Below are 57671 nucleotides of genomic sequence, written 5' to 3' on the forward strand. Positions count from 1 at the left end.
AATTACACTATCTAAACATTCTTTTAGATATTTTTCTACATTGTATATGGGGATTACTACGCCTACTTTTTTCATACTTTATCTCCAAGTTGTTTTTTCATTTTTTATAGTTTCAAGATAAAACATTAAATTATTTAAAAAAACTTTTTACTTTTTGCCAAATTTTCCAAAGATCATAAGGAATTCGTGTTTCTATATATGGTGTAATAATAGGTAATTTTTCTTTTAAATTCAAAGGGTCTTTTTTAAATTTTTTAATCATTAAAGCCTTTTTTACATAAAAAGACAAAAATGTCTCTTTTATAGCCAATGCATTTTCACTCTTTTGCTCTTTAAAAAATTCTATCATTTCTAAAGCTGTTATCACTCTACTTGCTGCTTTTAGATAGTTTTTTGCTTCTTTGGCATTTTCCCCAAAAGCTTCATATAAATCTTTAAAATATTCTGACACATTTTCCTTTGTAATTTTTTTATCATGATTTGATATGCTATTGGATCTTAAAATACAAATATATAATGGTTTAGGTAAAATACAAATAGACTTGGCGCAAGCAAACAAAACCATACCAAAATGTATATCTTCATTAATAATATAATTAATAAACTTTAATTTTATAGATCTTAAAAAGTCAAAATCTATCATCCCCATAACACCAAAAGAAATATCTCTCATACCAACCTCTTCTGCTCTTTGTGCATATTCTTTTGGACTAATAATACATTCATCATTGTAAGAAAATTTTTGAAATCTCGTTTTTTTTCCCTTATCTTTAATTCCATCTTCATAAACACATTTATAATCAAATAGCAATACATCTACATTTTGCATTCTCACAACGCATTCTTCTATGCAGTTTAACTCCCAATAATTATCAGAATCTAAAAAAATAATATAATCAATCTTTGGAATTTCTAGCCTATCGTTCGCTAAAGCATTTTCGTACTTATAAATTTTATAAATATTTTGTGGATTATTGCCAACAATCTTAAAAATATTTAATTCATTTTCTTTTTCAATATATTGTATTTCATATTCACCATAAAAAAATTCTATACCTACATTTCTAGCACTACTTAAACCACCATTTTTTTTATCAAAAAGAGTGATTCTTTTATCTTTTAAAGTGTATTCTTTTGCAATATTGAGTGAGTTTTCATCTGTACTACCATCATTTACGAGTATGATTTCTAAGTTAGTATAAGTTTGATTGATTACACTATCTAAACATTCTTTTAGATATTTTTCTACATTGTATATGGGGATTACTATGCCTACTTTTTTCATACTTTATCTCCAAGTTATTTTTTTATTTTTTATAGTTTCAAGATAAATTTGATGATTGATTTCAAGCATATTTTTGCTATTTTCTTCATGGTAGATATGATAAGCCAGAGCATTAAATTTAAGCCTTTTAAACACTCCCTCATTAAATAAAAATCTAGCTACAAACTCGCTATCTTCCCTACCCCAGCCTATAAATTTTTCATTAAATCCCTCAATGGCTTCAAAATCACTTTTATAAAAGCTCATATTGCAGCCTCTTATACCTTTAATAAGTTGTGATTTTTTAAAAAATTTCTTAGCTAGTTTTGAAAATTTATATATACATTTAGCTAAAAAAATATTTCTTTGATTTTTAAAACCCTTTTTATTAAAAGCCAAACTAAAATCATTTTTGCTTAAAAGTTCTTTGCTTTCTTTTTCATTTAAAATCACCCTAGAACCTTGCAAAAATACTTTTTTTTGTGCAAATTTCAAATGATCAGCTACAAAACTTTTTTCTAAAACCATATCTCCATCTATAACGATTATATATTCGCTTTTAGAAGCTTTAATAGCTTTGTTTCTAATCTCACTTAGTCTAAATCCCTCATCTTCTTGCCAAATATGCTCTAATTTACAAGGAAAATCTTTTTGATAAGCTTGTATAAGCTTGACTGTATCTTCCCTGCTTCCATCATCAGCTATTAAAACCTCATCTGGTAAAGGCTCTAAGTTTTTAACGCTATCAAGCACCAAAGCGAGCCTTTCTTTTTGATTATAGGTTGTAATGATCAAAGCACAAGTTTTTGGCTTTTGTTTTTTTAACTCATACAATTTCATATATTTAAAAAAGGCCCCAAGACCATTGCAAGTACTTATGATAAAGCCTTTATAGCCATAAAAAATCCCTTTTTTCAAAACATAATTTCTAAAAAACGTCCAAATTCCTCTTAGCAATGCCTTGCAAACACTACTTTCTCTGTGTAAATTTTGCAAAGCCCAAAGCTTAGAGTATTTTTGAAGCTTATCTAGCAAACTATCGATATCATCAAACGCAAAATGTCTCAAACCATTTTGCAACTTAATCTTTTTACTATCTTCATATAAAATCAAACTCTCATGCACTAAATTTTCATTAAAATTAGTATGGGTTTTATTAAACACCCGCATTACATGATCGGGCCACCACCCACAAGCTTTAATCCACTCTCCATTATATAAATTTTCTCTTGGTAAGGCTATAATATCTTCTTTATTAGGCTCAATTTGCCCTAATTCTTGTAAAAATTCTTTCTTAGCAAGCTCATCTGCGTCAATATTAAAAATCCAATCATTGCTAGCATAACTTATGGCTAAATTTTTCAAAGGTCCAAAACCTATAAATTTATGCTGATAAATCTTGATATTTTTATAACTTTTACTAAACTCATAAGCAATTTTTAAAGTATCATCATTGCTATCATTTTCTATCAAAACTATCTCGCCAAATTCTTGCAAAGATTCCAAGCAAGCTTTTAAAGTTTTTTGAGCATTTTTAACAATCATTATCACACTAATTTGCTTTAAATCCATTTTATGTCCTATAAATATAATTCATGATTGTATCTTTTAAATCTCTTATGAAAGAAAAAATACTCATCAGGTTTAAATTTAATCATCTCTTCACAACACTTTGCTTGATACTTAGTAAGCTCTTCTATACTTGCCTTGCTTGCATCTAAAGCCTTAAAAGTTTTTACAAAAAATTTCTCATCTTTTTGATACACAAAACAAGGTAAAATCATAGCATTTGTTTTTTTAGCAAGTACACTTGCACCTGCTATGAAATTTACTTCTTGGTTAAAATATTGTATTTTTACACTTTCACTATCCACTGCATCTTGATCGGTTAAAATTCCAAGCGATCTACCTTCTTTTAAGGCTTTTAGCATTTTTCTAAGCCCGCCCTTTTTTTCTATAAGCTCTATATTAAATTGCGTGCGATTTTTACTTAAAATTTTATCCATTATCACGCTATCAAGTGCTCTTCCAACTATGGAAATTCCTTGAAATTTAGCTCCAAAAGACAAAGCCAAAAGCTCCCAGTTACCATAATGAGCCGTAGTTACAATCAAGGGTCTTTTACTTTGCATTATATTTAAAATTTGCTCCTCATCATCAAAGCAAATTTTATCGATAATTTCTTCTTTGCTTGCATTTTGATTTTTGATAAAATCAATCCCAAATTTAGCAAAATTTTTATAGATATTAAGACTAGTTTCATCACGCCATTTTTGATCTTTTTCAGGAAAGCAAATTTTTAAGTTTATGTCAATGATTTTGCGGTGTTTGTGATTTAACTTATAAGTGATTAAAGCAACCAAATTTGCAAAAGAATTTAAAAGTTTTACAGGTAAAATCTTCACAAGGGCTTTTAATATATAAAAAAGGCTTAGATATACATAATTTATCATTTTTCTAAAAGCTCACAAGCTAGTTTAAAAATATCTTTTTCATCGATATTTTGTATGCAAAAATCACTTTTATCTATATGTTTTGAATGCAGTATTTTTTTACCTGCATTGATTGTTTTGTTGATATTTGTTTCATAAGTATTTCTTTGGCTAGGAGTAGCACCAAAAATCGTTATAGAAGGCTTGTTTAATGCAAAGGCTAAATGAGTAGGCCCGCTATCATTTCCGATAATTAAATCACTCGTCTTAGTTAAAGCACAAAGCTCACTTAAGCTTAATTTTGGTGCAAGTTCTATTTTCAAATGTTTTAAATTTAAAACTATATCTTTAGCAAAATTAAACTCATTAACATTACCCCAACCAAGCATGATTTTTGCACTAGTAAAATACTCTAAAAGCATTCTGCAAAGTAGTATCAAACGCTCTTTTGGGTAAATTTTATTAGGCATAGATGAGCCTACATGTATGAGTATATTTGGCGCACTTTCACTTAAAGAAAGCCTTTGTTCTAAGCTTTCTTTTAACTCATCATCTACACTAAAACAGCTTTGTTTTAACTCTATGTCACTATGATCAAAATGCTCATTTAATACATAAGCCACCAAAGAAAGATTACGCACGATAATATTTTCTTCATAATTACACGCAAATTTATGCGTATAAAAATTACTCGCAAAGCCCTCTTTGATACTTTCTTGATCAAAACCAAAAGTATTAGCACATAAAAATTTACTCACTAAAGCGGATTTAATCAAACCTTGCAAATCAATCACAACATCATATTTGTTTTGCCTAGCTTCAAAAAGCATAGCAAAAACTTCTTTGAATTTTCTATCTTTTAAAGGCAGGGCATAAACTTCATTGATCATTGGATGATCTTGCAATAATCCTGCAAATCTTGCATCTACAAACCAATCAATACTCGCCTTAGGATAATGCTTTTTAATAAATTGCAAAACAATCACCGCATGGATGATATCTCCAAGTGCGGATAATTTAACCAAACCTATTTTCATATACTACTTTATTTTTAAATTTTCTGTTATGATTTTAACAAAGATTTTTTAAAAAAAGGTTTATCATGCAAGAATATATTTGCGTTTTTGATTGTGAGAGTATTCCTGATGTAGAATTGATAAAACATCTTTATGATTTTAATGGCGATGATTTAAGCATTAGCAAGCAAGCTTTAGAAAGACAAAAAGAAGAAAGCGGAAGTGAATTTTTACCCTTGCCTTTTCATAAAGTTGTAAGCATTTGTGCAGTGATTGCAGATAAATTTGGAAATTTCATCAAAGTCAATAAAATCAAAGGCGAAAATGAAAAGCAAATGCTAGAAGAGTTTTTTAACTTCATAGACAAACACCAACCCCGCCTTGTAAGTTTTAATGGTAAAAGCTATGACATGCCTTTGCTTGTTATAAGAGCATTAAAATACAATATCAACGCAAGTGCTTATTTGGACGCAAGCGATAAATGGAATAACTACAAAAGCAAATTTGCAGAAAATAAACATTGTGATTTATTAGAATCTTTAGGAAGTTTTGGTCAAAAAGGCTTAAGACTTGACACGCTTTGTGCTATGGCAGGACTTCCTGGAAAATATGATGTGCATGGAAATGAAGTATTAGAACTTTTTTATCAAAACAAATTAGAAAAAATTCACGAATACTGCGAAAGCGATGTGTTAAACACCTATATGCTATTTTTAAAATACGAACTCATTAAAGGTAATTTAACCCAAGAAGATTATCTTAATATTTTAGAAAATTTCAAAGAAGAGCTTTTGCAAAAACATAGCGATAAAAGCTATCAAAAGCCATTTTTAGAGGCCATAGAAAAAGAAAAGAACAAGTTTTAAATTAATTAAGAAAAGTATATTAAAATAACTATTATTAAATATCACAAAAAGGATAAAAATGAAAATTTTAATCACCGGTGGCGCAGGATACATAGGCTCTCATACTTTAAAACAATTTTTAGAAACAAATCATGAAATTTGTGTATTAGATAATCTTTCAAAAGGTAGCAAAAAAAGTTTGGATGAACTTTCTAAAATCAGACCTTTTAAGTTTTTTGAGCAAGATTTAAGCGATTATGCTGGGATTAAAAAACTTTTCAAAGAAGAAAAATTTGATGCAATTGTGCATTTTGCAGCTAGTATTGAAGTTCCTGAAAGTATGGAAAATCCTTTAAAATATTATATGAACAATACCGCAAACACAAGTAATCTAATCCAAACTTGTTTAGAAACAGGTGTGAAAAAATTCATTTTTTCTTCAACCGCAGCTACTTATGGAGAGCCACAAACTCCTATTGTGGATGAGCAAAGTCCATTAGCACCGATTAATCCTTATGGACAAAGCAAACTAATGAGCGAAAAAGTCTTGCAAGATGCTAATATGGCTGATCCTGAATTTAAATATTGCATTTTAAGATACTTCAATGTAGCAGGTGCTTGCATGAGTTATCCTATAGGTCAACGCTATCCAAAAGCTACTTTACTTATCAAGGTTGCTGCTGAAGTAGCCACAGGAAAAAGAGAAAAGCTTTATATTTTTGGCGATGATTATAATACTAAAGATGGTACTTGTATTAGAGATTTTATCCATGTTGATGATATTTCAAGTGCACATTTAGCTGCTTTAGAATACCTAGAAAACAATGAAAGTAATATTTTCAATGTAGGCTATGGACATGGCTTTAGCGTAAAAGAAGTTATTGAAACTATGAAAAAAGTAAGCGGGGTGGATTTCACAGTAGAACTTGCACCAAAAAGAGCTGGGGATCCTTCTGTGCTTATTTCAAATGCTGATAAAATCAAAACCCTAACTAATTGGAAACCAAAATATGATAATTTAGAATTAATCTGTAAAAGTGCTTATGAGTGGGAAAAACAGTGTTAAAAAAACTTTTTTTCATACTCAATGCCCATGATAAGAAATTTTTATTTGCTTTGCTAATTTTTTCTATTTTTATAGGATTCATAGAAAGCTTTGCTATTTCTTTGATCATGCCTTTTGTATCAGTGGCGAGTAATTTTGAGCTTTTAGAAAAAAGCTCCTATTTTCAACCTGTATATGAGTATTTAAATTTACCAAGTTATAAGATTATTGCTTATTTTGGCTGTATATTAATCGCCTTTTATATTTTTAGAGCCTTTTTAAATGCCTTTTATTTTCATTTACTTGCGCGTTTTTCTAAAGGGCGTTACCACAGCCTTGCTTGTCGTATTTTTGATAAATACTTACACCTTGAATATGAGAATTTTACTAATAAAAATCAATCAGAACTTTTAAAAACCATCACTCAAGAAGTATTTCATTTAAGCACTTTAATTAGTGCTTTTTTACTTATGCTAAGTGAAAGCTTTGTGGTGTTTTTACTTTATACTTTATTGCTAATTATCAACTATAAAATCACCCTAGCTTTAAGTGCTTTTTTACTTTTAAATGCTTTTATTTTGATTAAAATCCTCTCACCCTTGGTAAAAAAAGCTTCCATAGCTAGAGAAGAGGCGATGAAAAATTATTTTGAAATTTTAAATGCAAATTTAAACAACCTTAAAATCATCAAACTCAAAACCAAAGAACAAAGCACACAAAAGCTTTATGAAATTCAAAGTGGGCTTTTTGCCAAAGCAAACATTAGCAATGAAAGCATGTCAAGCATTCCTAGAATTTACCTTGAAGGTATAGGTTTTTGTATGCTTTGTTTTATTGTGGTGTATTTAGTTTTAAGATATGAAAGTGATATTTCATCTATCTTAGCAACTATTACTATTTTTGTGGTGGCTCTTTATAGGCTTATGCCAAGTGCTAATCGTATCATCACAAGTTATAATGAAATCACATATTATAAAAACTCTTTAGATATTATTTATAATATGCTCAATGAAAAAGAAGAAAAACTAGGTGATGAAAGTATTGAATTTAAAGAAAAAATCGTTTTGAAAAATCTTTTCTTTGCTTATAAGGGTAAGAAAAACTTATTTAAAAATTTAAATTTTGAGCTTAATAAAAATGAAAAAATCGCTTTTATAGGTAAAAGTGGAAGTGGTAAAAGTACTTTAGTTGATCTTATCATAGGACTTTTAAAACCAAGTGATGGAGCTATTTTTGTAGATGGAATTAAGCTTGATGAGAGCAATATAAAAAGTTTTAGAAGTAAAATTGGCTACATACCTCAACAAATTTATCTTTTTAATGATTCTATTGCTAAAAATATTAGCTTTGGAGAAGAAGTAGATGAAGCACTTTTGCACAAAGTGATCAAACAAGCTAATCTTGAAAGCTTTGTAAATTCACTTGAAGATGGAGTACATACTAAGATAGGTGATTCAGGTTCGTTTTTAAGTGGAGGTCAAAGACAAAGAATAGCCATAGCAAGAGCACTTTACCAACAACCTGAAATTTTAGTTTTAGATGAAGCAACTAGTGCTCTTGATCAAGAAAGTGAAGCAAAAATCATGGAAGAAATCTATAAAATTTCAAAAGATAAAACCCTCATCATCATAGCCCATAGGCTCTCAACTATACAAGGTTGTGATAGAGTATTTGAAGTAAAACATGGGCATTTGAAGGAACAAGTATGAAAATCACTTTCATCATAGCTACTTTAAATTCAGGCGGTGCTGAAAGAGTATTAGTCACTTTAGCTAATGAACTTTGCAAAAATCATGAAATAAATATTATTAAATTTCACAAAGAAGACTCTTTTTACAAGCTTGATCCAAAAATCAAACTTTTTACCCTAGAGCAGTTTGACTTTTCCACTCTTTATAATAAAATAGCCTCACGCATTAAAAAATTCAAAGCCTTAAAACAAGCACTTAAAGACCACAAAAGCGATGTTTTTATCTCATTTTTAGATACAACTAATATTGCTTGCATTTGGGCAAACAAAGGTTTAAATACACCTTTAATCATTAGCGAGCATAGCTCTTATACTTATTTAAAATCTAAAATTTGGAAGTTTTTACGCCGTATAAGTTTTCCTCATGCAAATGCTTTAACCGTGCTAAGTAATGATGATAAAAATTACTATGAAAACTTTGTTAAAAAAGTTATCAATATGCCAAATCCTTGTCATTTTAGCCCTATTAAAGAAAATTTAGAAAAAGAAAATAATGTCATTTTCGTAGGCAGACTTGATCATAATAAAAATGCTTCTATGTTTTTAAAAGCCATAGCAAGGCTAGATACAAATTTACAAAAACAATACAACTTTTTCATAGCAGGTGATGGAGAATTAAGACAAGATTTAGAACAAGAAGCCAAAAATTTACATATCAAAGTTAATTTTCTAGGTAAAGTTGAAAATATACAAGAGCTTTATAAAAAAGCAAAAATAATCTGCCTTTGCTCTTTCATAGAAGGCTTGCCAACAGTTTTACTTGAAAGTTTATATTATCAAGTAGCGCGCATTAGCACTAAATACACAAGCGGTCATAAAGATTTAATTGATGATGAAAAAGATGGATTTTTAGTAGATTTAGATGATGAAAAAGCTTTAAGCGAAAAACTCGCACTTTTAATGCAAGATGAAAATTTAAGAAAAACACTAGCGCTTAATGCACAGCAACGATGTAAAGATTATGAAGTGGCCAATGTAGCACAAAAATGGCTTGATTTAATCAAAGAAGTAAGGGTTTAAAATGAAAAAACTGGCAATTTTTATTTATTCTTTAGGAAGTGGTGGCGCTGAAAGGGTTGTATCTACACTATTACCTGTGTTAAATTTAAAATATGAAATACATTTAATTTTAATGAATGATAAAATATCATATGATATTCCTGAAGTTAATATCCACTATCTTGAAAAATCAAGTCCAAGTGAAAGTAACTTAGCTAAATTTTTAAAACTACCCTTGCTAGCTATGAAATACAAAAAACTTTGTGAAGATTTAAAAATCAACTTGCAATTTGTATTATTAAATAGACCTAATTATATTGCGTTAATGGCAAAATCCCTAGGACTTAAATCAACCCTTATTATCAATGAATGCACCACTCCAAGTGTAATTTATAAACATAATAATCTAAATTCTTTTATCAATAAATTTCTTATTAAAAAACTTTATAACAAAGCAGATTTAATCTTAGCAAATTCTATAGGAAACAAAGAAGATTTAATACAAAATTTCAATATAGAGGCTAAAAAATGCGATATTTTATACAATGCCATAGACTTAGAAAACATTATAGAAAAATCTAAAGAAAAAATAGACTTTAAAGATCCTTTTATATTAAGTGTTGGAAGGCTTGATCGTGGTAAAAATCATGCTATGCTTATAAGAGCTTATGCAAAAGTTAAAACTGATTTAAAATTAGTCATTTTAGGCGAGGGCATTTTAAAAGATGAGCTTTTAGCTTTAATAGAAACTTTAAATTTAAAAGATAAAGTCTTTTTACTAGGTTTTGATAAAAATCCTTATAAATACATGAGCAAATGTGACTTTTTTGCTTTTGCTTCAAGTTTTGAAGGTTTTTCCAATGTTTTAATCGAATGCTTAGCTTGTAATACTGCCGTACTTTGCACTGATCATAAAAGTGGCGCAAGGGAGCTATTTTTAGATGATGAGTTTGGACTTTTAGTAAAAGTAGATGATGAAAAAGCCATGCAAGAAGGCTTAGAAAAAATGTGCAATGATGAAGCACTAAAAGCTTCATATAGACAAAAGGCTTTTTTGCGTGCAAAAGAATTTGATAAAATTAGCATAGCAAAGCAATTATTTGAATTTTTCAACAAGGCATAAAATGAAACTACAACAAAATTTCACTGATAATAATTCTATAAAATATACCTGTATTTTAATCCTTATAGCCTTTACTTTTAGTGTTTTGTGTAGATTATACTGGGTAGCTTGGGCAAGTGAGTTTTATGAGTTTTTCTTTAATGATCAACTTATGATTACTACTAATGATGGCTATGCTTTTGCAGAAGGTGCAAGAGATATGATAGCAGGTTTTCATCAACCTAATGACTTATCTTATTTTGGAAGCTCACTTTCTACTTTAACTTATTGGCTTTATAGCATTTTACCTTTTAGCTTTGAAAGTATTATTTTATATATGAGTACTTTTTTTGCTTCTTTGATTGTTGTGCCTATTATATTAATCGCAAGAGAGTATAAACTCACTACCTATGGCTTTATAGCAGCCTTACTTGGAAGCATTGCAAATAGTTATTATAACCGCACTATGAGTGGGTATTATGATACTGATATGCTAGTGTTAGTTTTGCCAATGCTTATTTTGCTTACCTTTATACGCTTAACTATTAATAAAGACATTTTTACCCTACTTTTAAGTCCGGTTTTCATCATGATTTATTTGTGGTGGTATCCATCAAGTTATTCTTTAAATTTTGCCATGATAGGACTTTTTGGTCTTTATACTTTAGTATTTCATAGAAAAGAAAAGATTTTTTATCTAGCTATTGCTTTAATGATCATAGCTTTAAGTATGCTAGCATGGCAATATAAGCTTGCTTTAATTGTATTGTTATTTGCTATTTTTGCCTTTAAAGAAGAAAAAATTAATTTTTATATGGTTTGGGCTTTGATTTTTATTAGCATTTTGATATTACATTTAAGTGGTGGTTTAGATCCTGTTTTATATCAACTTAAATTTTATGTTTTCAAAGCTTCTGATGTGCAAAATTTAAAAGATGCTGCCTTTATGTATTTTAATGTTAATGAAACTATTATGGAAGTAAATACTATCGATCCTGAAGTATTTATGCAAAGAATTAGTTCCAGTGTTTTAGTATTTGTCCTTTCTTTTATAGGTTTTATCTTGCTTTGCAAAGATCACAAAAGTATGCTTTTAGCTCTACCTATGCTTGCACTAGGTTTTATAGCTTTAAGAGCTGGACTTAGATTTACCATTTATGCAGTTCCTGTGATGGCTTTGGGTTTTGGGTATTTTTTATATGCTTTTTTTAATTTTTTAGAAAAAAAACAAATCAAACTTAATCTAAAAAATAAAAACATCTTGCTCATACTCATTGCATTTTTTAGTATAAGTCCTGCCCTAATGCATATTTATTATTATAAATCCTCTACTGTTTTTACTTCTTATGAAGCTAGTATTTTAAATGATTTAAAAAATAAAGCTCAAAGAGAAGATTATGTTGTTGCTTGGTGGGATTATGGTTATCCAATACGCTATTATAGTGATGTAAAAACCTTAATCGATGGCGGAAAACACCTAGGAAAAGATAATTTTTTCTCATCTTTTGTCTTAAGTAAAGAACAAATTCCAGCAGCTAACATGGCAAGACTTAGCGTAGAATACACTGAAAAATCTTTCAAAGAAAATTATCCTGATGTTTTAAAAGCTATGGTAAAAGATTATAACCAAACAAGTGCTAAAGATTTTTTAGAAAGTTTAAATGATAAAGATTTTAAATTTGATACCAATAAAACTAGAGATGTATATATTTACATGCCTTATAGAATGTTGCGTATCATGCCCGTGGTAGCACAATTTGCAAATACAAATCCTGACAATGGAGAGCAAGAAAAAAGTTTATTTTTCTCTCAAGCTAATGCCATAGCTCAAGATAAAACAACAGGTTCTGTTATGCTTGATAATGGAGTAGAAATTATTAATGATTTTAGAGCTTTAAAACTAGAAGGTACAACTATACCTTTAAAAGCTTTTGTAGATATAGAATCCATCACTAATGGCAAATTTTATTACAATGAAATTGATTCAAAAGCTCAAATTTATTTACTCTTTTTAAGAGAATATAAAAGCTTTGTGATTTTAGATGAAAATCTTTATAATAGTGCCTACATACAAATGTTTTTATTAAATCAATACGATCAAGATTTATTTGAGCAAGTCACTAATGATGCAAGAGCAAAAATTTATAGGCTAAAAAGATGAAAATAGGAATTTTAACCCATAGCGCAATGAGTGTGTATTATTTTCGTCTTGCACTCATTAGAGCTTTAGAAAAAAATAATCATGAAGTTATAATCATCACTCCAAAAGATGATTTTGCTATTAAGTTACAAGAGCTAGGCTATAAGGTTTGCTTTTATGATTTAGCTAGATCAAGTGTCAATCCTTTAATTGTTTTTAAAAATCTACTTAGTTTAAAAAATACACTCAAAAGCTTAAATTTAGATCTTTTACAAACAAGCGCTCACAAAAGCAATACAACAGGTATTATAGCGGCTAAAATGGCGGGCATTAAATACACTTTTGGTTTGGTTGAAGGCTTAGGAAGTTTTTACATAGATGATGATTTTAAAAGCAAATTAGTAAGAATAAGCATTAATTTACTTTATAAAATTTCTTTTAAACTTGCAAATGGTTTTATTTTTGTCAATGAAAGCAATGCTTTATTTATGAAAAATTTAGGCTTAAAAGAAGAAAAAATCAAAATCATCAAATCCGTAGGGCTAAATTTAAAACAATTTTTACCTTTAAAAATTAGCACAGAAGAAAAACAAGCTTTTTTAAAAGAACACAATATGCCTGATAAACCTATCGTTTTAATGATTTCAAGAGCACTTTGGCATAAAGGAATTAAAGAATTTTATGAAGCAAGCCAAATTTTAAAAGATAAGGCAAATTTTGTTTTAGTGGGTGGAAGAGATGATAATAAATCTTGTGCACCATTAGAATTTTTAAACTCAAATGATGTTTTTTATCTTGGCGCAAGAAGTGATATTGCACATTTATTAAATTTATGCGATATTTTTGTTTTACCAAGCTATAAAGAAGGCTATCCAAGAACGGTTTTAGAAGCACAAGCTTGTAAAAAAGCATGTGTGGTAAGTGATGCTGAGGGTTGCATTGAAGCAGTGGATAATGCCATAGACGGTTTAATTTGTAAAAGCAAAGATAGCAAGGATTTAGCTGAAAAAATCGCAGTTTTACTAGAAGATGAAAAACTAAAAAATACTTTAGCACAAAATGCTTTTCTTAGAGCGCAAAATTATGATGAAAATATCATAGCTTTGAAATATCTTGACTTTTATAGGGGTTTTACAAATGTATAAAAATGGTTTAAAGCGTGTTTTTGACTTTTTTTTGGCTTTGATTTTATTGATTATTTTTTTACCCTTTATAGTGCTTATAGGTATTGTTTTAAAAATCGTTCAAGGAAGTGTGCTTTTTAAACAAGCAAGACCAGGATTAAATGAAAAAATTTTTTATATTTATAAATTTAAAACTATGAGTGATGAAACCGATGAAAATGGAGAATTACTTCCTGATGAATTACGCCTAAAGCCTTTTGGTAAGCTAGTTAGAAGCTTGAGTTTAGATGAATTACCACAACTTTTTAATGTATTAAAAGGCGATATGAGCTTCATAGGCCCAAGACCTTTACTTGTAGAATACTTGCCCTTATACAATCAAGAGCAAAAAAAACGCCACGATGTAAGACCAGGCATTACAGGTTGGGCACAGATTAATGGACGCAATGCTATTTCTTGGGAGCAAAAATTTAAATATGATGTAGAATATGTGCAAAATTGCTCTTTTTTATTTGATCTTAAAATCTTTTTTATGACCATTGTTAAAGTTTTAAAAAGAAGTGGGGTTAATAAAGAAGGAGTAGCTACAACGGATAAATTCAATGGACACAACTAAAAGTATTTATATATATGGTTCTAGTGGGCATGGTTTAGTCTGTGCTGATGTAGCTAGAAATTTAGGATATGAAAAAATCATCTTTTTAGATGATAATAAAGGCTTAAAATATCACTCCAATTTAGAAAAACACGATATGTTTATTGCTATTGGCGCAAACTCTATTAGAGAAAAACTTTTCAAAAAAGCAAAAGATGATGGGTTTAGATTAGTTAATTTGATACACAAAAGTGCTATTATTAGCCCAAGTGCTTTTTTAGATGATGAGGGTATTTTAATCATGCCAAATGTCGTAGTTAATGCTAAAGCTAGTATTGCAAAAGGTGTGATTTTAAATACTGCTTGTGTGATTGAGCATGAGTGTTTTGTAGATGAGTTTAGCCATATTAGCGTTGGGGCTAAACTAACAGGAAATGTAAAAATAGGAAAGCGTTGTTTTTTGGGAGTTAATTCAAGCGTTATTCCTTGTATAAGTTTAAATGATGATATAACTTTAGGTGCAGGAGCAGTTGTAGTTAAAAACTTAACTTCTAAAGGTATTTATACTGGAGTTCCTGCTAAGAAAATAAAGGAGGTAAAATGAGATTTTTTCTATCAGCACCACATATGAGTGGAAAAGAATTAGAATACATACACAAAGCTTTTGAAAGTAATTATATAGCACCTTTGGGTGAGTTTGTTAATGCCTTAGAACAAAGTATTAAAGATTATACAAAAAGTTCTAACGCACTTGCTCTAAATGCAGCCACTGCAGCTATTCATTTAACTTTAAGAGTTTTGGGCATCAAAGAAGGCGATATAGTTCTAGCTTCAAGTTTTACCTTTATTGCTTCAGTAGCACCTATTTCTTACATGAATGCTACGCCTGTATTTATTGATTGTGATGAAACTTATAATTTAGATGTAAATTTATTAAAAAAAGCTATCAAAGAAAGTCCTAAAAAGCCGAAAGCTCTCATTTTAACACACCTTTATGGTAATGCTTCTAAAATGGATGAGATTGTCCAAATTTGTAAAGAAAATGAGATTTTTTTAATCGAAGATGCTGCTGAAGCTTTGGGAAGTTTTTACAAAAATAAAGCTTTAGGTACTTTTGGGGATTTTGGAGTATATTCTTTTAATGGTAACAAAATCATCACAACAGGTGGTGGTGGCATGCTTGTGAGTGAAAATCATGCTAATCTTGAAAAAGCAAGATTTTATAGTACCCAAGCTAGAGAAAATTGCCTTCATTATGAGCATAAAGAATATGGCTATAATTATAGAATGAGCAATATCTTAGGTGCAATCGGTACTGCTCAAATGGAAGTTTTAGAAGAAAGAGTGAGTAAAAAGCGTGAAATTTATAGCTGGTATAAAGAATTTTTAAGTGGAACTTTTACTTTTTTAGATGAGCTTGAAAATACCAAGTCAAATCGCTGGTTAAGCACTGCTTTACTTGATTTTGATTTAAATAAACTTAATACTTATGAAAAACATTGTATATGTGAAAATAAAAATGTTCAAATTCAAGATAAAATTTTAAAAATCATACAAGTTTTAAAAGATAATAAAATCGAAAGTCGTCCACTTTGGAAGCCAATGCATTTGCAAGAACTTTACAAAGGCTGCGATACTTACTTAAATGGTAATAGTGAGTTTTTCTTTAGTAATGGAATTTGCCTTCCAAGTGCAACTACTATGAGCAAAGCTGATGTAGAGGAAGTTTCTACTTTAATCTTAAACACCTTAAAGGACTAAGATGGATTATAAAAGCAAACGCTTAGGATTTTTTCTAGGCGCTGATATTTTACTTTTTGTTATAAGTATTTATTTGTCTTTTTCTTTACGCTTTAGTGCAGACATCCCAAGTGAATTTTATGAAGGTATATTTAAAAGTGCTGTGATTTTGATTTTACTTAAAATCATTTTTCTAGCTTTTTTTAAAATTTATCAAGTTGCTTGGAGATTTTTCTCCCTTAATGAAGCGCGTAAATTAGTCATCGCTTTAGCTTTGGCTGAGCTTGTATTTTTAGCAATTTATTATTTTTATGATGATTTTTTTAATCCTTTTCCAAGAAGCGTTATAGGAATAGACTTTGTTTTATCTTGTATGCTAATTGGAAGTTTGCGTATAAGCAAAAGAATGATAGTTGATTTTAGAAAGCCAAAATACAACGAAGAACATCCTTGTATAGTAGTTGGCGCCACTTCAAAGGCTTTGCATTTATTAAAAGGAGCTAAAGAAGGGAGCTTAGGACTTTTCCCTGTAGCTGTGGTAGATGAGCGTAAAAATTTAATAGGTACTTATTGTGATAAATTTATAGTTGAAGAAAAAGAAGCAATCAGAAAATATACCGCTGAAGGAATTCATACTGCTATCATTGCTTTAAAACTTGAGCAAGAAGAATTAAAAAAGCTTTTTGACGAACTCATTGCTTATGGGATTAATGATATAAAGCTTTTTTCTTTTACGCAAAATGAAGCAAGAGATATAAGTATCGAAGATTTATTAGCGCGTAAGCCAAAAGATTTGGATAATGCTTGCGTGATTGATTTTATCAAAGATAAAGTAGTTTTAGTTAGTGGAGCTGGTGGAACTATAGGAAGTGAACTTTGCAAACAATGCATTAAATTTGGTGCAAAACACTTAATCATGCTTGATCATAGTGAGTATAATTTATATAAAATCAATGAAGAATTAAGCTTACATAAAGAAAAAATCGAACCTATTATGATGAGTATATTAGACAAAGAAGCGTTAGAAAAACTTTTACAAGAAAAAAACATAGATTTGATTTTACATGCAGCAGCTTACAAACATGTGCCTTTATGTGAGCAAAATCCACATTCAGCTATTTTAAATAACATCATTGGTACTAAAAATTTAATCGATCTTGCAAAAGCTTATAAAGTTGCTAAATTTGTTATGATAAGCACCGATAAGGCTGTAAGACCGACTAACATCATGGGTTGTACAAAAAGAATTTGTGAACTTTATACATTAAGCTCAAGTTGTGAAAATTTTGAAGTAGCTTGTGTGCGTTTTGGTAATGTTTTAGGATCAAGTGGAAGTGTAATACCTAAATTTAAAGCTCAAATTGCAGCTAATGAGCCACTTACTCTTACTCATCCTGATATAGTGCGTTATTTTATGTTAGTAGATGAGGCTGTGCAACTTGTTTTACAAGCTGCGGCTATTGCCAAAGGTGGAGAATTATTTGTACTTGATATGGGTGAGCCTGTTAAAATCATGGATTTAGCTAAAAAAATGCTTTTACTTTCTAATAAAAAGTTAGAAATCAAAATCACTGGACTTAGAAAAGGTGAAAAACTTTACGAAGAGCTTTTAATCCATGAAAATGATTTAAAAACTCAATATGAAAGTATATTTGTTACCACTAGTGATCTTAAAGATTTAAAAATTTTAAATCAAGAAATAGAAAAATTACTCCAAAGCACAGATCCTGCAAAAGTTTTAAAGGAGATTGTGCCTGAATTTAATCACAATAAAAACGGAGAGTGATTAAATTCTAATTTTATTTTAAAATGATATAATATAAACTTTTAATTGATTAATAAAAATAAAAACGATACAATTACAGTTTTATGTAATTACATCAAGATAAAGGAAAAAAAGTGAAGTTATTAGTAGTTGATGATAGTTCTACCATGAGAAGAATAATCAAAAATACCCTTGTAAGATTAGGCCACAAGGATGTTTTAGAAGCTGAACACGGAGTTGAAGCTTGGGATTTACTTTCACAAAATGATGATATTAAAATTTTAATTACTGACTGGAATATGCCTGAAATGAATGGCTTGGAATTAGTAAAAAAAGTAAGAGCGGAAGAAAAATATGCTGATATGCCAATTATTATGGTAACTACAGAAGGTGGTAAAGCAGAAGTTATTACCGCCTTAAAAGCAGGCGTAAATAACTATATTGTAAAACCTTTTACTCCTCAAGTGTTAAAAGAAAAACTTGAAGATGTTTTAGGAACAAACGAAGGCTAATTATAAGTTTTTATGCAAACACATTATTACGAACTTTTTTTTCAAACAGACAAGGAATATTTAGATTTATTCCTTGATCTTATCTTTTCTCTAGAGATAGACGCTATAGAAGAAAAAAACAATGGTATTTATATAAGATCAGAAGAAGATATAGAACTCATTAAAATAGCCTTGCATGATTTTCATCAAAAATTATGTCAAAAACTAAATACTCATATTAATTTCCACTCTACCTTAGAAAAAAAAGAAAATAAAAATTGGATAGAAGAGTATAAAAAAGGTATACAAGCTTTGACGATCGATAATATCCATATTCACACCACTTGGCAAGAAGCTAAACAAGATAAAATTAATATCATTATAGATCCTGCTCTAGCTTTTGGCTCAGGACATCATGAGAGTACTTATACTTGTATAGAATTTCTACAAAAATATACAGATAATTCCAAATTTTGCTTAGATGTGGGTTGTGGAAGTGGAATTTTAAGCATTATCATGGCAAAACTTGGAGCCAAAGTACAAGCTTGCGATACAGATGAATTAGCTATAGTTGCAAGTAAAGAAAACGCAAAATTAAATCAAGTTAGCTTTGATGATATTTGGGTAGGTTCTATTAATAAAAGCTTACATAAATATGATATAGTTGTGGCAAATATCATTGCCGATATATTGATCATACTAGAAAAAGATCTTAAAGAAAAAACCAAAGAAGGTGGAATTTTGATCTTATCTGGTATATTAAATAAATATGAAGAAAGGATTAAAAATAAATTCAAAGATTTCACTTTGTTAGAATGCAAACACAAAGGAGAATGGTTGAGTTTAGTTTATAAAAAGGAATTGCAATAATGAATAAAAAACCAAATGATTTAAAAGATAATCAAAACAATAATAACTTTTTTAACAAAAATCCCATTTTTATTTTTGCTATTTTTGCCATTGTGATGATTCTTTTATTTAAAGGATTTTCAGATGATGGTAGCATGGGTATTATGGGCGGAGAAAACACTAAAAAAGTTACTTATTCTGAATTAAAAACTTTAATTGAAAATAATCAAATTGCCCAAGTTAATATAGGTCAAACTACTATAAAAGCTGTATCTAAAGCAGGAAATATGGTATATATTACCAAAAAAGTTCCAAATGATGCTACTTTTGTTCCTTTACTTGACTCAAAAGGCGTTTCCTATGGTGCTTTTAATGAAAGCAATTGGTTTATAGATATCTTACTTTCTTGGGTTTTGCCAGTATTTATTTTCTTTGGTATATGGATGTTTTTAGCTTCTCGTATGCAAAAAAATATGGGTGGATCTATACTTGGTATAGGAAGTTCTAAAAAACTTGTAAATTCAGAAAAACCGAAGGTTAAATTTAATGATATTGCAGGTGTTGAAGAAGCAAAAGAAGAAGTTAAAGAAATTGTTGATTTTCTAAAATATCCTGAAAGATACATCAATCTTGGAGCAAAAATTCCAAAAGGACTTTTGCTTGTTGGTCCTCCAGGTACAGGTAAAACTTTGCTTGCAAAAGCAGTGGCAGGCGAAGCTGATGTGCCATTTTTTAGCGTATCAGGTTCATCTTTTATAGAAATGTTTGTAGGAGTTGGTGCTTCTAGAGTAAGAGATTTGTTTGAAAATGCTAAAAAAGAAGCTCCAGCTATTGTATTTATAGATGAAATCGATGCTATAGGTAAATCACGTGCAGCAAGCGGTATGATGGGCGGAAATGATGAAAGAGAGCAAACTTTAAATCAACTTCTAGCTGAAATGGATGGTTTTGGTACCGAAAGCTCACCAGTAATTGTTCTAGCAGCGACAAATCGCCCTGAAGTACTTGATGCAGCACTACTTAGACCGGGGCGTTTTGATAGGCAAGTTTTGGTAGATAAGCCTGATTTTAAAGGTAGATGTGATATTTTAAAAGTCCATATGAAAGATGTTAAAATTTCACCTGAAGTAAAAGTAGAAGATATTGCAAGATTAACAGCAGGTCTTGCGGGTGCTGATTTGGCAAATATCATTAATGAAGCAGCTTTGCTTGCAGGTAGAGATTCTAAAAAACATGTGGAACAAAAAGACTTAGTAGAGGCAGTAGAAAGAGCCATAGCAGGACTTGAGAAAAAATCACGCAGAATTAATGATAAAGAGAAAAAAATCGTAACTTATCATGAGTGCGGCCATGCTTTAATAGCTGAAACTACAAAAGGTGCTAAAAAAGTAAGTAAAGTTTCTGTTATTCCTCGTGGTTTAGCAGCTTTAGGATATACACTCAATACCCCTGAAGAAAATAAATTTTTAATGCAAAAACATGAACTTTTAGCTGAAGTTGATGTGCTTTTAGGAGGACGCGCGGCTGAAGAAATTTTCATTAAAGAAATTTCGACAGGTGCAAGCAATGACCTTGAGCGTGCAACTGATATTATCAAAGCTATGATTTCTATGTATGGCATGAGTGAAATTGCTGGCTTAATGGTACTTGAAAAGCAAAGAAATACTTTCTTAAGTGGCGGGCAAACTGTAAAAGATTATTCTGATAAAATGGCTCAAGATTTAGATGAGTATGTAAAGAAAACATTGGATGAACGCTATGCGGGTGTAAAAGAAATTTTAAAAACCTATAGCGGTGCTATAGAGGTGATGGTACAAGCACTCTATGAAGAAGAAACTATTGATGGTGCCAAAGTAAGAGAGATTATTAAAAACTATGAAGAAGAAAATAATCTTCCAACACGCCTAGAAGAAAAAGAGCAAGAAGCTACTAAGGAAAACTAATGAAAACAAATTTTATTGCAAAAACTGGTTGGAGTTTGCTTATAGTTCTAGCTATAGTTTTTGCAATATTTCAATTTATATGGGGATTTTCTTGGCTTTTATGGTGTATTTTTATATTTTTTATTTATCTTTTTAGAACTAAAAAAATTGATTATATAGCAGATCCAAACACCATTATAGCTCCCATAGAAGGAAAAATCAAATGTATCAAAACAAGCTCATATAAAGAGCTTGGCGAGTGTATAGAAGTGCAAATTATCAATAATATTTTTTCCCAAGGAAATATCATAGCTCCGCTTGATATGAATATAGAAGAAACTAGAATAAGGCATGGACTTTTTTTATGTCCATTTATGAAAAATACAAATTTAATGGGTGAAAGAATGTTATTTTTAGCTAATTCCAAGAGCAAACAATGGGCATTACGCGTTATTTTTGGAGCATTAAATAGAAAAGCTCATATTGATGATTTTGGTCATCATTTAAGCCATGGACAAAACATAGGTTTTATGTTTGATGGTAGTGTGAGTTTATTACTTCCAAAAGACACTAGAATTTGCGTAAATGAAAATGATAAAGTACGCATTGGTACATTAATAGGGTATTTAAATCCATGAATTTTAAACTAATTTATATTTTACCTAATCTTTTTACAGCCGCTTCCATATTTTTAGGTATTATTTCAGTGATTGCTTCTATTAATCAAAACTTTGATAAAGCATTAATTTATATCATTTTATCATTAATTTGCGATGGTTTAGATGGACGCGTTGCAAGAGCTACCAACTCTACTTCTAAATTTGGAGTTGAGTTTGACTCACTAGCTGATTTAATAGCCTTTGGTGTAGCACCTGCTATGCTTTTTTATATGAGCATAGGTTATGAATATGGTCGTTTTGGCTCATTAATAGCTGGTTTATTTGTAGTTTTTGGCGCTATACGCTTGGCAAGATTTAATGTCACAACAGGAACTTATGAACCATCGGTTTTTATAGGTCTACCTATACCAACAGCAGCAGTTGTAAGTGCTTTATGGGTAAGTGCTTATTTATATTATGATTTTTTACATGATTTTTCTTTAATAATAATATGTATCCAAATGCTTCTAGCCTTTTTAATGGTAAGCAACATAAGGTATCCAAGTTTTAAGAAAATCGATCTAAAAAGAGCAAATGTTTTGAAGGTGTTAATCCTTTTAGTAATTTTATTTTCTATGCTTTATCTGTATTTTTTAGAAAGTGCATTGATTATTGCTAGTTTATATGTGCTTTATGGGATTGTTCGTAGTTTTTTTACCCTAGCTCGTAAATTTAAAAAATATTAATTTTACTTTCACTTCATTTTCTATCAATATACTTTTCATTATTTTTCAAAAAGGAGTAAAAATGAATAAAAACAAATTATTCAGACAAATTCACATTTACATTAGTTTATTTTTCTTACCACTTGCATTTTTATATGCAATCACAGGTTTTGCTTATATAGCTGGTTTTGATGGAGAAAGTGGAGCTAAAATTCAAAATTACAAAGTTCAAGCTATTATTCAAGAGGGTGCTGAAGCTGAATTTTTAATTGATTTTTTAAAGAAAAACAACTTAAAAATTCCTTCATCTTTGGAACCAAAACTCAACAAAAAAGGCGATGGCATAGAACTTGGGACTATAAATTATATAGCAAGTATTATAAAATTAGATGAGAATGACTATGAAATTACAACAAAAGATAGAAGCTTGCTTGGAAATATGATTTTGCTTCATAAAGATAAAGGTATGTGGTACTTTTCTGTACTTGGGTTAGCTTTTGCACTTGCTATGATAATACTTTATATTTCAGGACTTTTAATCACTATTATAGCTATACGCAAAGATAGAGGTAAACAAATAGCAGTTTTAGGTGCTGGTTTTATTATAACTTTAATCATAGCTTATTTCAGTGTATAAATTTAAGGTATATCTTATAAACAATAAGATATACTTTCCCTTTTAATACGGACAGATGGGTGAGTGGCTGAAACCACACCCCTGCTAAGGGTGCAGATCTTAACGGGTCTCGAGGGTTCAAATCCCTCTCTGTCCGCCACCTTATAAATTTCATTTTATTTCATCTATTTTAGTAATTTTTATTGTTATAATTAATATCATCAAAACTTAATAAATCTAAAGGCAAGCTTCACATACTATGCAAATTTACGCTTCTATTGACTTGAAATCTTTTTACGCTTCAGCTGAATGTGTTTTAAGAAATTTAGATCCTTCAACAACTAATCTTATTGTAGCAGATAAAACAAGAACGGACAAAACCATCATACTAGCAGTTTCACCTGCATTAAAAACTTACAATATACCTGGTAGATTAAGACTTTTTGAGTTTAAACAAAAAATCCATTTAATCAACCAAGAAAGACTAAAACAAGCTCAAAAACACCACTTTAAAGCTAAAAGTTTTAATATATTGGAACTTGAAAATGATTTAAATTTAGAATTAGACTACATTATTGCTAAGCCCAGAATGGCTACTTATATAGAATTTAGCACAAAAATATACAGCATTTATTTGAAGTATTTTGATGCTAAAGATATTCATATATACTCTATTGATGAAGTTTTTATCGATCTTAGTTCTTATCTTGAAAAATACAAACTATCAGCTTATGAGCTACTTACTAAGGTTTTACTTGATATTTCACACACAAGTAAAATCACCGCAACAGCAGGCATAGGCACAAATTTATACTTAGCTAAAATTGCTATGGATATACTTGCTAAAAGACAAAAAGTAGATGAAAATGGCTTGCTTATAGCCTTTTTAGATGAAAAATTATATAGATATAAATTGTGGCAGCATAAACCTTTAAAAGATTTTTGGCGTATAGGTAAAGGTATTGCCTTAAAACTTGCAGATTTAAACATTTATACTATGGGAGATCTTGCAAGATTTTCTTTAAAACATGAAGACTTGCTTTATAAACACTTTGGTGTTAATGCTGAACTTTTGATCGATCATGCATGGGGCGTTGAAACTTGCACAATGAAAGATATTAAAAATTACAAATCACAAAATCACTCTAAAATCATGGCTAAAGTTTTACCTTTTGCATATGATAATAATCAAGCAATAAAGGTTTTAAAAGAACTTGTAGATCATTTAGTACTTGAACTTATACAAAATAACCTTAAAACAAACCATATCACACTAGATATACAATATGATAAAAGCAATTTAGAAAATTCAAGTTTTTTAGGTTCTTATAAAGGAGCTATCACTAAAGATAATTACGGAAGAGCTATACCTAAAAATGCTCACGGAAGTATGAATTTAGAAAATTTTACCCATTCTTTAAAAATCATCAACAAAAAAACCTTAGAACTTTTTTATAAAATCAGTGATAAAAACTTAAGTATTAGAAAAATCAGCCTAAGTTTAAATAATATCACAGATAAAGCTCAAGAAAATTACCAAGAATTAAATTTATTTAGTGATTTTAATGCAATTTCACAAGAGAAAAATCAACTTGAAAAAGAAGAAAAGCTCCAAAAAGCAAGACTTCAAATCATACAAAAATTTGGTAAAAAAGCTATTTTAAAAGCTTCAAGCTTGGATGATGAGACTAAAGAAATTACTTCTTTAATAGGAGGTCATAATGCATGATGAATATAAAGATATAATAGATATAAAATATCAAAAATCAAAACAATTTCCACCAATGTCAAGAGAAAAAAGAGCGGCACAATTTGCTCCATTTTCAGTACTAAATGGCTTTAGTAAAGCTATTTTAAAAACGCAAAAAGATATGGAAAAAGCATTAGAAAATAGTAAATATCAAGAAGAAAGCTAAGTTCTTCTTGATAAAATTTTATTTTGCATTAGAGTATTTTTCAAACTCTCCACTTTCATCGATTTCATTGCCATAAAGTTTGTGTAATTCATAGTAGTATTTTACAAATTCTTTACACTCTTCATCAAGTGGTAAAAATACCTCATCTTCTAAAACACAAAATTCGTCTAAATAATTTTTAGCATCTTCTTTTAACATATAATGTCTTGCTAGCTTATAATAATTTTGCATAAACACAGCCTTAAAACTCTCGTAAGCTTCCTCATCAAATTTAATGTTTAATTTCTCATTTGCAAAAGATAACACCCCTGATTTAAACAGCAATGACAAATGAATCAAACCTTCAGTATAATAAGGCTTAACCTCCTCTACTCTTTGCCAAGCAATCAATCCTATAGCCCTTTTAATAAGCTCATAAAATACAGGAAGCTTTAAATCATCTTCTTCATGTAAAAAGAAATTTACAAGCCCGCCCGCAGTAGCTTTAAACTCTTCTATATTTTTAAACACGCCACTTTCATTCATTTTCTTTTCACTATCATTTGCCACAAAGAAAATATGCCCAAACTCATGACCTATGGTAGAAACTTCATAAATTCTTTTCCATAATTTTTCATTGTAAAATAAAATTTCTCTACCATAATCTAAAAATTCTTTTTCAAATACCATAGAAGAAAGCTTCATAAAAGGCTTGGTTTTAGCATTTTCATAAACATAATTTAAAAAAGCAAAGATCTTTTTACCTGCTATATTGCTTACATACTCATCATTTGGCACTACTTGAGCGGAAAAAAGCCCCTTAAGCTCTGCTCCATAAAAAATCATAGGCATACAAATATAAAGCTGAGTTTTTTCAAGATTAAAATTCACTTCATCAAACAAAGCTTCATCTTCTTCATCTAAATTTGCATACACCATCGCAAAGCTTTCTTTGATTTTATCTTTAAACTCACTCCCATTAAAATCACTCACATCTTCTAAGCGTATATCCCACTCAAGTGCTACTGCATGTGTATAAGAGTCCTCATAGTATTCTAAAGGATGGCCAACTTGTAATGGACATTTTACTTCCATCCACGCAAGCTCTGCTTCTTGCCATTTTTTAACTACTTCATTATTATCTTTTTCACAAAATGCAAATTTTAATTTTTCTATATAATCAATATAAGCATTTTTTTCATCATCTAGCACACAATTTCTTAGTTTTTCTAAAAGTTTATCAAATTCATATTCAAGCTTTAAAACTTCATTTTCAAAAGCTTTTGCATAAGGTAAAAATCTCCAAAGTGTTCCTATTTTAACTAAAGCTCCATAGCTTCTTTCACAAATTTCACTATCTTGATTTAGCTGATAAAGCTCATTTTGTTTTAAAAACTCCAAAGCATCGCTTAAATTTGGAAATTGTTCTTTTAAGATTTTATTATTTGTATCTAAAATTTGCTTGCTCCAAACAAGCTCAAAAGAATTCATAACTACACCTATATTATGCACACCTTGAACTAGAGCCAAATAAAACTCATCAAGTAAATTTTTACTCTTAATCTCATCGATTAAATCTTGATGTTCTACTTCATAAAAGGCTCTTACTAAAGAAAAAACTTTATATTTTATTTGAGAAATTTCTTCTTCATTTAAACCTTTTTTCTCAAGTTCTTGGACTAAATTTTCCTCTTTTAAATCCACCAAACGACGCAACATTGCTAAAACATTGCTTTTTTCATTTTCAAGATTAGCTAGTTCTAAAGCTCTATCTATCAAAGGATGACTTTGATTAGTTTGAAGTATATTATAAAGACTATTGATATTTTGTTTCCTATTTTTCACAATTTTTGCTATTTGCTTAAAATCATTCATTTTTTACCTTTCTTTATTTTTAAAACTTAATTATAATGTTTTTTTTAAAACACAAGGAGAATGTATGAAAGATATGGGAGAACCTAAACTAAGAGTTATAGCTATGCCAAGCAATACAAACCCCGCTGGTAATATCTTTGGTGGTTGGATCATGTCACAAATTGATCTAGCTGGAGCCATTGCAGCAAGGGAGCTTTCTCCGCAAAGAGTAGTAACTGTAGCAGTGGATAAGATCATTTTTAAAGAACCAATTTTCGTAGGTGATTTGGTATCTTGCTATGCAAAAATCATCAAAGCAGGTAATACTTCTATCACCGTAGAAGTAGAAGTAGTTACCCAAAGAGCCAATGATTATGGCCGTGTATATTGCATGCATGTAACTTCGGCTGTGGTAACTTATGTAAGTGTAGATAAAGACGGAAATAAACTTCCTATTGATGCGGATTTAAAAAGATTGCACGGCTTTTGATATGTTTTATTGTATTTTCAAAAAAAATTTTATATCATCACAGAAAACTTTCTAAGGCTTATATATGCGCGGATATAAAATATTTTCTGGTTCAGCAAATGAGGAATTTGCTAAAAAAATCTCAAAATACCTTTCACTGCCTCTAAGCAATGCGGGTGTGAAGCGTTTTAGTGATGGTGAAATTAGCATTCAAATAGATGAAAGCGTGCGTGGTAAAGATGTATTTATCATTCAAAGTACTTGTGCTCCAACAAATGATAATCTAATGGAACTTTTAATCATGACAGATGCTCTGCGTCGCTCAAGTGCAAGCTCTATCACAGCTATCATCCCTTATTTTGGCTATGCTAGACAAGATAGAAAAGCAAGTCCTAGGGTGCCTATTACTGCAAAATTAGTAGCAAATCTTATAGAATCAGCAGGGGTAGATAGAGTAGCTACCATAGACTTACATGCTGGACAAATTCAAGGCTTTTTTGATATACCTGTGGATAATCTTTATGGAAGTATTATTTTTAATGATTATATTAAAAATAAAAACTATAAAAACCCTATCATCGCAAGTCCTGATATAGGCGGTATAGCAAGAGCTAGGAGCGTAGCAAAAGCTTTAGGACTTGATATAGTTATAGTAGATAAAAGACGCGAAAAGGCTAATGAAAGCGAAGTAATGAATGTCATCGGTGATGTAAAAGATAAAGAAGTAATTTTGGTAGATGATATTATCGATACAGCAGGAACCATAGTAAAAGCTGCTGAAGTATTTAAAAGCAAAGGTGCAAAGTCAGTTATAGCTTGCTGTACCCACCCTGTGCTTAGTGGCGTAGCTTATGAAAGAATAGCCAAAGATGCGCTTGATGAGCTAGTAGTAACTGACACTATACCTTTAAAACAACAAATGGATAAAATCAAAGTCCTAAGCGTAGCACCTATTTTTGGCGAGGTAATACGCAGAGTTTATCACAATGAAAGTGTGAATTCTTTATTTGTATAAATTCTTTGCAAGAATAGCCTTGCAAAGAATTATTCTGTAAAGCTTGGAATATATTTTAAGACTTCTTTTCTAAGCTCTTCATTTTCTCTTAATAATTTTAAAACCGATTTTGCATAAGTATCTTTTGTTTTGCCTACTTTGCTTAAAAATACACCATTTTCAAGAATTCCTTTTTGATTAAATATTTTTAATAATTCATCATAGTCTTTACTTTCATATACAGAATTAAATTTATTTTCAATATCTTTATGTAAGTTTTCAAAACCTATTAGTTGCTCCAAAGAACTAATCTTTTCTTGTATTTGTTTGGGTGTTTTTGATTCTTTAAATATAGATTTTAATTTATGTTTTACTTCTTTTTCTAATTTTTCTGAAATTTGACTTTGTAGAACATTTTTATATTTTATTTCAAAGATATAATCTTTTACTTCTTCAAATTTTTCTCTTGCGTCTGATTGTTCTAAAATAGCTAAAATAATGCATTCTAATAAAAACAAATTTTCTACTTCAGCTACTTCTAAAACTTTCACTTTATTTTTATTTGCACTATCTATTTCCTCTTGTGTTCTAAAATCTCTATCTATAATCCCATAAGCATTGAAACCATGCAAGGCATTTTGTTCGTTGAAAGTTTTTGTATAGTTTAAAACATTTTCGCAACTACTGCATGGAATGATTTGATATTGTGGATATAATATACTATAAATTTTAGTGTCTAAACTTTCACTTTTTCCCTCTACAAATAAAATATCTCTTCTAGCACCTAAAAGTTTTAAAAATAATTCTTGTGACATATCATTTTTTTCTATTTTTTCTATTTCCCATTTTTGCCCATTGTAGGATTTAATCCAAAATTTATCCGCTTCTATATGATTTGCAGCAAAATTTAAATCATGCGTTATGTATATAAATAAACAATCTTGCCTATGCTTTTCTAAAACACTCCAAAGTCTGTTAGTTAAAGATGGATGTAAGTGTAATTCTGGCTCATCGATTAAAATAATTTTTTCTTCGATACACAAAACATACATTATCAAGTATAATACAGCTCTTTCTCCATCACTCATCATTCTTGCTTCATATTTGTTTTGCTCATTCATAATACATAAAAATTCATCTTTTATAAGATCTATTTTTCTATGAGGAAAAATTTCTTTCCAAATATTTTTAGTTTTATCTATGATATTTTCAATTCTAATACCATTTCTATGTTCTTGTCTTAATTGTTCTTGTTCATAAGATAAAACATAGCTTAAAAGCTTATCATAATCGCTATGAAGTTTTATTGTTGCATTTTCAAATCCATTAAATTTTAATTGCCATATATCATTATATGGATTAATATTTCCATAGAATAAATCATTCTTAGCTTCATTATATTTATATCTTATTATACGATCTGATATAGTTATGTCTCTTTGAGCTGGAATTCTATATAAATTTCCGCATTCTTTTTCCATCCAAGCCCCAAGCCTACTTTTACCTGAGCCATTAGCACCTACGATTATGATAGAATTTGCATTTGTTTTAAATTCTTTTTTATCTCCATTTTCATCAGGCAAATAATAAATATATTCTTCCATCTTAATTCCTTAATAATGCTATATATTCACTTTGTTTTTCGTTTAAGACTTTAAAAGTGCTTATCATGTAAGAAAATTCATCATCACTTAAACTATAAAGTTCTTTAACTAATAAATCATTTTTTGCTCTTAAGACATCATAAGCTTTTTTAGTTTTTGGAATTTCATCATCTTTTATGTTAAATTCTTGTTTTAGCTCATCAAAATGATGATTTTTATCATTATAAAGCTGTAAAAGCAAGGCATTTTTAGCTAGGGTTTTATAGATTTCATTGTTTTGAATTTCTTTATCACTTGGTTGAGGCAGAGGAATTCTTTCTAAATAGGTTTTGCTTACATTGATTTGCACCATATTTCTTATGATAAAATCAACCACTAAAGAATTAAACAAAGCCAAAACAAGCAAAATTCTTTCATAAGACACTACATCTATACAAATTTCATCATCTTTTAAAATATATAGTTTTGGTGCATTTGCAAACATACTATGTCCAAAACCACAATTGTTTGGTAATAAAGAAGCTATCAAGGTTCTTTCATTTGTATCGCTTGCAACAGCTCTATAAGCAAGTCTAAAAAATTCTCTATCATATTTTATCAAATCAGGCTTTAGTTCTTTGCCGGTGGCCTTTTTAGCTCTTAAAAGTTCTTTGCTTTTTAAACGCTCATCAAATTTAGCCTTTTCTAAAAAATAAGTAGCTTGGCTAAAATTTGCATTAAATTGATGTATCATTTTACCTTCATATAAGGGCAAAAGTCCTTCCCTAAACTCTTCTATAAACAAATCTTTATCACTAGTCATATTTAATTCTTGTCTAAAATCTATATAATCAAAAGACAAGGTTTGAAAAGTATTGTAGCATTTTCTTAGAATTTCTAAAGCTTGCTTGTCTTTTAGCTCCATTAAGGCTAGGTGAGTTGGGCTTAGCTTTTTGATATCTTCTAAGCTTAGAGTTAAAATTTCATCTTTGTTTTTTAATGAGTTTATATCTGTTTTATAAAACATCGTTTTGATTTTATGGGCATTATTTGCTTGCGTGTTTTTTATAAGCATAAGAGCAAATTTATAGCTTCTATGAACATCTATAAAGATAGCTTTATTGTTTTCAAAACTATAAAAATACTCTAAAGTTTTATTTTCTAAAATTTCTTTTCTTAAAGTCAAGCTTCCATCTTCAAACATCAAAGCACTAGGAAGCACATAAGCTAAATTTCCATCTTGTTTTAAAAGAGAAAGATTTTTTTCTACAAAAAGACGAAATAAATTAATATCTTTTGTTAAAGAATTAGACATAAATGTGTTTTTATAATAAACATTAATTACATCTATATATGCTTTTTGTTTTTCATAATTTTGCTTTATATAATCTTTTGCTAGCAAATTGTCTTGAATTTCTTTTTTCTTGCTAGCAATTAAGCTTCTATAATCGCTTTTATATTGTGGAAAGAAATCATTGTCACTAAATTCTGATTTATCCCAAGGTGGATTACCTATGATGATATCAAAGCCTTTAAAGACTTGATTTTCTATGATTTCAGGAAATTCTAACTCATAATTAAAGAAGTTAAATTCTTTTTGATATTTGCTAATGATAGCTTTTGCTTGTTTATTTTGGCTTAAATTTTGTATATCATCTTGACTTAGAGCTTTTAGAATTTGTAATTCTTCTTTGTTAGCAAAATGAAGTGAGTTGATATAGTTTAGATATAAATTTAACTTATCAAGTTTTGGTGTGATTTCATTTTGATAGATTTGCTTGGATTGTTTGATTTGTTCTTCGTTGGTATCTTGTAGATTATCAAGCTTTTCAAATACTTCTTGTAAAATTTCAAATTCTTGAGTAATGGAATTTGTGAAAATATTTTCTTTATTTTGCTTTATTAAATTTTCAAAATCACTTATACTTGAGCCTAGCAAAGCATTGCCACATTTTATGTGATGTTCTATAAAAGAAAGTGGGGTTCCAAAGATAAAACTATCTATCCAAAGACTAAGCTTAGTAAGCTCTATACTAAATGGATTTAAATCCACTCCATAAATAATGCGTTTTAGCAAAAGTCGTTTTAAAACATCACTTTCATCTAACTCATAATCTTGCGTGAAATCTTTTATATGATTTGCGATATTTTCTTTTTCTTGTTCGTGGAGTTGCTTTAAATTTGTAAAATGTTCAAAATCTGATAAAACAATATGCGTGATAGCATTTAAAACCACAACTAAAAAATGCCCACTACCGCAAGCATTGTCTAGAATTTTAAATTTCAAAATGTTTTCATTGTTTAGTTTGTCTTTTAAAGCACTTTGGATTAAAAAATTAGCTATGGATTGAGGTGTATAAAAGCTTGCACTTGCTTTTCTTGAGTTGCTAGTATTTTTTAGATAAATTTGTCCTTTTTCATAAAAGGTATATTTTTCTAATTTTTTTGATTTTTCTAAAATTTTAAAATCATAATTATCAAAATAACACTCTATTTCTTTTGATTTTTCTTTATAGCTTACATAGTAAATATCTTCATTTGCTACTTCAAAAAAGTAAGAAAGCAAGCCTTCATAAATCGTGCCTAAATGCTCTATACTTAAGGTTTTATAATCTCTTTTAAAAGTTAAATTTTTATCTTTGTAGTATAATAATTGTTCTAAAATTTTCTTCAAGTCTTTATCGCTGAAAATCTTTGGTGTGTTTAAAAGAGTGGTTTTGCTCTCATCAAACAACCCACCATTGAAAACAGGCATGTCAAAATTGCCTTTACCTTTATTATAAATTTGAAATATCATTTCTAAATCGCCAAAGCCAGCACTTGAGCTTTCATCATCGCTTAAATTTTGCAATAAAGTTTTTATGCTAATTTTGCTTTTGAAGTATTTATGCTTTTCTAAGATATTTTCAAATTTATCTTCAAAATAAGCAATAAATAAAAGCCTAAACACAAAATATAAAGAATTTTCATAGATTAGCTTTAAATCAGCTTTAGTTTTGTTATAAATCTTAGAACCTATAAATTCAAATAAAGATTCATTGCCATTAGTTCCATAGATGATAGATTTTAAATCATCTTCTATTTTTATTTTTGATTCTTTATTAACTTGTAAAGATTTTTCTATGTGTTTTTCTTCCGTATAACTTGCTGAAGCAAAAATACTATAAAAATACGCAAAAGCTTGGTAATTTTTATCTTTTATGATTTGTTCTAAATTTATCTCATAAAATACCTTGTTTGCACTAAGTGTAGAGTTATCATAAAAACGCCAAAATCTACCATTAGTTAAAAAGCCATAATTTTTCTTAAGATTACTAAGATATCTTAAAATTTGAAAATGGGGATTTTCTTTTACTTTTTTATTATCTATTTGCACATCATAGGCTTTTGACTCCATGATAATAGTGAATTCATTGCTTGATTTTTTTGTTTCTTTGTCTAAATTTTCATAATTTGCTTTTATATTTTCATCACTAAAAAGCAAAAAATCGGGCTTTTCTAATTTACCTTGTATGATCTTTTCATCTTGTCTTATAAATTTCCACCCTAAAATGTCTAACACTTTTGATATAAATTCATCTTCAAATTGATGTTCGTTATAATTTTGAAAATTTCTTTGAGTGGCGTTGTATAGACAGATTATATTATCTAAGGTTGTTTTATATGTGTTTTCATTTTTAGTGAAATTATAAATATTTGGAAAATCCACCTCTAGAGCATAGTTGGTAAAAAGATTATTATCAAGATATTTTTTAATTTCTTCATAAAAATTCATAGAACAACCTTAGTATTTTTTAAAATGATAACAAAAAGAACTTTTTAAAATGCTAAGAAATACTATCAAGCTTTATAATGAATTTAAATTTAGAATTAATAAAAACCTTACCATCTATCTTAAAAGAAGCCTTCCTTGAAGTCCTATCAATAATAAGAAACCTTTGATGAAATTAAATTATTAAAATACTAAATTCTAATAAATTGATATATGAAAGATTAAATTTGGTGGAGACGAGGGGAATTGAACCCCTGTCCAAAAATAAAACAACCACGGCATCTACATGCTTAGCAAAGGTGAAAATTTCATCTAGCCAAACTCACCTTCCAAAATTTCAAGCTAGACTAAGACTTTAACTTCAATCAAAACTTGTCAAATTTCAATCTACACTATCAAAAATGACCAAATCCTAAGCTAGATAGTATCGCTTAAAATTCAGGCTCAACTGAACTTACGCAGCTTTAGCGTAAGCAGGAGCAAATTTAACGTTGTTTGCGTTTAATTTTAATTTGAGCTTTATACGCTTTGCTCAAAGCGACATGCCACCAAGGCCACTCTACTCCTGTCGAAGCCAAGTCGTCCCCATTATTTAGAAATTTTATCAGGAACATTTGCAATTTGAGGGTTAAATACACTTAAAAAAGAAGCATTTTTTTCATAATCACTGCAATATCTATCAAGCTGCTCACCCACTAAAAACATCCAATCCACAAATTCATCACTAGCAGGCCCATCAAATTTAGCTGCTTCTTGCATAATTTCCTCACAAAATGTGCAAAAATTTGCAATCTCATCTAAATTTAATCTTTTAGCAGCCCAAACTACATTGTGAATATTTTGCTCTAAGTCTTTTAAAGCTTCTTTGTATTTTGAGCTATCACTGCTTAGCTTTACTATCAAAGGCTCTAAAACATCGCAAAGACTTCTAAAAAAATACAAAAAACGCTCGATTTCTTCAAGCTCGTAATCTAACTCTAATTGCTCTAAAATTCCCATAAAAACTTCTATAATCTAAGTTTAAATGTTTATTTTAGCAAATTTTAGATAAAATTAAAATTTCTTAGCAAAATAAAATGGAAAAAATATGGATAGAATCGTAGAGATTGAAAAATTCTCCCCTGATGAAACTTATGAAACAAGTCTTAGACCTTCAAATTTTGATGGCTACATAGGACAAGAAAATATTAAAAAAAATTTAGAAATTTTTATCAAAGCTGCTAAAAAAAGAAATGAATGTCTAGATCATATCCTTTTTAGTGGGCCTGCAGGACTTGGTAAGACAACTTTAGCAAACATTATCTCATATGAAATGAATGCAAATATCAAAACTACTGCTGCACCCATGATAGAAAAAAGCGGGGACTTAGCTGCGATTTTAACTAATCTTAGCGAGGGAGATATTTTATTTATCGATGAAATTCATCGCTTAAGTCCCGCCATAGAAGAAGTACTTTACCCTGCTATGGAGGATTTTCGTCTTGATATTATCATCGGCAGTGGCCCTGCTGCACAAACGATAAAAATCGATTTACCCAAATTTACTTTAATAGGTGCTACTACAAGAGCAGGTATGCTAAGTAATCCTTTACGCGATCGCTTTGGTATGCAATTTCGCTTGGAATTTTATAAAAATGAAGAGCTTGCTATCATTTTAGAAAAAGCAGCTCTAAAGCTTAATAAAACTTGTGAAAAAAAAGCTTCTTTAGAAATAGCCAAACGCAGTCGCTCAACCCCAAGAATAGCATTAAGATTGCTTAAGCGTGTAAGAGACTTTGCTGATGTAAATGATGAAGAAATCATTAGCGAAAAAAGAGCTAAACAAGCACTTGATTCTTTAGGGGTAAATGAGCTTGGTTTTGACGCGATGGATTTGCGGTATTTAGAGCTTTTAACTGAAGCTAAAAGAAAACCTATAGGACTTTCTAGTATAGCTGCAGCATTAAGTGAAGATGAAAATACCATAGAAGATGTGATAGAGCCATATTTACTAGCAAATGGCTATATAGAAAGAACAGCCAAAGGTCGCATTGCAAGCTTAAAAAGCTTTGATGTTTTAAAATTAAAATATAACAAAGGTTTATTTGATGAAAAGTAGTAATTTTTTCTTGATTAGTTTTATTTTGATCATTTTATTTTGGGTACTTTTTTTGTTTAAACCTTTTTTGATGAATATAGCCATAGCAAGTTTAATGGCTGTTTCTACTTCTAATGTTAATGTTAAATTTTTAAGTATTTTCAAAGGTAAAAAAGTCGTTGCTGCAGCAGCTACTACTGCTTTTATGCTAGCTTTATTTTTTATCCCTTTTGTATATGCTATTATAGAGCTAGCAAAGGCTGCAAAAGGTTTTGATATAAGCTATTTTCACAATACCATAGAATATTTTAAAAATTATTCCCTACACCTACCCGAATCTTTAAGCTTTATAGAACCCAAAATCAAAGAAGCATTAGCAAGTATTGACTTAAATTCTATCTCTAAAAATGTTTTAACCTATCTTTCAAGCGCAACTAAATTTGGCACTAAATTTCTAACTGACATGGTATTAATTTGTGTATTTTATTTCTTTGCTAATCTTTATGGAGCCCAACTCATTGGCTATATAAAAAGCATAGTGCCTATGAAAAAAGAAGAAACTCAAGGCATTTTAAGTGAAGTGAGTAATGTAATGTCTGTGGTGTTTTATTCTATGGTGCTAAATGCCATTTTACAAGGGGTGCTTTTTGCTATCATTACTAAATTTTATGGTTATGATGCGATTTTAATGGGAATATTATTTTGCTTTAGCTCTTTAATCCCTGTGGTAGGTGGGGCCTTAGTTTATGTGCCTGTCTCTTTATATGAATTTGCAAATAATAATCTAAGCGGTGCTTTAGTGATTTTCATTTATAGCGTGGTAATGATATCTTTTATCGCAGATACTTTAGTAAAACCTTATATCATTAAATGGATCAATGAAAAACTTGTTCAAATTCCAACACAAATTAACGAACTTTTAATTTTCTTTGCGATGATAGCAGGAATTTCAAGTTTTGGCTTTTGGGGTATTATCCTTGGACCTGCTATTTTAACTTTCTTTATTTCTACTTTAAAATTATATGTGATTTTAAAAGAAAAGCATTTTGTATAAAAGCGATTATTTTCCAATAATCGCTAAAATTTCTTCTTCGCTTGTAAGTTTTTTATTGTATTTAATCACTAAAAATTTAGAGTTTTTATACACATCTAAAACTCCATTTATGCCTTTAATCATATTTAAATCATGTTTTGTTTCTAAAGATAAATAGACATTTTTAAAATCTGCCGGACTTTGTAAAAACAAAAGCAACACAAACCAAATTACAGACAAAGCTATCAAAATAAAAGCAAGAGCAACTAAACTAAAATGGTGTAAAAAATACCCTCCAACGACACCACCTAAAAAGCTTCCAAAATAGCCAAAAGCATTAAACACACCCAAAGCTGCGCCTTTTTCATTTACCTTAGCAAATTTACTCGCACAACTTTGCATAATAGGCTCATGCAAATTAAATCCTATAAAAAACACTACAACACCCACCATAAACACTAAAGCATTATGCGAAAAAGCAAATATAATATAAGCAATGATAAAAAACGCCACACCTAAAAGCAATATCTCTTTACTTAAGCCTCTTTTTTCTCCTAAAGAACCCGATAAACCCATAGCTAAAAACCCAAGCACCATAGAGCTAACATAAACATGCCATAAATTCTCACTTGGATAATTAAACTCATGTACTAAAACCAAAGGAATACTTAAAAACGCAATACTCATAAGCATTTTTTGCATACAATTAGTAAGATTCATCAAAGCTAAGTTTTTTTCTTTTAAAAGTTTTTTTAATGGGGTTTTAGTATTTTCATGTACTATTGTATGCTCTTTTGGCACAACGCTAAATAAAAGCACTATACAAATTAAACTCAAAATAGCACTTAAATCAAACAAACTTGAAAGTCCAAATTTAGCACTCATTAAAGGAGAAAGCACCAAAGAAGCTGCAAAAGAAAGTCCTATAAATGAACCCATGATGGCCATAGCCTTACCGCGATTTTCTTCATTGATAAAATCACTTATCATAGCAGTAGCTACTGCTCCTATGGCTCCTGCACCTTGTAAAAGCCTTCCAAACATCATCGTATAAATATCATCAGCATATGAACATACCAAAGAACCTATGATAAACACCACAAGTCCTATTAACATAGTTTTTTTACGCCCTATTTTATCTGAAATAATACCAAAAGGAACTTGCAATGCCATTTGAGTTAGAGCATACACACCTACTAAAAGCCCTACTAAAAACTCATTAGCTCCTTTTAAATTTAAAGCATATAAACTTAAAACCGGTAAAACTATAAACAATCCAAAAAATCTAGTTCCTACAATAAAAGACAAAGGTAAAACGGTTTTTAACATCTTTTCTCCTTATAAAGGATAATTTTACTATGATTTTGATAAACTTTTTTTAAAGTCAAAACAAAAAGAGTAATTTATGAAGAAAAAATTAAAAACCATTCTAGCAACTTCTAACGCACACAAAGTAGAAGAAATCAAAAAATTTTTAACTACTTATGAAATTTATGCCTTAAATGAAATCATCACCCCTTTTGAAATCATCGAAGATGGCACAAGTTTTAAAGAAAATGCTTTGATAAAATCTAAAGCTATTTTTAATGCTTTAGGCAAAAAACAAAATGAATTTATCACCTTAAGCGATGATAGTGGTATAAGCGTAGAGGCTTTAGACAATGCGCCAGGGATTTTTTCTGCAAGATACTCTCAAGAAGGCACTGATGAGGCCAATAGAAACAAGCTCATCCAAGCTTTACATGAAAAAAATCTACATCAAAGCAAAGCTTTTTACACTGCAGCCATAGCCATAAGCTCAAAATATGGACATTTTAGCACGCATGGATATATGCATGGCCTTGCTATTGACACTCCAAGGGGTAATAATGGCTTTGGGTATGATCCTTTATTTATCCCAAAAGGTTTTGATAAAACTTTAGGTGAATTAGACGAGCAAGTAAAATTAAAAATTTCACACCGCTCACAAGCACTAATGTTTGCTACTTATATCTTAAGGGTATTAGAAAAAATGGAGTATTAATGAAACAATTTATAAAATATATGCTTATTGCTTTTGGTGTTTATGTGATTTGGATTTTACTTTATTTTAATTTTGCTTTAAAATAATGATAAGTTAAAATAAAACTTGGCAATAAAAAAAGCGAGCCAAACAAAAGCAAGCTCATAGCTAAAACCGTAAGCAAACCAAAATAAATCGTCGGGATAAAATTACTGCTAATCATCACTAAAAAACCTAGAATAATCGTAACACTAGTATAATAAATCGCACTTCCTATACCTATATGTGAAGCTTTTATAGCCTCTTCTAAGCTTTTATGTTTTAATTCTTCTTTAAAACGATGAATATAATGAATCATATCATCAACCCCTATTCCTATACAAATAGCAGCTATGGTAATACTCATAATATCAAGTGGTATATTTAAAACACCCATTAAGCCAAACACTAAAGCTAAAGGTATAAGATTGGCCAAAATTGCCACAAAAGCATAAACAAAACTTCTAAAAATCACCACAAACAAAGCAAAAATCACAAGCACCACAAAGGCTAAAGTGTCAAATTGTGATGAAAAAAGACTTTGAAGCATATTATTATACAAAGGCATAATACCACTGATTTTAACCTCTACATTATCATTTTGCAAAAGCTCATTTAAGTCTTTTTCAAGCTGTTTTAAAAAAGCATCGCGTCTTAAATTTGGATCACTATCTAGCATACGCACACTAAATCGCAACTCATTATTTTCTACACTAACAAAAGGGGTTAAAACTTGCTTTTTAAAATTCTCATCTAAATTTTCATATAAAAACGCTAGAGCAAAATCATCTAAAGTCTTACCATCATTAATGCTTTTTCCAAGCTCTAGCAAACTTTGCAAGCTAAGCACAGAACCTACATATTTTTGCTTACTTAAAAACTCATGAACCTTAGCAGCTATTCTTGTTTTTTCACTACTAAAAAAATACCTATCATCTTTGGATAAATCATCAAATTCTTGTTCAAACTCATCTAAGCTTTCATTTTGTTTTGGATTTTGCTTAAATTTGACAATCACATCTAAAGGCATAGTTCCACCTAGCTCTTTATCTATAATCAACAAACCTTGTTTAATCCTAGAACTATCTTTAAAATAACTCACAAAACTATTTTCTACTTTAATTTGCAAAATTCCATACAAAGCAAAAGCTACACAAAATAAACTTATACCATAGATAAATTTTCTATGTTTTAAACTTACATTTGCACAAAAACTTAAAAATTTCAACGAATTTTGATTAAGCTCTTTAAAATTTAAACGCGGCATTAATACTAAAATACTTGCAAAATAAATATAAGCTAAAATCAAACTCACACTGATGCCAAGGCTCATCATAATACCAAGTTTAATAATAGGCTCAATATCTGAAAAAACAAAACTTAAAAACCCAACAACCGTGGTTAAAATAGCAAAAAAACTAGGACTTGCTTTATCAAGTAAGGTTGAGAGCAAAAGCTTATAAACGCTAGCTTTTGGGTGTTTGTGTAAATTTTCTATAAAATGCACGATTAAGTGTATCACAACAGAGACAGTGATAATGAGTACCAAAGCTACATAGTTTGAAGACACCACAGTAATATCAAAGCCCAAAAGTGCGAAAATCCCGCTTGAAGTAAAAAGTGAAACCACACAAATTCCCAAAGCCAAAAACACTAAACACAAAGAGCCAAAAAACCACCAAAGTGCTATAAATAAAAGCCCTATTAAGCTAAGTCCATAAATTTTTAAATCATTTTTTACATAATTAATCATATCATTAGCGATCATTTCAACACCACCAAGGTGTAAAAAGTCTCCATTTTGACTATATTTAGATACTATTTTAGTAATTTCTTCTAATCTTTTTGCACTAAATTCCCTTGAGCTTTCTTGGTGCTTTTTAATCAAGGCTCTAAAATGCTCTTTTTCATTTTCACTTTTTGCACTATCTCTTGAATTAATCAAGTCATTATAAACAAGATCAGGTGCTAGATAAATCAAAATTCCCGTTGTTTTTCCATCTTTTGAGATGATATTATTTTTATAAAAGGGTTGATTTAAAATTTCTTTTTTAGCTAGATTAACATCCACATCTTGACTAAAAATATTAGGTATATTTTGGATAAGCTCTTTTAATTCTTTACCTTTAGAACTTGCAAGTAAAGGCGCATTAGTGATAGAAAGTACCTTTTGCACACCATTGATTTTTTCTAAATCAAGGGTTAAGTTTTTGATAGTTTCTAAATTTTCTTTAGCAAAAATATCTTTATTTTTAGGAGCAAAAGCAAGCATTAAAAAATTATCATTGCCATAACGTGCTGAAACTTCTCTATATAGTTTCAAACCCTCATCATGCTCTAAAAGCAAGCTTTCAGCACTTGCATCAACACTTAAATTTTTAGCAAAAAAACTAAAAAATATACAAAAGATTAAAGTAATCCCCAAAGTTAGCTTTGGGAAATTAAGAAAAATTTTTAAAATTTTACTTAGCATTATTTAGAAAAATCAACACTAGAAAGCTTTTCAAGCAAGGTTTTAAAATCACCATTTTGTAAGACATCTTTAAATTGTGAGCGATAAGTTTGTATAATACTTATACCAAAAATATCCACATCATAAATTTGCCAGTCATTATTTTTATCATAAAATTTAAAGATTACAAAATTTTCTTTACCATCTACTATCATAGAAGTTTTTAAAAAGGCTCTTTTATTTTTTTCTTCTAAATTAATCACTTTTAATTTTTGAGAATCATACAAAGCAAGCTTATCTGTGAAACTTTTTTTAAGGTTTTTTTCAAAAGCTTTGTTAAATTCATTTTTTTCATTTTCACTTAATTTTTCATATCTTGTAGAAAGACTAAGCTTAGCCATAAACTCATAATCAAAAACACCATCAAATAAAGTAAAGATTTTTTCCGCTGCTTTAGCTTTATCGTTTTTATTTTGATCTAGAATTTTTAAGCTCTCATCAATTTTTTCTTGCATGGTTTTAGAAATATCTTGCAAATTTAAAGCAAAAGCAAATACTACGCTAAAAAGCAAAACTATGATTTTTTTCATTTTATCTCCTTATTTGATGAGTTCTTGGCGTCTTTGTTCATACGCATCGCGTATAAAAATGTAATAATCTACACTATTTTGGTAAATATCATCTATTTTTTCATACTCAAAACTTAATTCATTGAGTTTTAATGCAGCATTTACACCCACACCAACCCAAAAATTCTCAATATACCCCTCAGGCACCATAAACCAATTTACAGGCAAAGCTAAAGCATCTCTTACATTATAAGGGCCTAAAAACGGGAGCACTAAATGCGCTCCACTACCTACTCCCCATTTACCCAAAGTCGTTCCAAAATCAGCTTCATAACTTTTTAAAGGAGTTTTACTCGCACTATCTAACAAACCAAATCCAAAAATCACATTCACACAAAATCTTCCAAATTCCTCACCAGCTTTTCTAAATTCTAAACTTAAAAGATGATTAATAAATCTAAAAGGTGATCTTGTGGTATCAAAAGCATTTTTTACACCTGTTCTTATAAAGCTTGGAGTAATGCTTTTATAAGAAAGCACAACCGGTCTTAAAAAATAAGTATAAAGATCATAATTAAATTTATTCATAGCTTTATTGTAAGTATAAAAGCTATCTTTGACTTCTTTTTTTTGATATTCTTGTTCAAAATCTTCAAAGTCATTTGCTAAAATCAAAGTGTTAAAAAATAAACACAAAGTTAGTATGTATTTTAACAAGCTTTTTCCTTTTAAAATTTCATAAATTGAAATCTTATATTATACAAAAATTAAAATAAATTTTTACATTAAAAATATTCTTTAAAAAAAAATTAGTAATTTTTATTTACTTATGAAATAAGTCTTAGAAAATATGCAAAAAATATAAATTTATTTTTGCTTTTAAAAATAAGCTATAATTTTTTTAAAATTTACTATTAAAAGGATAAAAAATGAAAAAAATTTTTACCCTACTTTTTTTGTGTATTTTTGGCTATAGTGCTGATGTAAATATCGCTGCAGCTGCAAATGTAGCTTACGCTTTTAAAGCCTTGCAAAAAGAATTTCAAAAAGAAAACCCTGATATTAGTATCAATGTAAGCTTAGGCGCTAGTGGAAATTTAGTCTCACAAATTAAAAATGGTGCGCCATTTGATATATTTATGGCTGCAAATATGAAATTTGCACAAAGCTTGTATGATGATAATTTTACTAGCACAAAACCTGTTATTTATGCTCAAGGAGCTTTAGCTTTACTCAGTGTTAGAATGGATTTAAGCAAAGGATTAGACACACTTAAAGAAGAAAAAGTAAAAATCATCACCATAGCTAATCCCAAAGCTGCTCCTTATGGTCAAGCTAGCATAGAAACTTTACAAAATACTAAAATTTATGAGCAAACAAAAGCTAAAATCATCGAGGCAAAATCTATAGGAGAAGCACTTACTCAAACATTAAAAGCAGCCGATGTGGGTTTTATAGCAGCAAGTGCTTTATATGAAGATACGCTAAAATCTTATAAACTCCAAGAAGGAAAAAATTATATTTTAATCAATCCAAAGCTTTATGAACCAATCAATCAAGGCATTGTTATCACTTCTTATGGTAAAGATAATGCTAAAGCTAAGAAATTTTATAATTTTATTTTAAGCAAAAAGGCTAAGGAAATTTTCAAAGCTTATGGCTATAATATCCCATGATTAAAGCTAAAATAAATACTATAAAAAATCATGAAAATATAAACTGGGTAGAATTTCTTATAAATAAACATAAATTATTTATGCTTGCTTTAGAACTTGATGAAAAAGCAAGCATTGATCAAGAAGTTTTACTAGCTTTTAAAAGTAGCGAGTGCTTACTTAGTAAAAAAAATTTAGAAAATTCATTTTTAAATACCTTTTATGCAAAAATCATTGATATTTTTCAAGGACAAATCATCACTATCGTAAGATTAGAAAATGAAATTTGCACTTTCGAAGCTCAAATTAGCACCCATGAGTTTTTAGAGCAAAATTATCAAAAAAATGATTTTGTATTTGCTTATGTACATCCTAGTGCTTTATTTATCAAAGAGTATTTATGCTAAAACTTGACTTTGAAAAAATCTTTAAAAATAAAGAAAAAGAATTTAAACTTAAGATTAAATTTGAAGTTAAAGAAGGAGAATTTTGTGCTATTTTTGGAAAAAGTGGTAGTGGTAAAACTACGCTTTTGAGAATTTTAGCAGGTTTTGAAAAAGCACAAGGAATTTGCACTTTTAATAATACGATATTTTTTGATGATAAAAACTTTCTAAGCCCACAAAAAAGAAAACTTGGCTTTGTTTTTCAAGATTATGCTTTATTTGAAAATATGAATGTAGAACAAAACTTACTTTTTGCTAAAAAAGATCTAAAATTTGCTAATGAGCTTTTAGAACTTTTAGATTTAAGCAAACACAAAAAAAGTCATATTTTAGAACTAAGCGGGGGACAAAAACAACGCGTAGCTTTAGCAAGAGCCATTATGCAAAAACCCAAACTTTTACTTTTAGATGAGCCATTTAGTGCCTTAGATAATGAGATAAAACTACACTTGCATGATTATCTTTTAAATATACATAAAACTTATAAAATCACTACTATTTTAATCAGCCATGATGTAAGTGAAGTTTATAAACTAGCTAATAAAGTCATCATTTTAGAAAATGGAGCTATCATCAAAGAAGGCTCGCCTAATGAAGTTTTTTTAAAGACACAAGGCTCGCAAAAATTTGCCATAAAAGCACGCATTTTAAAACTACAAAAGCAAGATAGCATATTTATAGCCATACTTGCCATAGGTAATCAAATCAGCCAAGTAGCACTAAGCCCTTTAGAAGCTAAAGATTTTAAAGAAAATGATGAAGTGCTTTTGAGCCAAAAAGCTTTTGCGCTAAATTTAACTAAGATATAAAAAACAATGTTAAAATAAGATAAATTATCACAAGGTTATAAATGACTTATGGATTTTTTATCTTAAAATTTTATACTAGCTTATGGACAAAATGGAAGATAAGATTATCTTGTGGTTATTTTATAGCCCCTACTGCACCACCTTTTATCCTTTTGTAGTTTCATTTTTAAATTAATTTAAAAGGATATATAAAATGCATTGGCTAGTATTAGCAATTAGTATAATTTTTGAAGTGATTGCAACAAGCTCGATGAAGTATGCAAGCATAAGTAAAAATAATCTTTATTTAATCGTTTTTGCGGTGTTTTTTTCATTTTCTTTAGCAGGTTTATTTTATGCTTTGAAAAAAATTGATTTAAGTATAGCTTATGCAACTTGGGCAGGTTGTGGTTTGGCATTAGTTAGTGTGGTGGGATTTTTAATCTTTAAAGAAGCAATTACTCTTAATAAAATCATTTTTATTATTTTAATCATCACTGGAGTGGTGGGATTAAAACTTAGTGCTTAAGCCTTTTGGCTTAAAGCACATTCATACTTTGTATCATTACTTTTGCTTTACATTCAGCACAGCAATATAGTGTTTTTATCTTAGCTTCATCACCCATAAATCTTGGCTTCATAATGCTAGCAATTTTCTCAATGGCCTTTTTAGTAGCAAATTCTTTCCCACACTCTACACAAGCAAAAAGTTCATCTTGAGCTAAAACCATAAAAGAAAAATACTCTTTTTCCAAATCTATCCCACTTCTTTGAAGCATTAAAGTATCTTTTTCAGCACAACTTGCCTCACAATACCCACAGGTAGTACATAAACTTGCGTTAAATTTCAAAGAATTATCTTTAGTATCAGCCACTAAAGCTCCTACATTACAAGCTCCCACACAAGAAAGACATAAAGTACAGGTGTCTGCATTGATGGTGATTTTTCCATAGCGTATCCATTCTTTACTTGGGATATTGCCTAAATTTTCTTCCTTTATAAGCTCTCTTAATCTTATAGCAAAATCTTCTCTTTTTAAAAGCGCAGGGTTATAAGATATAAATTTGAGATTTTCTATAAAATGTGCTTGATTTATAGCCTCTAAAAGTTCTTTTTCATCTTTAGCTAGAAAAATTGCGTTTTGTTTAAATTTTCTTTGAAAAATTTCATTCATCAAAGCTATCACTTCTAAAGCACCTTGCGATAAGCCATCACTATAAAAAATCACACTCGCACCACTTGTTTGAAGCATAGCTAAAAAATGTGCTTGATCAAGATAATTCTCGCCTTTAATCATAAAAGGCATTACATCTTCTTTTAAAGTGATATTTAAATTTTCTATAGACATTTTCTCAGGGATTATTAAAATGATTTTATCTTCATAAAATTTTAAAATTTCATAAAAGCTATTGCGTGGCATAGGTGCATAATCAAGCGCTCCACTAGGACAAATCCCTACACAATCACCACAGCTTAAACAATCCACATGAGAAAATTCTAATTTTCTTTGCTCATCATCTTTTAAAATAGCCACACTAGGACAAATTTCAGCACATTTTCCACAATGAATACTTCTTCTTTCATGGTATTGACAAATGCTATCATCATAACTAATATAATTTCTAAATTTATATTTTGGAGAATTAGAATTTAAAAGTTTTATAAGTTCTTCTTGACTTAAGGTGGTTAAATCATAGCAACCACTTTGTTGATCAAAACTTTCTTTTTTTACATCATATAAGAAAAAATCACAATCAATCTCTACTTGCTCATTATCTTTTAAAGCTATCACGCAAAGCTCACCTACACAACCCAAAACACCCAAACATTGCTCATTACTTAGTTTTAAAACCTTGTATTCTTGTTTTTTTAAGCTTTCAATAAGCTCATTTTGATCCTCATTGCTTACAATAATTACATTTTTACCCACTTCTTTGGTATATTCTAAATCAAGCCCTAAATCATAAACTTTAGATCTAATTTTATATAAGGACTCAATAGTTTTGGCTTTTTTAAGCACATCATCTTGTGAGTTTTTAAGGTAAAAATTAATCTCAGGTGCATAAACTTCAGGATTTAAAAGCTTTGAATTTCCTATAAAAACTTCTTCATTACAGGCTTTTTGAACTATGCTAATATCATCACTTAAAGGAATTAAATCTTCATTTTCTAAAAATACAAAATCTTTCATAACACTCTCTTTTAAATTTTTTAATCTTAATTATATAAATTTCATTATAAAAAAGTTATAATTTTACTAATTTATTCTTAAGGTTTAAGATGAACAAATTTAGAAATTTTCCACCTATAAACACACTTATAAACGATGAAAACTTGGCTAATTATCCTTTGTATTTAAGATCTCATTTTGCAAAAATAGTTGTTTCAAATTGTAAAAAAGAACTAAGTAAAAATGAAAATTTAAATTTTAGCTTGCAAGATTTGCTAAGTAAAATTGCCCAAAGTATTGATGAGTTTTTAAACATGCAAAGTCAAAGTTTGATCAATGCTAGTGGAGTTATCATACATACTAATCTTGGTCGTAGCATTATTGATGAGAGTATTTTTGAAAGAACTAAAGAAATCATCTGCTCTTATTCTAATTTAGAGTTTAACATGCAAAGTGGTAAAAGAGGCTCAAGGTATAACGCACTTAGTGCAAATTTAAAAATATTATTTGATTGCGAAGATTGCTTGATTGTTAATAATAACGCTTCAGCTGTATTTTTAATCTTAAATACCTTAGCAAAAAATGAGGAAGTTATTACTTCAAGAAGTGAGCTAGTTGAGATTGGGGGAAATTTTAGAATTCCTGAAGTTATGCTAGCAGCTGGAGTTAAACTAAAAGAAATAGGCACGACTAATAAAACTCATTTATATGATTATGAAAAAGCTATCAATGAAAATACTAAGATGATTTTAAAAACTCATCGTTCTAATTTTGCTTTTAAAGGATTTTTCGAAGAAGTAAGCTTAAGTGAAATTCATGCTTTAGCAAAAAAGAAAAAACTCATATCTTATTATGATTTGGGCGCTGGATGGTGTGAAAAGATTAATAAACAACTTAGTAAAAATGAGCCAAGTGTAAAAGAGCTTTTAAAACATTGTGATATTTTAAGTTTTAGTGGCGATAAGCTTTTTGGCTCTACTCAAGCAGGCATTATACTTGGAAAGAAAAAATACATTCAACAATTAAAGAAAAATCAACTTCTAAGAATGCTAAGGGTTGATAAAATCACTCTAGCTTTTTTAAATGAAACTGCTAAAGCATACTTAGAAAAAGAATATGAAAAAATCCCCACACTAAAACTTTTAAATGATGATTTAAAAACCGTAGAAAAAAAGGCTCTCTTTGTCAAAGAAAAAATTCCTATAAAATGTGAGTTAAAAGCTTCTAAAAGTTTAGTAGGTGGTGGCTCTATGCCTGATAAAAGCTTAGATACTTTTGTGTTAAGTTTTGATGAGAAAGCTTTGCTTTTACAAGAAAAATTTAGAAAAAAAGGCGTAATCGGCCGTGTTGAAAATGGGCATTTTGTGCTAGATTTTAGAAGTATTTTAGAAAAAGATTTAAACAAAATAATAAGCATTATTAAAGAGGTATTTCATGCATAGTATCATCATAGGCACTGCTGGGCATATTGACCATGGTAAAACTTCGCTTATTAAAGCTTTAAATGGTTTTGAAGGTGATAATTTAAAAGAAGAGCAAGAAAAAGGCATTACGATTAATCTTAGTTTTTCAAATTTAAAAAGTGAAAATTTAAATATTGCTTTTATCGATGTGCCTGGGCATGAAAGTTTAATTAAAACTATGATAAGTGGTGCTTTTGGCTTTAGAGTATGTATGTTTGTCATAGATATAAACGAGGGTTTAAAGGCTCAAAGTATAGAGCATTTAAGGGTTTTGGAATTTTTAGGCGTAAAAGATGTAGTGCTTATTTTGAGTAAGGTTGATTTATGCAAGGATTTAGTACAAAAGCAAGCAGAGCTTTTAAAAGAATTAAAAGCCTTTAAAATCAATATCTTAAAAGTTTTTCCAACAAGCATTTATGATGAGCAAAGTATATTAAATTTAAAAAACTATCTACTTAGTTTAAAGCCTAAAGAAAATGATGAAAATTTGATTTTTAGATACTACATTGATAGGGTTTTTTCTCTAAAAGGTATAGGAACGGTAGTAACAGGGAGTTTAAATGAAGGAAAAATAAGCAAAAATGAAAAAATATTTTGCCTTGAAAATCAAAAAGATATCATTGTAAAAAACATACAAATTCATGAAGAAAATGTTTTAGAAGCAAAAGCTTATAATAGAGTTGCTTTGAGTTTAAATTGTGATTATCATGAGTTAAAAAAAGGCTATATATTAAGTAAAAAAGGTGTTTTTAAAAGCTTTAAAAGTATCGATGGGGTTGTTTTTAGTACAGAGATTAAACACGGGAGTATTTTAGAATTTTGTAGTGGCTCAAAAAAGCTTAATACAAAAATTAGTGTAATCAAAGAATTTGAAGATAAAACTTATATTAGCTTAGAGTTTGATAAAAACCTACCTTTGTGTTTTGATGATAAATTCATCTTGCTTGAAAATGGGCGTATTAAAAGTGGTGGTGTGGTTCTTAATGCGGTAAGTGAGCCTTTAAAAAAAGATATAAAAGCTAAGTATTTAGCACTTTTAGAACAAAAAGATTTTAAAAAAGTATTTGAGTTTTTAAAACAAACTCACAAACTTGGCTTTGGATTACTTTCAAGCTATCAACGCTTTAAACTCACTCATGAGCAAGCCCTAAACCTAGCAAAAAGCTTAAATCATGTTTTTGTCGATGAGCAAGCTTTAAATGTATATGATTTAAATGCTATACAAACTTTGAAAGAATTTATTGATTTTATTTTCTCTAAAAATCCTTATGCTTTAATCTCGCCTCATTCTATCGCCTTAAGGCTTAGCTGGGCAAGTGAGAGCTTTTGCGCTTATACACTCAAGCAAATGCAAGAAAAATTAGATTTTAAAGATGGCATATGGTTTTTAAAAGGACAAGATTTTGAAAAATTACAAGAAAAGGCTCATTGTGAGCTTTATGAAATTTTAAAAAAAGAAGGTATAAAACCTACCGCACCTTACAATCTTTATGAATATTTAGAGCTTGATAGGAAAAATGGAGATCTTATCTTAAAAAAACTCACTAAAGAAAACAAAGTCAAAAGATTAGCACATAATCTTTTTATAGAAAAAAATACTCTTGAAAATCTCATGCAAGAGTTTTTAAAACTTTTGCAAAATCATCATTTAGATGTAGCTTTTGTTAAAAATCATTTTCAAATTTCAAGAAAATATGCCATAGCTTATTTAGAATATCTTGATAAAAACTATCCTCAAGTTAAAAAAATAGAGGAAAAAAGAATATTAAAAATCTAAGTGTTAAAGATTACATTTTATAATGTGCAAAAATTTTAAAACAAAGGAAAATGATGAAAAAATCTTTAGCTCTCTTAACCCTTGCTAGCTCTTTATTTGCTGCAAGTAATGAAGAAATTATTAATTTTTTTAAGAAAAATCCAAATTTATCAAATGCAAACATTAGTGTTTCTAGTAGAGAAAAAATTCCTGATACTAACTTTGAAGCTGTGATAGTTAATTTTGAAATTAGTGGTAAAAATTTCCAAGAAATCGTTTTCACTCAAGATAATATCATCACAACTGAAGTAATTGATGTAAAAAAAGGTGAATTTTACTCTCAAGTTTATCAAGCAAAACTCATGGAAAAACAACAAGCTGAATTTTCAAAAAAAGCTCTAGTTGAACTTAAAAAAGAAAAAATGTTTATTTCTTTAGGCGATAAAAACAAACCTTTACTTTATGTTTTTAGCGATCCTGAATGTCCATATTGTAGAATGCATTTAGATAAAATAGAAGAAACACTAAAAACCCATCAAGTGAAATTTATCTTAACCCCTATCCATGATACTAGTGCTTTTGAAAAATCTGCATTAATTTACAAAGAAAGTAAAAATGCTAAAGATGATGCACAAAAAATCGCTATCATGAAAAAATATTATGATAAAAATTTAAAAGATTATAAAAAACCTAGTGAAGCTGAGGTTAAAGCAGTAAGAGAAACTTTCGCAAAATACTCTAAACTTGGTCTTCGTGCTGTGCCAACTATAATCGATGCTCAAAAATAATTTTTTCTTGCTTGTGTTTGCACTATTTTTAAGTGCTTGCACAGGCCCTATGCAAACTTTTATCCAAACAAATAATGAAGGTATTTTCCTGCATGCTAATAAAAATCAAAGTTTTTCTTTACACATCAATAATCCTTCAAAATTAAACACAAATTTAGAAGCCAAGCTCGCTCAAAAATTACAAAATTTAGGCTTAGTTTTAAATAATGTTCAAAGTGATTATAAAATTTATATCAATATAGTAGATTTTAAGAAATTTTCTTACGCGCAAAGATTACGCGCTTCTAATGCGAGATTTTTTTATAATGACTTTGATAAAATAGATGATGTTTTTGAAATGGAAGTAGAAAATTACTATCTTTTGCAAGTTAATTTACAAATTAGCTCCAAAAACTCTACTCAAAGCACCTCGCTTTTAGCAAGAACTGCTTATCTTGGCAATATAGACAGAGCCAAAGAGTCTTTAGAAGAAAAAATCGCTAATCAAATAACAAGCTTTTTTTATATACACTAAAGATGGCATTTAAGCCATCTTTTTAAATATAACCATGATCAATCATCGCATCAGCTACTTTTTTAAAGCCTGCTATGTTTGAACCTACTACTAAATTTCCTTCATGATTATAAGCTTTTGCACACTCGTATGAATTTTCAAAAATATTTTTCATAATCTTATATAATTTTGCATCAACCTCCTCAAAGCTCCATTGACACATACTTGCATTTTGTTGCATTTCAAGTTGAGAAGTCGCTACACCACCTGCATTAGCAGCCTTAGCTGGCGCAAATAAAAAGTCTTTTTGATTTAACATAAAATCGATCGCTTCAAGTGTGCTTGGCATATTAGCTCCCTCTGCTACCATACGACAACCATTGTGATATAAGGTTTTAATATCTTCTAAATTTAATTCATTTTGCGTAGCACTTGGAAAAGCTATATCACAAGGTATACTCCATACTCCATTACAACCTTGTTTATACGCACTTTTTGGAGTAAAAATAGCACCTTTTTTAAGCATTGCATAATCACTCACTCTAGCTCTTTTTACTTCCTTAATTTCTTTTAATAAATCTAAATCTATCCCATCTTTATCATAAACAAATCCATCGCTATCGCTTATTGTGATTGCTTTTGCACCAAGTTGATGTAATTTTTCTATGGTATAAATTGCCACATTTCCACTACCTGAAACTGCACACTCTTTTCCTTCTAATGCATTGTTATATTTTGCTAGCATTTCTTGAGTAAAATACACACAGCCATACCCTGTTGCTTCTGTTCTTACTAAACTTCCACCCCATGGAATTTTCTTTCCCGTTAAAGTTCCATCAAAATTAGAGCTAATTTTCTTATAAGCTCCAAACATATATCCAATTTCTCTAGCACCAACCCCTATATCACCTGCTGGCACATCAGTGCTTGCACCTATGATTTTTGAAAGCTCGGCCATAAAAGCTTGACAAAAACGCATAATTTCTGCTTCGCTTTTACCTTTAGGGTCAAAATTTGCTCCTCCTTTAGCTCCCCCTATCATTAAACCTGTTAGAGAGTTTTTGAAAATTTGTTCAAAACCTAAAAATTTCAAAACATCTAAATCTACACTAGGATGAAATCTGATCCCACCTTTATAAGGTCCTAAACTAGAATTAAACTGTACTCTATAACCAAAATGCGTTTGAGCTTTACCCGCATCATTGATATATACAACTCTAAATATAGTCGTTTTTTCAGGCATAACAATACGCTCTAATATAGCATGATCTTGATAAGTTTTGTTAGATTCAAGTAAAGGTTCTAAAGAATTTAACACCTCAGTTGCTGCTTGAAAAAAGATAGGTTGTCTTGGGGAAGTTGCTTGAATTTTTTCTAAGGTTTCATTGATATATTGTTTAGCTATACTCATAAATTGTCCTTTTTATAGTATCTTGCTGTTTGCATTAGCTAAAAATTTTTTTAGCGCCTTTTGCTCCTTTGTTCCTATTTTGTAGTAAATTAGCTTTAAATATGCACTAATTTCTTTTTGAGAAAGATTTCTTGACTTAGAATAATCTAGCAAAATATATTGCGGAATGAAAATTTTACTTTTTGTGAAATTTTTCATCATTTTTTTATAAATAGAAAAATTTTTAATACAAGAAAATCGAGCAAAAACAAAAGGTAGTTTTGTCTTTTCATACCATAATTCGCATAAATCAATATAATCTTTTGGATTTTGCAAATAAAGTTTTAAAGCCTTATCACCGATGATAACCTCCCCTTTTTGCTTTAAAACTTTTGCAAGAGCATTAGAAGTTGCAGAGCTTGCATCTTCTTTGCTTTCAGATTGTTTTTTCACTAAAACGCTTTTTACCTTTTTGCTTGCGCAAATCCCCACATTTAAGGTTTTGTATTTTTTTCTACGACTTTCAACACTTGAGATAATCGCTGCATCAATGCGTCTAAAATACAAATGGCGATTTAGCTTACTAGGAACCCCTTTTTTGTATTCTGTAGTTTGCTTAACATAGCTAGGAAAAGCTGATTTTTTAAGATAGATATGTAAAGGGAGTAAATTAAGATAATCTATCTTACCAAAAATCATCTCGACCTTTCTATGATTAAGTAAAAATATCCTATTAAAAAATATCTTAAATATAAATTAATTTTATTAAAAACACTAGTAATATCAAATTTATATAATTTAAAAAGAAAAAAAGTAACATTTAAAACATATTTTTTAAATGATTTTTAAAAAATATGTTTTTATAACTCATATAAACAATAAAAAATAGATAAAATTAAGTTTTATAATAAAAAATTATTTTAAATAAAACTTAATTTATAAAAAATTATTTTAAACTATCAAAATATCTCTGATAATCAAAATTATTTATCAAAGCTACTCCATCTTCAACCGCAGCTTTTGCTACCGCAGCACTAACTACAGCTTTTACTCTGCTATCAAATGGTTTTGGTATCACATAATCTCTACCAAAACTAAGCTCTTCTACTCCATAAGCTTGTTTTACCTCATCAGTTACTTCAAGCTTAGCTAAATCAGCCAAAGCTTTTGCGGCTGCTATTTTCATATTTTCAGTAATTTTAGTTGCCTTTACATCTAAAGCTCCTCTAAAGATAAAAGGAAAACCTAAAACATTATTAATTTGATTTGGATAATCACTTCTACCTGTTCCAACTATAGCATCGTTCCTAACTCTTTTAACATCTTCTGGCATTACTTCAGGTATAGGATTAGCTAATGCAAAAATCACGGGATCTTTTGCCATACTTAAAATCATCTCATCATCTAAAATCTTAGGTGCACTCAAACCCAAAAATACATCAGCACCTTTTAAAGCTTCTCTTAAAGTGCTATCTTTGATATCGCTTACAAATTCTAGTTTGTATTTATTTAAATCATCTCTTTGAGTATTAATCACACCTTTACTATCTACTAAAACGATATTTTTAACCCCTAAATTTCTATACATTCTAGCACTTGCAATACCTGCTGCACCTGCACCACTTACCACTACTTTAATATCTTCAAATTTTTTACCACTAATTTCCATAGCATTCATTAATCCTGCTGTAGAAATGATCGCGGTTCCATGTTGGTCATCATGCATTACAGGAATTCCAAGATCTTGCAAAGCAGCTTCTATTTCAAAGCATTTTGGTGCTGAAATATCTTCTAAATTAATCCCTCCAAAAGTAGGCGCTATAGCTTTACAAAAAGTAACAATTTCATCTATACTATGAGCATTAATTTCTAAATCATAAGCATTAACATTAGCAAATTTTTTAAACAAACAAGCTTTTCCTTCCATAACTGGTTTGCTTGCACTCGCTCCTATATTGCCAAGTCCTAAAACTGCACTACCATCGCTTACTATAGCAACTAAATTAGCTTTATTAGTGTATTTATAAGCTAAAGTTTCATCTTTTGCTATCTCAATACAAGGTTCAGCAACCCCAGGAGAATACGCCAAAGATAAATCATGTGCACTATCCATAGGCTTTCTAGCAACAATATCTACTTTACCACCTAAGTGATATTCTAAAGCCTCTTCTTTTAAATTCATTATTTTTCCTTCATATAATTTAGTAAATTTTTTATCCTAAGTTTAGCCTTTTGCACTCCTAAAAATTCCAATACTTCAAATATACTAGGACTAACCGAGTTTCCTGTGAGTGCAATGCGTATAGCTTGAGCTAGATCTTTTAACTTAAGATTATTTTCTTCTAAGAATTGATTAGTTAATTCTTCAAATTCACAAGCATTTTTTTGCTCATTTAAAACCATAGCGTATTTTTCCAAATAAGTTAAATTTGTAACATTAAGAAATTTATCTACAGCCTTTTGATCATATTCTTTTGGGTCATTTAGTAACACTTTAGCCCCACTAATAATATCATGTAAGGTTTTAGCTCTCTCTCTTAACATATCTAGCAAAAAGCCTGCTTTTTCATACTGACTTAAATCAAATCCTAAATCTTTTAATTGTCTATTGATTTCTTCAAAAGGTAAAGTTTTAATATAATGAGCATTAAGCCATTCTAATTTTTTAAAATTATAACAAGAAGCACTTTTGTTAATATGATTTGGATCAAAAAGCTCTTGCATACTTTCTAAAGAAAAAATTTCATCATCGCCATGACTCCAACCAAGACGCACTAAGAAATTAAGCAGGGCTTGAGGTAAAATCCCCATATTTTTATATTCCATCACATCAGTTGCTCCATGACGCTTAGAAAGTTTCTTACCATCTTCACCATGTATCATAGCTACATGATAAAATTTAGGTATTTTAAAGCCTAATGCTTCATAAAGGACAATTTGTTTTGGAGTATTTGATAAATGATCATCTCCTCTTATAACATCACTCACACCCATTAGTGCATCATCAATTACAACGGTTAAATTATAAATTGGGCTACCATCGCTTCTTGCAATCACAAAATCATCTAAAATATCTTCAGCCTTAAAACTAACCTCGCCTTTAATGCCATCTATAAATTTAATCTCTCCACTTTGTGGTGCTTTTATACGCACCACAGGCTCAATACCACTTGGGGGAGTTCCTTTAAAATCTCTATATCTACCATCATATTTTGGACGCTCTTTAGCTGCTTCTTGCTTAGCTCTTAACTCATCAAGCTCTTCTTTGCTCATATAACAATAATAAGCCTTGCCCTCATCTAATAATTTTTGAATGTATTTTTTATAAATATCAAATCTTTGAGATTGATACTCAATCGTCCCATCATAATCAAGCCCACACCATTTAAATGCTTCTATAATAGCTTGCGTAGCTTCTTGTGAATTTCTTTTTAAATCCGTATCTTCAATACGCAATAAAAATTTACCCTTATTTTTTCTTGCATAAAGATAATTATATAAAGCTGTTCTAAGCCCTCCTATGTGCAAATATCCTGTTGGAGAAGGAGCAAAACGCGTTGTGATTTCTTGCATATTTTTACCTTTTTTAAATTTTTATTGTTATAATGCTATATTTACACTTAAATAAAGGTTTTATATGAGAAAATTTTTAATATCTTGTTGTTTTGCTGCAAATATTTTATATGCTCAAACCCTTGGTGGTGTAGCAATGGTAGTAGAAAATCAACCTATTACTCTTTATGATATAGAACAAACTATGAAAGAATTAAAAACTAATGACAAACAAAAAGCTATAGCATTTTTAGTAGATGATAAAGTTCAACAAAGCGAAGCTAAAAAGCTAGGAATTTATGTAAGCACTTTTGAACTTAATGAAAAATTAGCCCAAATAGCAAAAGGCAATAAAACTGACATTAATGGTTTGCAAGCAAAGATAGAAAAAGATGGTTTAAGTTTTGAAGTTTTTAAAAACAAAGTTAGAAAAGATCTTGAAAGAGAAAAACTTTATAGAAGCATAATGCAAAATGCAAAAATCAATATTGATGATGAAACACTAAAACATTTTTATGAAAGCAATCTTGATAAATTTAGCACTTTTTCAAATATAGACTTAGTTGTTTATAATTCTACTAATCCTGAACTTTTACAACAGCTTGCACAAAATCCTATGTATAAAAATTCTCAAATTAAATCAAAAGCCATTAGTTTAAACGCAGCTAGTTTAGATCCAAGATTACTTGCTTTGTTAAATAATACAAAAATAGGAGAATTTACTCCAGTGTTAAATGGCGAAAACGCTTATATAGTGTATTTTGTAAAAGAAAAATATGGTAAAAATCCTATCGAATTTGATTTAATCAAAGATCAAGTTAGCAATGTCTATACCCTAACTCAAAAAGAACAAGCCTTAAAAAATCATCTTGATAAAATAAGAGCAAATGCTCATATAGAAGAATTAAGATAGGTTAAAACCTATCTTCAATTAATGTCTTGAAAGATAATTTGTATCATAATTATTATTGATAAAATCTGCATTATCCATCATCGCTAAATGAAAATCCTTGGTTGTTTTTATCCCACCTACAATAAGCTCTTGCAAGGCTATTTTCATTTTAGCTATAGCTGTGTTTCTATCTTCTCCCCAAACGACTAATTTTCCAATCATAGAATCATAATAAGGAGGCACACTATAATCTTGATAACAATGGCTTTCCATTCTTACATTGCGTCCTGCAGGAGCTACATATTTTGTGATTTTACCTGGGCAAGGCAAGAAAGTTTTAGAATCTTCAGCAGTAATTCTACATTCTATAGAATGACCTTTAAGTTTAATTTCTTCTTGTTTTGGTAAAGGATACCCTTCTGCTACTTTAATCATAAGCTCGATAATATCTACCCCGCTTACCATCTCACTCACACAATGCTCAACCTGCAAACGCGTATTCATCTCGATAAAATAAAA

52 protein-coding genes, 1 tRNA gene and 1 other RNA gene (1 of these 54 running past the window's edge) are annotated in these 57671 nt (G+C 29.4%); 34 read left to right on the top strand and 20 right to left on the bottom strand.

The genetic code is table 11. The features are described 5' to 3' along the window. The 5 genes from L8Y18_RS06355 to waaC all read right to left on the bottom strand — a co-directional run. On the bottom strand, positions 1 to 75 hold a 75-nt coding region (locus L8Y18_RS06355; RefSeq protein WP_141082305.1), incomplete at its 3' end, for a glycosyltransferase family A protein. Between the two features lie 55 nt (positions 76 to 130). Continuing rightward, a complete protein-coding gene (locus L8Y18_RS06360) occupies positions 131 to 1285 on the bottom strand; it encodes a glycosyltransferase family 2 protein (protein WP_263676497.1) in 1155 nt (384 codons plus the stop codon). 3 nt (positions 1286 to 1288) lie between these two features. Continuing rightward, positions 1289 to 2836 (bottom strand): glycosyltransferase family 2 protein, encoded by a 1548-nt coding sequence (locus L8Y18_RS06365; protein WP_263676500.1) that lies wholly within the window; start codon positions 2834 to 2836, stop codon positions 1289 to 1291. Positions 2837 to 2844: 8 nt separating this feature from the next. Further along, positions 2845 to 3717 (bottom strand): lipid A biosynthesis lauroyl acyltransferase, encoded by an 873-nt coding sequence (locus L8Y18_RS06370; protein ID WP_263662615.1) that lies wholly within the window; start codon positions 3715 to 3717, stop codon positions 2845 to 2847. Beyond that, positions 3714 to 4733 (bottom strand): lipopolysaccharide heptosyltransferase I, encoded by a 1020-nt coding sequence (gene waaC / locus L8Y18_RS06375; protein WP_074692812.1) that lies wholly within the window; start codon positions 4731 to 4733, stop codon positions 3714 to 3716. The genes L8Y18_RS06370 and waaC overlap by 4 nt, the downstream gene beginning before the upstream one ends. 65 nt (positions 4734 to 4798) lie before the next feature. On the opposite strand from waaC, the gene L8Y18_RS06380 reads away from it, so the two are divergent. The 20 genes from L8Y18_RS06380 (at position 4799) to L8Y18_RS06475 (ending at position 24935) form a co-directional block, all read left to right on the top strand. Next, positions 4799 to 5578 carry a 3'-5' exonuclease gene (locus L8Y18_RS06380; RefSeq protein WP_263676501.1) on the top strand — a complete coding sequence of 260 codons (780 nt, stop codon included), beginning with the start codon at positions 4799 to 4801 and terminating at the stop codon, positions 5576 to 5578. A 58-nt stretch (positions 5579 to 5636) separates the two neighbouring features. Further along, a complete protein-coding gene (galE, locus tag L8Y18_RS06385) occupies positions 5637 to 6623 on the top strand; it encodes a UDP-glucose 4-epimerase GalE (protein ID WP_263676502.1) in 987 nt (328 codons plus the stop codon). Next, on the top strand, positions 6617 to 8311 hold the full coding sequence (locus L8Y18_RS06390) for an ABC transporter ATP-binding protein (RefSeq protein ID WP_263676503.1): 1695 nt from the start codon (positions 6617 to 6619) through the stop codon (positions 8309 to 8311). The genes galE and L8Y18_RS06390 overlap by 7 nt, the downstream gene beginning before the upstream one ends. Then, the gene (locus tag L8Y18_RS06395; RefSeq protein ID WP_263676504.1) at positions 8308 to 9372 is read left to right on the top strand and encodes a glycosyltransferase; all 1065 of its coding nucleotides are present in this window, start codon (positions 8308 to 8310) and stop codon (positions 9370 to 9372) included. Before L8Y18_RS06390 ends, L8Y18_RS06395 begins: the two co-directional genes overlap by 4 nt. Before the next feature lies 1 nt (position 9373). Next, entirely contained in the window at positions 9374 to 10474 is a 1101-nt protein-coding gene (locus L8Y18_RS06400; protein ID WP_263664940.1) for a glycosyltransferase, read from the top strand. Position 10475: 1 nt separating this feature from the next. Beyond that, on the top strand, positions 10476 to 12614 hold the full coding sequence (locus tag L8Y18_RS06405) for an STT3 domain-containing protein (RefSeq protein ID WP_263676505.1): 2139 nt from the start codon (positions 10476 to 10478) through the stop codon (positions 12612 to 12614). Next, positions 12611 to 13738, top strand: coding sequence for a N,N'-diacetylbacillosaminyl-diphospho-undecaprenol alpha-1,3-N-acetylgalactosaminyltransferase (gene pglA, locus L8Y18_RS06410; RefSeq protein WP_263676506.1), 1128 nt, complete (start codon positions 12611 to 12613; stop codon positions 13736 to 13738). Before L8Y18_RS06405 ends, pglA begins: the two co-directional genes overlap by 4 nt. Continuing rightward, positions 13731 to 14333 (top strand): undecaprenyl phosphate N,N'-diacetylbacillosamine 1-phosphate transferase, encoded by a 603-nt coding sequence (pglC, locus tag L8Y18_RS06415; protein WP_047208557.1) that lies wholly within the window; start codon positions 13731 to 13733, stop codon positions 14331 to 14333. The genes pglA and pglC overlap by 8 nt, the downstream gene beginning before the upstream one ends. Next, positions 14320 to 14916, top strand: a complete 597-nt coding sequence (gene pglD / locus L8Y18_RS06420; protein ID WP_263676507.1) for a UDP-N-acetylbacillosamine N-acetyltransferase — start codon at positions 14320 to 14322, stop codon at positions 14914 to 14916. The genes pglC and pglD overlap by 14 nt, the downstream gene beginning before the upstream one ends. Beyond that, positions 14913 to 16073 carry a UDP-N-acetylbacillosamine transaminase gene (gene pglE / locus L8Y18_RS06425; protein ID WP_263676508.1) on the top strand — a complete coding sequence of 387 codons (1161 nt, stop codon included), beginning with the start codon at positions 14913 to 14915 and terminating at the stop codon, positions 16071 to 16073. Before pglD ends, pglE begins: the two co-directional genes overlap by 4 nt. A gap of 1 nt (position 16074) precedes the next feature. Continuing rightward, positions 16075 to 17838, top strand: a complete 1764-nt coding sequence (gene pglF, locus L8Y18_RS06430) for a UDP-N-acetylglucosamine 4,6-dehydratase (configuration-retaining) (protein ID WP_263676509.1) — start codon at positions 16075 to 16077, stop codon at positions 17836 to 17838. 113 nt (positions 17839 to 17951) lie between these two features. After that, positions 17952 to 18329: a chemotaxis response regulator CheY gene (locus tag L8Y18_RS06435; RefSeq protein WP_039619063.1), complete on the top strand. Its 378-nt coding sequence runs from the start codon at positions 17952 to 17954 to the stop codon at positions 18327 to 18329. Between the two features lie 12 nt (positions 18330 to 18341). Next, a complete protein-coding gene (locus L8Y18_RS06440; RefSeq protein ID WP_133319740.1) occupies positions 18342 to 19178 on the top strand; it encodes a 50S ribosomal protein L11 methyltransferase in 837 nt (278 codons plus the stop codon). Then, positions 19178 to 21100, top strand: a complete 1923-nt coding sequence (gene ftsH / locus L8Y18_RS06445; RefSeq protein ID WP_263676510.1) for an ATP-dependent zinc metalloprotease FtsH — start codon at positions 19178 to 19180, stop codon at positions 21098 to 21100. Before L8Y18_RS06440 ends, ftsH begins: the two co-directional genes overlap by 1 nt. After that, complete coding sequence (locus tag L8Y18_RS06450; RefSeq protein WP_220567229.1) at positions 21100 to 21717, top strand: phosphatidylserine decarboxylase; 618 nt, start codon at positions 21100 to 21102, stop codon at positions 21715 to 21717. The genes ftsH and L8Y18_RS06450 overlap by 1 nt, the downstream gene beginning before the upstream one ends. Further along, the gene (pssA, locus tag L8Y18_RS06455; RefSeq protein WP_133319743.1) at positions 21714 to 22424 is read left to right on the top strand and encodes a CDP-diacylglycerol--serine O-phosphatidyltransferase; all 711 of its coding nucleotides are present in this window, start codon (positions 21714 to 21716) and stop codon (positions 22422 to 22424) included. Before L8Y18_RS06450 ends, pssA begins: the two co-directional genes overlap by 4 nt. Before the next feature lie 61 nt (positions 22425 to 22485). Continuing rightward, entirely contained in the window at positions 22486 to 23040 is a 555-nt protein-coding gene (locus tag L8Y18_RS06460) for a hypothetical protein (protein WP_133319744.1), read from the top strand. 49 nt (positions 23041 to 23089) lie between these two features. Beyond that, positions 23090 to 23179, top strand: a tRNA-Ser gene (locus L8Y18_RS06465). A 99-nt stretch (positions 23180 to 23278) separates the two neighbouring features. Continuing rightward, on the top strand, positions 23279 to 24748 hold the full coding sequence (locus tag L8Y18_RS06470) for a DNA methylase (RefSeq protein WP_263676511.1): 1470 nt from the start codon (positions 23279 to 23281) through the stop codon (positions 24746 to 24748). After that, positions 24741 to 24935: a hypothetical protein gene (locus tag L8Y18_RS06475; protein WP_263676513.1), complete on the top strand. Its 195-nt coding sequence runs from the start codon at positions 24741 to 24743 to the stop codon at positions 24933 to 24935. The genes L8Y18_RS06470 and L8Y18_RS06475 overlap by 8 nt, the downstream gene beginning before the upstream one ends. Positions 24936 to 24953: 18 nt before the next feature. Here L8Y18_RS06475 and ciaB read toward each other — a convergent pair whose 3' ends face one another. Next, on the bottom strand, positions 24954 to 26789 hold the full coding sequence (ciaB, locus tag L8Y18_RS06480) for an invasion protein CiaB (RefSeq protein ID WP_263659276.1): 1836 nt from the start codon (positions 26787 to 26789) through the stop codon (positions 24954 to 24956). 64 nt (positions 26790 to 26853) lie between these two features. Here ciaB and L8Y18_RS06485 point away from each other — a divergent pair, with 64 nt between their 5' ends. Together L8Y18_RS06485 and L8Y18_RS06490 are read left to right on the top strand one after the other, a co-directional pair. Then, on the top strand, positions 26854 to 27258 hold the full coding sequence (locus L8Y18_RS06485; RefSeq protein WP_133319755.1) for an acyl-CoA thioesterase: 405 nt from the start codon (positions 26854 to 26856) through the stop codon (positions 27256 to 27258). Between the two features lie 64 nt (positions 27259 to 27322). Beyond that, the gene (locus tag L8Y18_RS06490) at positions 27323 to 28252 is read left to right on the top strand and encodes a ribose-phosphate pyrophosphokinase (RefSeq protein WP_039619082.1); all 930 of its coding nucleotides are present in this window, start codon (positions 27323 to 27325) and stop codon (positions 28250 to 28252) included. A 29-nt stretch (positions 28253 to 28281) separates the two neighbouring features. Here the strand turns inward: L8Y18_RS06490 and L8Y18_RS06495 are convergent, their stop codons facing one another. The 4 genes from L8Y18_RS06495 to L8Y18_RS06510 form a co-directional block, all read right to left on the bottom strand. Then, positions 28282 to 29835 (bottom strand): DUF4435 domain-containing protein, encoded by a 1554-nt coding sequence (locus tag L8Y18_RS06495; protein ID WP_263659275.1) that lies wholly within the window; start codon positions 29833 to 29835, stop codon positions 28282 to 28284. A 1-nt stretch (position 29836) separates the two neighbouring features. Beyond that, positions 29837 to 33589, bottom strand: a complete 3753-nt coding sequence (locus L8Y18_RS06500; protein ID WP_263676515.1) for a class I SAM-dependent DNA methyltransferase — start codon at positions 33587 to 33589, stop codon at positions 29837 to 29839. A 225-nt stretch (positions 33590 to 33814) separates the two neighbouring features. Further along, positions 33815 to 34173, bottom strand: a transfer-messenger RNA (tmRNA) gene (gene ssrA / locus L8Y18_RS06505). A gap of 1 nt (position 34174) precedes the next feature. Continuing rightward, positions 34175 to 34585: a hypothetical protein gene (locus L8Y18_RS06510; RefSeq protein ID WP_039619086.1), complete on the bottom strand. Its 411-nt coding sequence runs from the start codon at positions 34583 to 34585 to the stop codon at positions 34175 to 34177. An 88-nt stretch (positions 34586 to 34673) separates the two neighbouring features. On the opposite strand from L8Y18_RS06510, the gene ruvB reads away from it, so the two are divergent. Further along, positions 34674 to 35684 carry a Holliday junction branch migration DNA helicase RuvB gene (ruvB, locus tag L8Y18_RS06515; protein ID WP_220566281.1) on the top strand — a complete coding sequence of 337 codons (1011 nt, stop codon included), beginning with the start codon at positions 34674 to 34676 and terminating at the stop codon, positions 35682 to 35684. After that, positions 35674 to 36717 carry an AI-2E family transporter gene (locus L8Y18_RS06520; protein ID WP_133319757.1) on the top strand — a complete coding sequence of 348 codons (1044 nt, stop codon included), beginning with the start codon at positions 35674 to 35676 and terminating at the stop codon, positions 36715 to 36717. The genes ruvB and L8Y18_RS06520 overlap by 11 nt, the downstream gene beginning before the upstream one ends. A gap of 6 nt (positions 36718 to 36723) precedes the next feature. Here the strand turns inward: L8Y18_RS06520 and L8Y18_RS06525 are convergent, their stop codons facing one another. Next, a complete protein-coding gene (locus L8Y18_RS06525) occupies positions 36724 to 38025 on the bottom strand; it encodes an MFS transporter (protein ID WP_263669897.1) in 1302 nt (433 codons plus the stop codon). A gap of 76 nt (positions 38026 to 38101) precedes the next feature. On the opposite strand from L8Y18_RS06525, the gene L8Y18_RS06530 reads away from it, so the two are divergent. After that, a complete protein-coding gene (locus L8Y18_RS06530) occupies positions 38102 to 38719 on the top strand; it encodes a non-canonical purine NTP pyrophosphatase (RefSeq protein WP_263676517.1) in 618 nt (205 codons plus the stop codon). Positions 38720 to 38780: 61 nt separating this feature from the next. Here L8Y18_RS06530 and L8Y18_RS06535 read toward each other — a convergent pair whose 3' ends face one another. From L8Y18_RS06535 to L8Y18_RS06545, 3 genes are read right to left on the bottom strand one after another with little or no spacing between them, the layout of a single operon-like run. After that, positions 38781 to 41210 (bottom strand): efflux RND transporter permease subunit, encoded by a 2430-nt coding sequence (locus L8Y18_RS06535; protein WP_263676518.1) that lies wholly within the window; start codon positions 41208 to 41210, stop codon positions 38781 to 38783. Beyond that, positions 41210 to 41779 carry an ABC transporter substrate-binding protein gene (locus L8Y18_RS06540; RefSeq protein ID WP_263664930.1) on the bottom strand — a complete coding sequence of 190 codons (570 nt, stop codon included), beginning with the start codon at positions 41777 to 41779 and terminating at the stop codon, positions 41210 to 41212. The genes L8Y18_RS06535 and L8Y18_RS06540 overlap by 1 nt, the downstream gene beginning before the upstream one ends. 9 nt (positions 41780 to 41788) lie before the next feature. Next, entirely contained in the window at positions 41789 to 42475 is a 687-nt protein-coding gene (locus tag L8Y18_RS06545; protein WP_263676519.1) for a VacJ family lipoprotein, read from the bottom strand. A gap of 212 nt (positions 42476 to 42687) precedes the next feature. Here L8Y18_RS06545 and modA point away from each other — a divergent pair, with 212 nt between their 5' ends. The 4 genes from modA to L8Y18_RS06565 all read left to right on the top strand — a co-directional run bounded on the left by modA (position 42688) and on the right by L8Y18_RS06565 (position 45176). Next, positions 42688 to 43434, top strand: coding sequence for a molybdate ABC transporter substrate-binding protein (modA, locus tag L8Y18_RS06550; RefSeq protein WP_263671132.1), 747 nt, complete (start codon positions 42688 to 42690; stop codon positions 43432 to 43434). Continuing rightward, positions 43431 to 43820, top strand: a complete 390-nt coding sequence (locus tag L8Y18_RS06555) for a hypothetical protein (RefSeq protein WP_220566930.1) — start codon at positions 43431 to 43433, stop codon at positions 43818 to 43820. The genes modA and L8Y18_RS06555 overlap by 4 nt, the downstream gene beginning before the upstream one ends. After that, positions 43814 to 44668, top strand: coding sequence for an ABC transporter ATP-binding protein (locus L8Y18_RS06560; RefSeq protein ID WP_263661263.1), 855 nt, complete (start codon positions 43814 to 43816; stop codon positions 44666 to 44668). The genes L8Y18_RS06555 and L8Y18_RS06560 overlap by 7 nt, the downstream gene beginning before the upstream one ends. Before the next feature lie 193 nt (positions 44669 to 44861). Continuing rightward, complete coding sequence (locus L8Y18_RS06565; RefSeq protein ID WP_263669893.1) at positions 44862 to 45176, top strand: DMT family transporter; 315 nt, start codon at positions 44862 to 44864, stop codon at positions 45174 to 45176. A gap of 10 nt (positions 45177 to 45186) precedes the next feature. On the opposite strand, the gene L8Y18_RS06570 is transcribed toward L8Y18_RS06565, so the two are convergent. Further along, positions 45187 to 46839, bottom strand: a complete 1653-nt coding sequence (locus L8Y18_RS06570; protein WP_133319766.1) for a 4Fe-4S dicluster domain-containing protein — start codon at positions 46837 to 46839, stop codon at positions 45187 to 45189. 89 nt (positions 46840 to 46928) lie between these two features. Between L8Y18_RS06570 and selA the strand changes: the two genes are divergently transcribed. Genes selA through L8Y18_RS06590 form a run of 4 tightly spaced genes read left to right on the top strand, consistent with a single transcriptional unit; the run spans position 46929 to position 51339 of the window. Continuing rightward, a complete protein-coding gene (gene selA, locus L8Y18_RS06575; RefSeq protein ID WP_133319767.1) occupies positions 46929 to 48260 on the top strand; it encodes an L-seryl-tRNA(Sec) selenium transferase in 1332 nt (443 codons plus the stop codon). Next, positions 48253 to 50058, top strand: a complete 1806-nt coding sequence (gene selB, locus L8Y18_RS06580) for a selenocysteine-specific translation elongation factor (RefSeq protein WP_263676520.1) — start codon at positions 48253 to 48255, stop codon at positions 50056 to 50058. The genes selA and selB overlap by 8 nt, the downstream gene beginning before the upstream one ends. A gap of 53 nt (positions 50059 to 50111) precedes the next feature. After that, positions 50112 to 50825, top strand: coding sequence for a thioredoxin fold domain-containing protein (locus tag L8Y18_RS06585; protein ID WP_220566922.1), 714 nt, complete (start codon positions 50112 to 50114; stop codon positions 50823 to 50825). Next, positions 50812 to 51339 (top strand): hypothetical protein, encoded by a 528-nt coding sequence (locus tag L8Y18_RS06590; protein ID WP_133319770.1) that lies wholly within the window; start codon positions 50812 to 50814, stop codon positions 51337 to 51339. Before L8Y18_RS06585 ends, L8Y18_RS06590 begins: the two co-directional genes overlap by 14 nt. Before the next feature lie 22 nt (positions 51340 to 51361). Here L8Y18_RS06590 and gdhA read toward each other — a convergent pair whose 3' ends face one another. From gdhA to gltX, 4 genes are all read right to left on the bottom strand, one after another. Continuing rightward, a complete protein-coding gene (gdhA, locus tag L8Y18_RS06595) occupies positions 51362 to 52729 on the bottom strand; it encodes an NADP-specific glutamate dehydrogenase (protein ID WP_263676521.1) in 1368 nt (455 codons plus the stop codon). A gap of 12 nt (positions 52730 to 52741) precedes the next feature. After that, the gene (locus tag L8Y18_RS06600) at positions 52742 to 53407 is read right to left on the bottom strand and encodes an MqnA/MqnD/SBP family protein (protein ID WP_133319772.1); all 666 of its coding nucleotides are present in this window, start codon (positions 53405 to 53407) and stop codon (positions 52742 to 52744) included. 247 nt (positions 53408 to 53654) lie between these two features. Continuing rightward, positions 53655 to 54890 carry a malic enzyme-like NAD(P)-binding protein gene (locus tag L8Y18_RS06605; RefSeq protein ID WP_263676522.1) on the bottom strand — a complete coding sequence of 412 codons (1236 nt, stop codon included), beginning with the start codon at positions 54888 to 54890 and terminating at the stop codon, positions 53655 to 53657. After that, on the bottom strand, positions 54890 to 56281 hold the full coding sequence (gltX, locus tag L8Y18_RS06610; RefSeq protein WP_263671127.1) for a glutamate--tRNA ligase: 1392 nt from the start codon (positions 56279 to 56281) through the stop codon (positions 54890 to 54892). The genes L8Y18_RS06605 and gltX overlap by 1 nt, the downstream gene beginning before the upstream one ends. A gap of 64 nt (positions 56282 to 56345) precedes the next feature. Between gltX and L8Y18_RS06615 the strand changes: the two genes are divergently transcribed. Continuing rightward, positions 56346 to 57173, top strand: coding sequence for a peptidylprolyl isomerase (locus L8Y18_RS06615; RefSeq protein WP_263660169.1), 828 nt, complete (start codon positions 56346 to 56348; stop codon positions 57171 to 57173). Between the two features lie 18 nt (positions 57174 to 57191). On the opposite strand, the gene L8Y18_RS06620 is transcribed toward L8Y18_RS06615, so the two are convergent. Then, on the bottom strand, positions 57192 to 57671 hold the end of the coding sequence (locus L8Y18_RS06620; RefSeq protein WP_258108146.1) for an acetyl-CoA carboxylase biotin carboxylase subunit. The gene runs 852 nt beyond the window's last position; 480 of the gene's 1332 nt are visible here — the last part of the coding sequence; its start codon lies beyond the right edge, outside the window — the gene reads right to left on this strand; its stop codon occupies positions 57192 to 57194.

The sequence above is a fragment of the Campylobacter sp. CNRCH_2007_0968H genome (genome assembly GCF_025773245.1).
Taxonomy (GTDB): domain Bacteria; phylum Campylobacterota; class Campylobacteria; order Campylobacterales; family Campylobacteraceae; genus Campylobacter_D; species Campylobacter_D lari_D.

Bases quoted from the DNA above. Each gene is read 5' to 3' on its own strand.
- L8Y18_RS06360 (WP_263676497.1), bottom strand. From the start codon at position 1,285: ATGAAAAAAGTAGGCATAGTAATCCCCATATACAATGTAGAAAAATAT.
- L8Y18_RS06570 (WP_133319766.1), bottom strand. From the start codon at position 46,839: ATGAAAGATTTTGTATTTTTAGAAAATGAAGATTTAATTCCTTTAAGT.
- L8Y18_RS06380 (WP_263676501.1), top strand. From the start codon at position 4,799: ATGCAAGAATATATTTGCGTTTTTGATTGTGAGAGTATTCCTGATGTA.
- L8Y18_RS06405 (WP_263676505.1), top strand. From the start codon at position 10,476: ATGAAACTACAACAAAATTTCACTGATAATAATTCTATAAAATATACC.
- selA (WP_133319767.1), top strand. From the start codon at position 46,929: ATGAACAAATTTAGAAATTTTCCACCTATAAACACACTTATAAACGAT.
- L8Y18_RS06590 (WP_133319770.1), top strand. From the start codon at position 50,812: ATGCTCAAAAATAATTTTTTCTTGCTTGTGTTTGCACTATTTTTAAGT.
- L8Y18_RS06495 (WP_263659275.1), bottom strand. From the start codon at position 29,835: ATGGAAGAATATATTTATTATTTGCCTGATGAAAATGGAGATAAAAAA.
- L8Y18_RS06470 (WP_263676511.1), top strand. From the start codon at position 23,279: ATGCAAATTTACGCTTCTATTGACTTGAAATCTTTTTACGCTTCAGCT.
- L8Y18_RS06500 (WP_263676515.1), bottom strand. From the start codon at position 33,589: ATGAATTTTTATGAAGAAATTAAAAAATATCTTGATAATAATCTTTTT.
- pssA (WP_133319743.1), top strand. From the start codon at position 21,714: ATGAATTTTAAACTAATTTATATTTTACCTAATCTTTTTACAGCCGCT.
- L8Y18_RS06460 (WP_133319744.1), top strand. From the start codon at position 22,486: ATGAATAAAAACAAATTATTCAGACAAATTCACATTTACATTAGTTTA.
- L8Y18_RS06555 (WP_220566930.1), top strand. From the start codon at position 43,431: ATGATTAAAGCTAAAATAAATACTATAAAAAATCATGAAAATATAAAC.
- L8Y18_RS06560 (WP_263661263.1), top strand. From the start codon at position 43,814: ATGCTAAAACTTGACTTTGAAAAAATCTTTAAAAATAAAGAAAAAGAA.
- ciaB (WP_263659276.1), bottom strand. From the start codon at position 26,789: ATGAATGATTTTAAGCAAATAGCAAAAATTGTGAAAAATAGGAAACAA.
- L8Y18_RS06530 (WP_263676517.1), top strand. From the start codon at position 38,102: ATGAAGAAAAAATTAAAAACCATTCTAGCAACTTCTAACGCACACAAA.
- gdhA (WP_263676521.1), bottom strand. From the start codon at position 52,729: ATGAGTATAGCTAAACAATATATCAATGAAACCTTAGAAAAAATTCAA.
- selB (WP_263676520.1), top strand. From the start codon at position 48,253: ATGCATAGTATCATCATAGGCACTGCTGGGCATATTGACCATGGTAAA.
- L8Y18_RS06450 (WP_220567229.1), top strand. From the start codon at position 21,100: ATGAAAACAAATTTTATTGCAAAAACTGGTTGGAGTTTGCTTATAGTT.
- L8Y18_RS06400 (WP_263664940.1), top strand. From the start codon at position 9,374: ATGAAAAAACTGGCAATTTTTATTTATTCTTTAGGAAGTGGTGGCGCT.
- pglC (WP_047208557.1), top strand. From the start codon at position 13,731: ATGTATAAAAATGGTTTAAAGCGTGTTTTTGACTTTTTTTTGGCTTTG.
- L8Y18_RS06520 (WP_133319757.1), top strand. From the start codon at position 35,674: ATGAAAAGTAGTAATTTTTTCTTGATTAGTTTTATTTTGATCATTTTA.
- L8Y18_RS06365 (WP_263676500.1), bottom strand. From the start codon at position 2,836: ATGGATTTAAAGCAAATTAGTGTGATAATGATTGTTAAAAATGCTCAA.
- ftsH (WP_263676510.1), top strand. From the start codon at position 19,178: ATGAATAAAAAACCAAATGATTTAAAAGATAATCAAAACAATAATAAC.
- pglF (WP_263676509.1), top strand. From the start codon at position 16,075: ATGGATTATAAAAGCAAACGCTTAGGATTTTTTCTAGGCGCTGATATT.
- L8Y18_RS06510 (WP_039619086.1), bottom strand. From the start codon at position 34,585: ATGGGAATTTTAGAGCAATTAGAGTTAGATTACGAGCTTGAAGAAATC.
- ruvB (WP_220566281.1), top strand. From the start codon at position 34,674: ATGGATAGAATCGTAGAGATTGAAAAATTCTCCCCTGATGAAACTTAT.
- gltX (WP_263671127.1), bottom strand. From the start codon at position 56,281: ATGCAAGAAATCACAACGCGTTTTGCTCCTTCTCCAACAGGATATTTG.
- pglA (WP_263676506.1), top strand. From the start codon at position 12,611: ATGAAAATAGGAATTTTAACCCATAGCGCAATGAGTGTGTATTATTTT.
- galE (WP_263676502.1), top strand. From the start codon at position 5,637: ATGAAAATTTTAATCACCGGTGGCGCAGGATACATAGGCTCTCATACT.
- L8Y18_RS06535 (WP_263676518.1), bottom strand. From the start codon at position 41,210: ATGCTAAGTAAAATTTTAAAAATTTTTCTTAATTTCCCAAAGCTAACT.
- L8Y18_RS06475 (WP_263676513.1), top strand. From the start codon at position 24,741: ATGCATGATGAATATAAAGATATAATAGATATAAAATATCAAAAATCA.
- pglD (WP_263676507.1), top strand. From the start codon at position 14,320: ATGGACACAACTAAAAGTATTTATATATATGGTTCTAGTGGGCATGGT.
- L8Y18_RS06370 (WP_263662615.1), bottom strand. From the start codon at position 3,717: ATGATAAATTATGTATATCTAAGCCTTTTTTATATATTAAAAGCCCTT.
- L8Y18_RS06525 (WP_263669897.1), bottom strand. From the start codon at position 38,025: ATGTTAAAAACCGTTTTACCTTTGTCTTTTATTGTAGGAACTAGATTT.
- pglE (WP_263676508.1), top strand. From the start codon at position 14,913: ATGAGATTTTTTCTATCAGCACCACATATGAGTGGAAAAGAATTAGAA.
- L8Y18_RS06585 (WP_220566922.1), top strand. From the start codon at position 50,112: ATGAAAAAATCTTTAGCTCTCTTAACCCTTGCTAGCTCTTTATTTGCT.
- L8Y18_RS06565 (WP_263669893.1), top strand. From the start codon at position 44,862: ATGCATTGGCTAGTATTAGCAATTAGTATAATTTTTGAAGTGATTGCA.
- waaC (WP_074692812.1), bottom strand. From the start codon at position 4,733: ATGAAAATAGGTTTGGTTAAATTATCCGCACTTGGAGATATCATCCAT.
- L8Y18_RS06485 (WP_133319755.1), top strand. From the start codon at position 26,854: ATGAAAGATATGGGAGAACCTAAACTAAGAGTTATAGCTATGCCAAGC.
- L8Y18_RS06395 (WP_263676504.1), top strand. From the start codon at position 8,308: ATGAAAATCACTTTCATCATAGCTACTTTAAATTCAGGCGGTGCTGAA.
- L8Y18_RS06490 (WP_039619082.1), top strand. From the start codon at position 27,323: ATGCGCGGATATAAAATATTTTCTGGTTCAGCAAATGAGGAATTTGCT.
- L8Y18_RS06600 (WP_133319772.1), bottom strand. From the start codon at position 53,407: ATGATTTTTGGTAAGATAGATTATCTTAATTTACTCCCTTTACATATC.
- modA (WP_263671132.1), top strand. From the start codon at position 42,688: ATGAAAAAAATTTTTACCCTACTTTTTTTGTGTATTTTTGGCTATAGT.
- L8Y18_RS06440 (WP_133319740.1), top strand. From the start codon at position 18,342: ATGCAAACACATTATTACGAACTTTTTTTTCAAACAGACAAGGAATAT.
- L8Y18_RS06540 (WP_263664930.1), bottom strand. From the start codon at position 41,779: ATGAAAAAAATCATAGTTTTGCTTTTTAGCGTAGTATTTGCTTTTGCT.
- L8Y18_RS06615 (WP_263660169.1), top strand. From the start codon at position 56,346: ATGAGAAAATTTTTAATATCTTGTTGTTTTGCTGCAAATATTTTATAT.
- L8Y18_RS06605 (WP_263676522.1), bottom strand. From the start codon at position 54,890: ATGAATTTAAAAGAAGAGGCTTTAGAATATCACTTAGGTGGTAAAGTA.